Genomic DNA, 57,671 nt, shown 5'->3' on the forward strand with positions numbered 1-57,671 from the left:
TACACCGATGCCAACATCGTCAATTCCACCTTCCATCGCCCTGTCCATCGCCTCTGTATGGTAAGCATAATCATGCTTTGGACCTGTCGGATGGAGCGCCTCGTAGTTTTCTTTATGGTACGTCTCCTGGAATAAAATATAAGTTCCGATTCCTGCCTCTTGCAGCTTCTTATAATTTTCCACCGTTGTGGCTGCAATATTTACGTTTACACGGCGGATTGCTCCGTTTTTATGCTTGATGCCATAAATTGTCTCAATGCTCTCAAGCACATATTCAATCGGATTGTTGACAGGATCCTCACCGGTTTCAAGTGCAAGACGCTTATGCCCCATATCCTGCAAGGCAATAACCTCCTCGCGGATTTCCTCCTGTGTCAGTTTTTTTCTCTTGATATGCTTATTTTTCATATGGTAAGGACAGTAAACGCAACCGTTGACACAATAATTTGACAGGTAAAGCGGGGCAAACATAACAATTCTGTCCCCATATATTTTCTGCTTAATTTCCTTTGCAAGTGCATACAGCTTCTCGTTCAAATCTTCGATATCACATTCCAGCAAAACCAAAGCCTCTCGGTGGCTAAGCCCTTTACAGTCTCTCGCCCGTTCGATCAAGCTGTCAATCAGCTCTCTGTTTGACTTGTTCTCCTCGGCATACCGAAGGGACTCTACTATCTCCTCATGGTTGATAAATTCCTCTGCTTTTGATGATTTTACATTATACATACTATTCGTCTCCTTTTTCATTCGGAGAGAGAGGCTTACAGTCTCCTCTTGCCGATACAATCTTATAGCCGATTGCTTCCACTCTTCTGTTTAAACACTGTCTGCACTCTGCCGCTTCGTCTCCCGTGCAAATCTTATTGTCATAGAGCATATATTTTTTCCGCACACTGACAGGAGAAAGATTTGGCATCAATACATTGGCACCCGCCAGTATTCCTTTTTCTCTCCCCTTGCCGTCAAGCGTTCCAAGCGACGTGGTAGCCGGAATTAAAATATTCGGAAGCATCAGACGCAAAATGGAAATCAGGTTTAAGGTTAGTTCAACCGAACCGTTTTCAAAATCCTTAAACGGCGTATCCTTATGGGAAATAAAAGGTCCAATGCCGACCATCTGCGGTGACAATTCCTTGATAAACAACAAATCCTCCACAATATTCTCCATCGTCTGATAAGGGGAACCGACCATAAAACCACAGCCTACCTCGTAGCCGATTTCCTTCAGGTGATACAGACATTCCTTGCGATTTTTAAGTAACAGCCTCTCCGGGTGCAGTCTGCCGTAATGTTCCTCATTTGCAGTCTCATGCCGAAGCAGATAACGATCCGCTCCTGCCTGATAAAACCGCAGATAGGCTTCATAGCTTCTTTCTCCGATGGAAAGCGTTATCGCACAGTCTGGATAACTTTCTTTCATAGCCATTATAATCCCTTCCAGCTCATCGTCGGTATAATACCCATCCTCGCCCCCTTGCAGAACAAAGGTGCGAAATCCAAGCCCATAGCCTTCCTCGCAGCATTCCAGTATCTCTTTCTTGGTCAGGCGATATCTTGCCGCATTTGGGTTGCTTCTTCGTATGCCGCAGTAATAGCAGTCATTTTTACAATAGTTCGTAAATTCAATCAAGCCTCTGATATAAATCTCCTTTTTGTAGTACTCCTCTGCTTTTTTCACTGCAAGCTCATGTAAATAGGCTTCCTCTTCTTTCGTCATGTGCTTTAATAACTGTATATATTCCGTTTTTTCAAGCTCGCCAATCCGGTCAAGCTTCTCAATCAGTTCTCGCATATTCCTCCATTCAGACTTTATGCCTGTTTGCCTTTTTGATAAATAACCTTTGCCGAAATCCCTTTCAGTCTTCCGATTTTCCCGGACAAGGCGCTGATTTCGTCCGCCGGTGCATCAATTGCTATGCTGATCAGGGAAACCTCCTTCTGCGGATAGGGAATTCCCATTCTTCCGATTATAAATTTGCCATATTGACTTAGCAGAGTATTGAGCTGTTCCACTGCCTCATGCTCCTCCACCATGATTCCGATTAAAGCCACTCTCGTTTCCATCTATTATTTCTCCTTTTAACAAAAGAATATCCTCCCTATTGTGGGTGGATACCAATAAGGTTGCATTTTTCTTCTTCTCCAAAATATAAGTAGCCGTAATCCGCTTTGTCTCCTCGTCCAAACCAGAAAATGGCTCGTCCAGTATGATAAAGGATGCGCCCTTATTCATCGCTCGAAGGATTGCAACCCGCCTTTGCATGCCGCCGCTCAATTCCTTTGCCGCCTTACCTGTGCTCTCTTTTGGCAGCAGTCTTTCGTATTCTGTTTCTTCCAAAGACCTTCCTTTGGAAAACTCTCCAAACAAAAAGGCATTATCTCTCGCACTATATTCCTCCAACAGGCGCGGCTCCTGAAATACCGCTGCTGTATCGGAAAGGTCAATTTCCTTTATCTCTCCCGCATCTGCCTTAACTAATCCAAGCAGGATATGAAAAAGTGTTGTCTTTCCGCCGCCGGATGGAGCCATCAGACAGTAAGTCTTTCCCCGTTCAAGCTCAAGGTTGATGTCGCAAAGCACTTCTTTTCCTTGATAGCTCTTAGACAGATGTCTGATTTGAATTTTTTCCTGTGAAGCCGGTCTGTTGGCTATCTGTTTCTTTTCAGCCCTTCTCGTCTCCACTCCTCTTACCGCACGCACGCCAGACCCTCGCAGCGGATATACTGTCTTATACCGCCCCACAAGCCAAAGCACAAGCTTTTCCATCACATAGCTTGCCAATATAATAACAATCGTCCATGCGAACACACCTGCGGTATTTAAGTGAATCTTTGCCATATAAAGCCGCTCGCCAAAGGAAAAATCGGGTGTTCCGATTACCTCTGCCGCCACTCCCGACTTAAAGCTCATTCCGATTGAAATCTCAATTGAACTGATTAAAAACGGAAGCATTGCCGGAAAATATAAGTAAAAAAACTTCTTCCCGACACCCATGCGAAATACCTGTGCCATCTCAAGCAGCTTTTTGTCCGTGCTTTTAAGCCCTCGCATCGTGTGAAGATACACATTCGGAAACACAACCAAAAAGGCGATAAAAACAGCCAGATAACGCGAACCCGTCCATATCAAAAGCAGCACAACAAACGATGCAATCGGTATCGATTTTAAAAGTGAAATCACCGGTGAGAATAGTTCCTCCAAAAACGGTTTGAAAAAAGCTGCAATTCCAAAAAGCATACCCACCGCAAGACCAAGCAGAAAGCCGCCCATAATCCTGGTCAACGACATAAGAACAGTTCGATAAAACTCAATCTCCTGTAAATCCGAAGCCAGTTCTTTCAACACTGTGAACGGACCAGAAAGCAGAATCTCATTTTGAATAACGAGTGCCGCCAATTGCCAGACCACTATCCAAAACAGGAAAATGGTGAGCTTTCGAAACGTTGGTTTCTTATTTTTCATCTGAAATATAGTAGAAATCTTCATTCGGAAGTGCCCCTCCTACCGATTCTGCATTTTGTTCAAACAATACCTGCAAATAACCTTCCAGCGCTGTTTTTGCGTCTGCTCCGTCTATATAAGTAATGTTACAAAACGGAATTGCTTTTTCTGCAATTGCCGCTTTCTCAATGATTCCTGCCTCTGCCACAAGCGTTGCCGTCTCTGCGGGATTTTCATTTGCATAAGCAGCGCTCTCCTTATGCTCCTTCATGAAATGTAAGACTGCGCTCTCATGCTCCTGTAAAAATTCATTTCTTACAATCGTAACGCCTGTCACGAGCATACTGCCGCCTTCTCCCTGTGCATGATTCCATTCTTCATTTAAATCCATCACGATAGAAAGCTTATCGTTTTGCGCCAATGCTGCCGTCACAAAAGGCTGTGGTAACAATCCGATACTCTCCGGCTCTTCACTTAAAACGGCTGCCACCTCGGTCGCCTCCGACTTGTATTCAAGCGTCACCTCATCGGCAATCCCTGCCTGCGCCAAAAGATACGAAAGTACATAATCCGGCGTTGTTCCCTTTCCTGTCAGATACACTGTCTTTCCCTTTAAGCTCTCAAGTGAGGTGATACTGCTGTCTGCTGATACCATATACAAGACTCCCAGCGTATTAATGTCAATAACGGAAATTTGTCCCTCCGTCTTCGCATAGAGAACACTTGCCACATTGGCAGGCACAAGAGCGATATCCAGCTCCTTCTTGATGATAAGAGGAAGTAACGTATCCGCTGAGGCTTCCATTGTAAAGGTGTAATTATTTTTTGTTTCACCTTTGGAGGACTGATCCATCATGCTCATCAAGCCGATGGAGGTAGGTCCCTTCAATGCCCCAACTCTGATATCCGCACCCTCGTCATTTGTTTTCGCGCAGCCCCATAGCTGCATCATACAGACAAGTACCAACAGTGACGCGATTAACGTTTTTCTTTTCTTCTTAAAACCCTTTCCCATTTCTCTTCCTCCGTTGTTTTTCTATTCTTAATACATTTACAATCCATTTAAAGACTAAAAAATGCCCTATATTTAAGAAAATATAAGGCATACGTCGGCTTCATTCACAATTATGTTATCATGCCTTTTTTCGCAGAATCTATCTTTGAAATCAGATTGTAAGTTGGAATTCGCAAACAGAACGTATCTTTTTTGCTTATTCCTCTCTATTATACTACTTCTCTTGGGCAAACTCAATTAAAAAAGTGACGATAACTTGACATCTGATGCCTTTTTCAGTATAATCTAAAAAAATAGAAAAGCTGATGCATTCTTCACCGGAAGAAGCATATAAGGCATTCAAAAACAGACCGCAGGTACGGTGTGGCTTTCCACACTATAAGGTTTGTTTTTGAATGCCTTTTGTATAAAGGAGGACAATATGTTAATCAAAAAATATAATTATTTACCCGAAGGAGCAATACAGCTAAGAACAGATGTGTTTGTAAAGGAGCAAGGCTTCACCGAGGAATTTGATTCCATCGATGATATCGCCGTGCACCTGCTTCTGTTTGAAGATGAAATACCGGTTGCAACCTGCCGTTATTATTGGAACAAAGAAAAAGCTTCCTATGCCGTCGGACGTATTGCGGTTGCAAAAGCATATCGCGGAAAAGAGCTTGGCGCAAAACTGTTACATGAGGCAGAAAAACTGATTACCGAGGACGGAGGGCAGGAAATTTACCTTGCCGCCCAGACAAGAGCTGCCGGATTTTATGAAAAACAGGGCTATCTTGCGAAAGGCAATCCGTTCTATGAAGAATATTGCCTTCACACCAATATGTATAAAACCTTGCATCATTAACAGCCTGACCAGATTATTCTGTTTATTCCACTCCTTTTAGAGCATCCACCATATCAATCGTTTTTACCTTGCCGGACAACAAGGCATTTACAAGCATGGATACCAAAAAGGTTCCCAGCATGGAGTAAGCATAGGATAAAGCAGATACCACCGGCACCATATCCTGTGCTTCCGATAGGGTGGAACAAAGGACTGCAAGAAATTGATAACCGATTGGCATACCAATCAGAATACCTGCCACCGTTACCCATACATTTTGTGCCTGCAAAATCCCTCTGATTTTTCTGCTGCTAAAACCAAGCACTTTTAAGGTTGCAATTTCTCTGGTCTTCTCTACAAAGGTAAGCACTCCAAGATTGTATAAAACTACAATTCCAAGAACAACAGCGGCTGCAATTAAAATACCGACCATGATATTCATCATTTCCATGGTTTCGTCCATATCTTCTTTTAGCTGAGATATGTTTTGAATGCCCTGAATATCATCTTTATCTGCCAAATTATTCTGTGGCGTCTGATTCGTCAGCAACGCCGTAGGTTCAAATGCATATTCCAACTTTTCAAAGGTCTCTCGGTTCATGGAAATTCCTTGATTGGAAGGGGAGCGATACAACTGTTCAATCCTTGTCATCACCCAACGCTCATCTCCTATCATATGCCATTTGATAAAATCTCCAACCTCTACGCCAAGATTTTGGGCCATCTTATAGGAAAGCGCAATTCCATTTCGACTCAACTTCATGTGGTCGAGCTCTTCATTCTGAAAATGAATATAATTTCCGTCATCCAGTACCGTAATGCTTCCTGTTTTTATGACATCCTCCGCCGCTATTTCAATTGAACTTTCTTCAATGAGCTGTCCCGCATACTGGTTCGCGTAATCAATCTTGCTGGAAGCGGCTGTTTTTTCATTAAAAAGAATTTTGGTATTGCTTGTCATCAGCTCCTCGTACATCCAATATGCCATATCACCAACCGAATCCTTCATTCCAAAGGCACACACCATAAGCATCGTACAGCCTATGACTCCCACTACCCCCATAAGAGTACGCATTTTATTCCGAATCATATCTCGATAATTCCACTTCACAGAAAAACTGAGTTGATCCCATATCTTGCTTGTTTCAATAAAGGTAGGCTTGCTTTTCTTTGGGACCGGAGGCTTTAACGTTATTGCAGGAGGGTCTCTCAACTCTCTTCTGCATGCCAGATAGCTTACCAGCGTCGAAACAAGTACATTGATAATGATTGCCAGATAGGAGTTGTTTGAAACCGTCGTTTTCCAAACTGGAAGAATATACGCCTCCATCATGTTTGCTCGAAAAAGAAGCGGCAAATAAAGCCATCCCACGCAGGCTCCCGTAATGCCTCCCACCAGACTGATAAAAAATCCGTAAGACATATAGTGGTTTGTGATGGTATTCTTAGTAAAACCTAACGCCTTTAATGTACCTATTTGAATCCTCTGATTGGCAGTCATACGTGTCATAGTCGTCACGATACCTAATATAGCAATCAGCAAAAATACTACAGGAAATAAAAAGCCCATCATGATATGCTGTTCCTTTTCTCCGTCAAAGGTCGCATAGCTTAAATCCTGCTTTCGATCTGTCACCACCAAATCTTTTGAGTCCAGCGCAGCTTTTATACTGTCTTTCATTCTTGTTATATCTTGCTGTTTATCCATATCAACGATTATCTGATTATATACGAGCTGCTCCTGGACAGGAAATTCCTTGCCGGACAAAAAGCCATAGCCATAAGCGCCGTAATCAGGCATCATCGCTCCCTCATCCGCCAAATAAAACACATATTCCGGATGAATAATCAATCCTTTGATTTCCTCTGTAATTCTCAAGCCGTTGAATTCAATGGTGATGGTATCCCCGACGTCCAATTTCTGCTCCTTGGCAAATAATTCATCCAGCCAAATCCCCTCTTCCTGCGCATTAAATTCCACTCCGCTTTTTATAAAGAGCCGGGATACCTCATTTTCTTCTATAAAATTCAACTCCATATATGGATTGTTATCCAGATTGGCGGTTCCACTAAGCTGCAATCTTCTGCTTGCATGATTAATTCCTGCTATTTGGCTGATTTGCTTTACATCCTCACTGGTGAAAGTTTTACCCATCACCCACAAATCTGCCAGATTTGTCTCCTCATAATAAGAAGATGCGGAGGAACCAAGCCCGTTTCCTTCTGCATCCAACCCGACAAAAACCATCAGTCCCAAAAAAGACATAAGAAAAATAGAAATAAACTGCATCTTATTTTTCAATAAATCCCGCCATAATTTATGTTTTAGCATTACCAGCTCACCTCATTTGCATCAATCGGGTTCTCATTTATTGTAATACTTTCTATTCCGCCGTTTTTCACCCGTATCACCTTATCTGCAATCTCTGCAAAGAAGCTGTTGTGAGTCACCATAATAACCGTGTGTTTCTTCTCACTGCTCATCTTTTGCAGCAATTCGAGTACCCCTCGTCCCGTCTCCGTATCGAGAGCACCCGTAGGCTCATCACATAATAAAAGCTTCGGATTCTTAGCCAATGCCCTGGCAATGGAGGTCCTTTGCTGTTCTCCTCCCGACATCTGTGCCGGAAACTGGTGCATATGTTCTTCCAGTCCAACCGCCTTTAGACATTCCTTTGGATCAAGGGTATTTTCTTCGATATCCTTCATCAGCGCAACGTTTTCATATGCAGTTAGGGTCGGTATTAAATTATAAAACTGAAATACAACACCTACATTTCTCGCACGGTACTCCGTGAGCTGGTTATCGTTATATTTTGTAATATCCTTTCCTTCAAAAATAATCGAGCCTTCTGAGGCAGTGTCCATTCCTCCGAGCAGATTCAAAAGAGTACTTTTGCCTGCACCGCTGGGTCCCAGTATCACTACCATCTCTCCTTCATTTATCACTAAATTGACATGGTTTAATGCATAAAAAATTCGGTCACCGCGTTGGTAGGATTTTGCAACCTGCTTAAATTCAATAATTGGATTCCCCATTCTGCTACCCCCTAATTCCTGATGCCTTTTTCCCGATGCTGCTATCGGTAACCGCATCTGTTATGACCTGCTCTCCTTCTGTCAACCCATCTACAACCTCTACCAGATTATTTCCTTCAATTCCCTTAGAAAAATACTTTTTGGCTATCACTCCGTTTTCAATAACATAGCAGTAATCTCCTTCATCATCCGTATACACCGCCAAGGAAGATACCGCAAGAATATCTGTTTTTTCTTGTATCAATATATCTGCGTCTGCCTCCAGACCTATGTAAATTTTATCATCCGGCTTCTCAATATGCAGCTCTACCAAAACCTCCGGCTTATCAGAACCTTCTACTTCTGCCATCTTATTAATTTTACTGACTGTTGCGTCATATTTATTTCCCGCAACGCTGACTGTTGCCTTTTGCCCCTCTTCAATTTTGCCGATATCATACTTCGATACATTCATCGTTACCTTTAAATCGTCATAGCTTTCTAATACCAACAGCTTCGTTCCCTTCGGCACCATGGCTCCTTCCTCCACATTCAGGCTTGTCACAATCCCGTCAAACTCTGCTGTTATCCCCTGTGTTGCCTTTAAAAGCTCCTCTTCTGCCTGACTTTGTGTAAGCTGTGATGACTCTCCCGCCGCCTTTAACTGTTCTCGTGAGGCACTGTCAATCATGCTTGCATCCGCTGTCTTTTGCTGTGCTTTATATTCAGACTGGGAAGTCAGAAGCTGGGTAAGCTCCGTCTGGTGATATGCCAAATCTCCGGTTAAGGAGGCAACATCATAACTGTCATAATTCTCCTGAAGCTCATCAAGCTGCTTTTGCTGCTTCTTTAGTTGGGCCGCATCTGTTACAGCCGCCATCTGCGTTGTAAGCGCGGTTATTTCTGCTGCCACCTCCTGTGCACTTGTAAGAGATTCCTGTATACTGGAAACAGCATTTTTTTCATCGGCTATCTGCTGTTCTAATATTTCGAGAGAGGTCGCTGCATTGTTATAATTCACATTGTTTTTTGCATTACTGTTCACGCTTGCCTGATACCCTGCATCACTGGCTTTTGTTCCAAGTTTTGCCTGTTCCACGGCATTCTCCAAATCCGACGTATCAAAGGAAATCAGCTGTTCCCCTGCCGTTACGCTGTCTCCCTTTTTTACTGCCACTTCATAAATCCCTGCCGTCACATTAGAATAATAGGACTTTACGTTTTCACTTTCCACATTTCCGCTCACCTCCACAATCTGCGTGATTGAATTTTTGGAGGTCTGCTCTGTTGTAAGCTTCAACGGTTTATTACTATATAGTGTATAGCCTGCAATTAAAATTGCGGCGGTACAAACAATTATGATCCCATTCAGCCAGTACTTTTTTTTCATACTCATTTATCTCCTTCTGCTATATGCTTGTCAATTAATCTGAAATCCATTTCATATTTATTATAAATATTTCCTTTTTTATTGTCAACAGAAACATGAAACTTTTTTCATATTTACTTTTTTATTATTTAAAGTTATAATAAATTATTACTACGATTAGGAGGTGTATTTTTGCTTTGCAGGAAATCAGAGAACCAAAACAAAAACGCTCGATTGAGAAAAAAAACAAAATTATAATAGCCGGATATGAACTATTCTGCGAAAAGGGATATTACAATACTAACACAGCGGAAATCGCCAAAAGAGCCGGTGTTTCAACCGGTATTGTTTATAATTATTTTGCTGATAAAAAGGATATTTTTAACTCCGCCTTAGACTATATGAAAGAAAATATTCAGACGTCCATGTTGGACAGCCTGCAAACCTTCCAGTCAGATATTGATTTGAGAACTGCGGTAGAAAATATTATCGATATCACGCTGGATATACATCTTTCTGCATTGAAAATACATGAAGAAATTACTGCCATGGCCCATTTGGATGAGGATGTGAACAACTTTTTCAAAGAATTCGAGGAGAACTTAATCGGCAAGTTAGCCGAAATTCTTATCTTGCACGGATTGCATATTGAACATCCACACGAAAAGCTCCATATTGCTTATAATATGGTAGAAAATTTTTGTCATGAAACGTTATATCACAATCATGCGTGTGTGGACGAGCAGGTTATGAAGGAAATCATTATTGACACAATTGTTCATATGATATTGTAATTCCAAAACGGGCAAGCCCGTATCAATTCCCTCTCTCTCGCTCCCGTGGAACTTGGCACTTTATCGCGCCAAATGCAGTCACGAAATGACATCTTCCACTTGCATTCGTGCACATAATATAAATTATCGGAAGAAAACCAAGCACGAGCGACGCGAGTATTTGGTTTTACCTGATAATTTAGCGACAAAACAACGTTTTGGAGCGTTATCAGAAGTGATTTTTACTTCTGATAATGTAAATTATCGGAAGAAAACTAAGCACGAACGAAGTGAATATTGGGTTTTACCCGATAATTTAGGAGCTTAAGATTTAGGAACTGCCGGCTGCCATTGATTATATCGATTGGAAGCAAAGCTTTTATGATCATGTCCTTTTAGGTAAAACTAAATACCATAGTAATTTGATCAATATTGTCTAAAAAGAATAAAACAAACAGCCTGCAAACTATAATAGCTTGCGGGCTGTTTGGGGTTTGGTATAGTTAAACTAGTTTTCGGTTTCGCCTGTCTCTACATCTATGCATCCATCTGGAAACTCTGGAGAACAGACGGAGCGTTCCTGGTTCTGAGTGATTTCGTTTCCGTTTTGCGTACTTTTTTTACTTTGTTGATTTGCAGAATTTTGGGTTTTTTCCATAATATGTCCTCCTTGCTATTATTGTAAAAGTAATATTTTTAAGTATAGCATGATTTCTACGCAAATACAACATTGAACGTCAAAACTTTTGTATCTTGAAAAAGCCTTATGAAAAGCCATCGGCATAGTGCTGATGGCTTTCATTCATTTCATTCTATTCTTTCACTCCCCCGAGTGCAACTCCCGCAATAATGTATTTCGATAATGCAAAGTAAACTACAAATAATGGTAATACAGTAAGCAGCAAGCCTACATAGATAACTCCGTAATCAGAGCGGAACTGCTCACTTCGAAGCACCTGCACAAACATCGGCAATGTATACTTTGTAGAAGAAGAAAGAATAATTGATGGTGTATACAGGTTGTTCCATGAAGCGATGAAGGCAAATATCGCCTGTGTTGCGATAGCCGGTTTCATAAGCGGTACCGCTATCGTGTTAAAGGTGTAAAACTCTCCTGATCCGTCAATTCTTGCCGCATCAATGATTTCTAACGGCAATGCGGTCTTCATGTACTGTCTCATGAAAAATACAGTGGCCGGAGCTGCAATCGCCGGAATAATAAGCGGTAAGTAGGAATCGTTTAATCCAATTTGAATCATGAACTTATAAAATCCGATGATGGAAACCTGTGTCGGTATCATCATAATTGCAAGGATAAAGGACCATGCAAATCTTCTGAGTTTAAAATCATATACATACACTCCGTATGCCGTCATACTGGAGAAATATACGGTAAATATCGTTGCCGGAACCGATATGGTAAGACTGTTAAGCATAGCCTTCACAACAGGCGTTCCGACTCCTGCCGACTTATCGGCAAGCTTAGCAATGTTCGAGAAAAACTGGTTGCCCGGCAAGAAGGATAATCCCTGCTGTATCGCAGCACTTGGTCTTGTTGCATTGATTATCAATATGTAAAAAGGCAATATACTCATGATACATAATAAAATACAAATGATGTTTCGAAATAATTTTTGTCGTCTTATATTTTTGCTCAGGCTTTCTAAGTTGTCGCCCGAAGTTTTCATTTCCTTAATAGGAACTGCTCGTGTACTCATGCTTATGCTCCTTTCTTCCTTTTTCTAGACTTCTTTTCCTCATTGTCACCAAGAACAAAGAAAAAGAACATACTGATAATAAGTGTTACTAAGAATAATACAACCGAAGCTGCTCCCGCTTTACCAAAGTCTTTACTTGCCAAGGTAAGCTTTCTTATGTACATTGTAATCGTGGTCGAAGCAAAATCCGGAAGACCGTCTCCGCCTTGATTTACGTTGAACAAGGAAGGAATATCATACATCTGTAAGCCGCCGATTGCAGATGTTACCAATACAAATAATGTGATCGGCTTTAGAAGAGGCAATGTAATGTGAAAGAAAATCTGTTTGCTGCTCGCCCCATCCACCCTGGATGCCTCATATAAGCTAGGACTGATACCTAATATTCCGGCAATCAAGACAATCATCGTATTTCCATACCACATCCAGAACTGAATAAATGCAATCAATAGCTGGGTAGGAAGCTTGTGATCCATAAAGTCATAGTTCGCTGGAATAACACTTAGATTTTTTAAAAATTGTGTCATAGGTCCGTTAATACTGAACAGGGAATAGAATAATACTGCAAGACTCGCCGCTGTGATGATATTCGGCATAAACATTGTTACTTTAAAGGCTCCCTGTGCCTTCAGTTTAACTCTTGTATCGGTAAACCAAGAAGCCAATAACAAAGATAGAAGAATCTGTGGTATAAAGTTAAGCATCCACATAAAAATCGTATTTCCCAATGCTTTAAAGGTAAAGGTATCAAACAGTACCGCACCCTCTTTTCCTGTGTTAATGAACGCATTGGCTATGTTTTTGAAGCCAATGAAGTTCGGTCCGACTACCTTTAATCCCTTTGAGTAATATTCCATAAAACTCATCCATATTGTATAAATCAATGGCCACAACTGAAAGATTGCATATACAATAAAAAATGGGGCAATAAACAGATATCCGTACCGTCCGTATTCTACTGTTCTTCTTTTCTTCCTCACATTGTTTTTCTGACTAATATCAGCCATATTGCTTTTCACTCCTTACCTTTTATAATTTTAGCTATTTTATAGCTCCAAAGTCTAAATCATCTTTCCTATTTTGGTGCTATAAAATAGTTAAAATGATGATAATTTTTGTTATGCCAGCACAAAATGTACTGGCATAACAATGGTTTGCAGGCTCCATGTTACATCCTGCTCATCAGCCTTTACCTACTCTGACAAGTAAGGGTACAGGTCAACTACATAAGCCTTGAAATCCTGCACTGCTGTATCTTTATCCTTTTGTCCGTTTACATAAGCACTTACCTGATCATCAAATGCATTTGTAATATATAAGTCTTCTGCGCACATAGCCGGAAGGTCAATTTTCTCTGCAAGAGGTGAGAAGTATGCTAAGAAATCCTGACCGCCAAGGAAGTCATATTTTCCAACGCCTTCTTGACTTAATGCAGCAACTGCTTCTTTATTGTTTACATAATCCAAAGAACCTCTACAGATATTTTTCATAATCTCAGTATCACAAGTAGCTGCCTTCATAATCTTTCCAGCAAACTCCGGATCAGAGCATCCTGCGGTTGCACCTAACCATGTACCACCCCAATAGTAAGCCTGAGGACCTGCGCACATAGCCCAGTCGCCGTAAGTTCCTTCTCCAACCTTTTCGCCGCCGCTGTTTGCCTTCAATGTCCAGTGCAAGAACCAAGTACATCCCATATAAGCAAATGTGTTATCGTTCTTTACGTTTGCTGCCCACTCATCGCTCCACTGTGATGTGCCGTTTGTCAAGCCTGCATCCTGTAATGCTTTTGCATAATCCATGTAGTTTAACATGGTATCTTCTACTGATACAACAGAATTCTCATCATACCAAGCATTTTCTCTTGAAGCCTGATATACACGTTTTACATCATCAACACCTGAGAATAATTTTGTCTCGCCGTTGGAAGCTTCAAGAATTTTCTTTCCTGTTGCAAGCATGGTATCCCAGTCTTTAAAGAATTCCTGAACCTTATCCGGATCAGATGTTCCAAGATACTTCTCTGCCAAGCTTCTGCGATACATCATTGCACCAGGAGCTGCCTGCCATGATAATCCTTTTACCTGTCCGTCTACAGTTGCAGCATCAATTGTGTACTGATACATATTCTTCATATCTGCTTCTGTAATGCCAAGGTCCGTTACCGGAAGTGTATAATCACTTTCTGTATACTTCATGATGTAATCCATTTCCATAGCAATCATATCTGGATACTGTGGATTTGTCGGATCTTCTAACAACGCATCAATCTTAGTCTGATAGTAGTCAGTACCACCTGTGTTTACGTATACGATTCTGTCTGCATCTTCCGGATAGGCTTCTGCAAAGTACTTAATAACGTTGTTCATTACATCTGCATTCCAACAGTAAACATAGAAAGCATCTTCAGCATCCGGATTACCTATAATTTCATTTTCAGGAATTTCCTCTTCTGCTGTCTCTGCTGCTGCCGCATCTGCTGTGTCTGTCACCTCAGTCGTGTCTGCCGCTTCTGTTGTGTCCGTCGTCTCGGTTGTTGTAGCTTCTGTTGAAGTAGTTCCCGAACTACCACAACCTGCAAGTGAAAGTGTTACCATTGATGCTGCCAGTGCTAGCGCCAACATTTTTTTCTTCATATTCCTTTTCCTCCCTTAATTTAATTAATTGGGTTATTGTCGTACAGTTATAAACTCTAACTGTTACCACCGATTCGTTTTACCGATTCACCCTCTAAAACCACGCCTTCTACTATTACTCTTTCAATTACCGCTGACTTTGGTTTCTCGATTAGCTGAATCAGCTTCTTTGCCGCCAACCTTCCAAGATTTTTCGTATCCTGCTTCAAGGTTGTAAGCCTTGGATCCAAAACCTGCGAGAGTCTTAAACCATCGTAACCCACTACCGAAATATCATCCGGAATTTTAAGTCCCCTCTCCTTTATCACATTGATGCCACCGATACTGGAGAAGTCATCCGGGTAAATAATACAGGTAGGACGATTTGCTAAATTCAAAAGCTCTCTTGTCAATATAGCGGAGGATTCCGTATCGTGGTAAATACCCTCCTTCACATATTCATCCGGTACAACTATCCCCAAACTGTCCAGAGTCTTGTAAAAGCTCCCCACACGATTCTGGGTTACCGAAGAATCGGCACCGTGAATATATGCGATTTTTCTATGACCCATTTCATAGATATAAGTGATCAGATCCTTCATGCCCTTAATATTGTCAGATATCACTGCAATCCGATTGTTGAAAGTATAGTCGATCGTAACAACCGGTAAATCGCTTCTGACCAATTCTAAAACCTCAGGATCATGAAAGTCCACACACGCTATAACAACACCGTCCACCCCCCGATACTTGCTGTGCTCCAGATAAGACATGGAGCTATGTACTTTGTTTCGGTTGATAAAGGTAATGTCATATCCTTCCTGTTCTGCCGCTACTTTAAAGCTATCCAGCACGTGGGAAAAATATTCATGGGTCAAACCACTCTGAGCCTCATCCACAAACAGCACTCCTATATTATAGGTTCTGTTTGTTTTTAACGCTCGCGCCGATGAATTCGGAAAATATCCCATTTCTTTTGCCGTTTTTCTAATAAACTCCTTCGTGGACTCTCCAATATCACTATGATCATTTAGTGCTTTGCTTATTGTAGCCACTGATACCCCACATTTTTGGGCTATATCCTTCATAGATACCATTTGTATTTCCTCCAATTAAAAATGTCGGTTTTATGTACTGCTCTGTTTATTATACTCGGTAATAACTCTTTTAAACAGGATATTTTAAAACTTAATCGTTTTCGTAACTCTAATATACAACATATTTTATACTTTTGCAAGTATATTTTTTAATTTTTTGTATGTTTTAACTTACTTCCTATTAATATATGGGATTAAATTAACACATTTTACATGTATTTTTCATATTTTTCGAATATTACGTGTTATTTTACGAATACCTTTACTGTATATATTTTCGTACAAGCATTTTCGACTTATTTTAATTAAATACATTTTTCTTAATTATCCTCTTGATTTATGGGGGATTATAGACTATACTAATGACACTAGATATTGTTTTGTATTTACTTAATCGTTTTCTAAAATGTAGTTTTTTTAATTCTTACCCTAGAAATATTAGAATGGAGAATCGATATGAAATTTGGATTTTTTGACGATAACGAGAAGGAATATGTGATTACAACGCCTAAAACTCCGCTTCCATGGATTAACTATTTAGGCTCAAAGGATTTCTTTTCTCTTTATTCCAACACAAGCGGCGGCTATTCTTTTTATAAAGACGCAAAGCTTTTACGCCTTACGCGCTACCGCTATAACAATGTACCGGCAGATAACGGCGGCAAATATTTTTACATAAACGATAACGGAACCGTTTGGAATCCGGGCTGGCAGCCTGCAAAGACAGCGCTCGACTCCTATGAATGCCGTCACGGGCTTGGCTACAGCAAAATCACCTCCTCAAAGGCTGATCTGGAGGCTTCTGTTTTGGCATTTGTTCCGTTAAAGGACAACTGTGAAATCAATCAGCTCGTACTTACGAACCGTTCCGACAAAGCAAAAACGTTTTCGCTTTTTTCTTATGTAGAATTCTGCTTATGGAACGCGATGGATGACATGACAAATTTTCAGCGTAACTTAAATATCGGTGAGGTTGAAATTGAAAATTCCGTTATTTATCACAAGACCGAATACAGAGAAAGAAGAAACCACTATGCTTTTTATGGTGTAAACAAAAAAGCGGACGGCTTCGACACAAGCAGAGATGCTTTTCTCGGCTCATACAGGGGAAGCGATAATCCTCTTGTCGTAGAGCAGCAATCCGCTTCCAATTCCGTTGCAAGCGGCTGGAGTCCGATCGGCTCACACTATTTCAGCATTACGCTTCAGCCGGGTGAGGCAAAAAGCTTTATATTCGTTCTCGGATATATTCAGAATAAGGAAGAAGAAAAATGGGAACGCGCAGGCGTTATCAACAAGGCTCCTGCAAAAGCTGTTTTAGAGCGCTATAAAAATGACAGCGACGTTACTGCTGCTCTGGCAGAATTAAAAGCTTACTGGCAGACTCTTCTCTCCAAGTATCAGGTAGAGAGCGGCGACCAGAAGCTGAACCGCATGGTTAATATTTGGAACCAATATCAATGTATGGTTACCTTCAATATGTCCCGTTCCGCCTCCTATTATGAATCAGGAACCGGGCGAGGCATGGGCTTCCGTGATTCCTGCCAAGATCTTCTCGGCTTCGTACATTTGATACCGGACCGGGCAAGAGAACGCATTATCGACATCGCTTCCACCCAGTTTGAGGACGGCAGCGCTTACCACCAATACCAGCCTTTGACCAAAAAAGGTAATTTGGATGTCGGAAGCGGCTTTAACGACGATCCGCTTTGGCTTATCGCTTGTGTGTCAGCTTACATAAAAGAAACCGGAGATTTTTCTATTTTGGAAGAAATGGTTCCGTTTGATAACGACGCATCCAAGAGCGCTTCCCTTTTTGAGCATTTAAGACGCTCCTTAAACTACACCATCACTCATTTAGGACCGCATAAGCTTCCTTTAATCGGACGTGCGGATTGGAACGACTGCTTAAACTTAAACTGTTTTTCCAAGGAACCGGGTGAATCCTTCCAGACAACAGGACCATCCGAGGGACCTGTTGCAGAATCTGTTTTCATTGCCGGTATGTTTGTAAAATACGGCAGGGAATACGCTGCTCTCTGCCGACAAATCGGAAAGTCTGATGAAGCAGCACGAGCTTTGCAAGCGGTAGATGAAATGTACCAAAGTGTTCTCGAAAGCGGCTGGGATGGCGACTGGTTTATCCGTGCTTATGATGCTGAAAGCAAAAAGATAGGCTCCCATGAATGTGAAGAGGGGCAAATCTTCATTGAGCCACAGGGCTTCTGTGTACTCGCAGGAATCGGTGTCGAAGAAGGACTCGCTCAAAAAGCGCTTGATTCCGTTAAGAAAAGACTGGATACAAAATACGGCGTTATGCTTTTACAGCCTGCCTATACAAAATATTATTTAAATTTGGGTGAAATCTCCTCCTATCCGCCGGGATATAAGGAAAACGCAGGTATCTTCTGCCACAATAATCCATGGGTTTCCATCGCAGAGACCGTAATCGGGCGCGGTGACAGAGCATTTGAAATCTATAAGAAAACCTGCCCTGCTTATATCGAGGATATTAGTGAAATTCACCGCACGGAGCCATACGTTTATTCTCAGATGATTGCCGGAGCTGATGCTCACTTCCACGGGGAGGCTAAAAACAGTTGGCTTACCGGTACTGCCGCATGGACCTTTGTCAACGTGTCTCAGTACATTCTCGGTATTTTGCCGGATTACAGTGGACTTATCGTCAATCCTTGTATTCCTGCAGGCTTTGGTGATTTCACATTGACAAGAGAATTCAGAAACGCCAATTACCACATTACAGTAAAAAATGAAAACGCTGTTCAAAAAGGCGTGAAGAAAATTATTGTAGACGGCACGGAACTTGACGGTAATTTAATTCCTTTTGAGGAAGGAAAATCAACCTATCAGGTTACTGTGATTATGGGTTAGTTTAACCCAAATACATCTTTAAGTATCCTCTCGCCAAGCGCGATTGATAGATTGACAGCAAAAAGGGAAGTCTGCGGACTTCCCTTTTTGTTGCTTTGCAACCCACTCGGGCGCAAAGTATGAACAAAGCTCACACTTTCTTATATTTCACTTTTTTCAGACCTTAAATGCGCTCACCGCGCCGATTAACTCTTCTGCCATATTGGCAAGATCAGTTGCGGACTTAGATATTTCCTCCGACACATTCGCCTGCTCCTCGGTTGCCGCTGTGATTTCCTCCACGCTGGCACCCGATTCCTCAATGATGACTGACATCTTCTCTACCGCTTGTGTAACAGCTGCACTGGAGTCTTTCACCGTTTCCACATGATCGACCACCTCATCCATGCCTGACACAAGCTCATGTACCGTCTTAGAAATTTCTTCAAATGCAGCCTTTGATTCCTGTACCGTCTGTATTCCAACTGAAACAAATTCTGTCTCGCTGTGCATCAATTTATTTGCCGCATGAATACTCTCCGTGATGCGGTCAATCAATACGGAAATACCCTTCGCTGATTCCTGTGACTGCGCTGCCAATTTTCCGATTTCATCTGCAACAACACCAAATCCCCTGCCGCTTTCGCCTGCTCTCGCCGCCTCAATTGAAGCATTCAGTGACAACAGGTTCGTCTCTTCCGCAATCTCGGTAATCATGTTGTTAATCGTACCTATTTCAGCAGACTGACGAATCAATTCGCCCATAACGTCCTCAATCTTTTCCGTTTGATGTTTAATCTGTTCCATTCCGTTGATGGCAGAGCCGATTTTTTCTTCTCCGACCTTTGCCTTTGTGCTTACCACACCGGCTTCCTTGGACATATCATTAATACGGCCAACGGAGTTAGATAACTTGGTATTCATATCATGTGTCATCGTATTAATTGTCTCAACGTATTCCGTCTGCTCCTGCGCGCTTGTACTCATATCAAACATTCTGTTTGAAATACTTTCCGCAGTCGAGGTTGTCTCCTCTGATGAGCTTGACAATTCCTCGCTGGAGCTTGATAAAGAAGCTGATATCTCAGAAATATGGTAAATAAGATTTCTTATATTTCGTATCATTGTGCTGAGGCTTCTTGATACCTGCTCTAATTCATCACCTTCTGTCGCCACATATACCTCACACTTTTTACAGTTTGTCATCTTGGACGCTGCATTTCCCTGTACGACACCGTCGCATAGAGTACCTGTCATCTCCCAGCATTTCAAATTTTCGCTCTTGTAAGCAGGGCAATCCGGTTCGTTACATTCCCTGATTTCCCAACACTTCTCAAGCTCTTTTTCTTCCATATGGACAGTTAAATCACCGCCGGTAACAACCTCCATAATTCCCTGTACCCTTTTGATTCTCTTAATCATAAGATAAGAGTTAAAGCCTGTTGCAAGTGTCGCTATAATGGTCATAAAAACACCGATTGCAATCGCTTCCATAAGCATCACTTTCACATCGGCTAAATATTCGGACTTTACCGCATTGACCGAAAGAGACCACCCTCCGATCGGCGCATATACATTTAGCTTTTCTACTCCGTTAAAAGTGTAGCTTAAAACACCTGTGTTTCCTGCTGTCATATCCGGAAGCACTGCTGTAAGCTCCGGCACTCCAATGTCCGCAATATTAGTTTGAATATATTTGGAATCAGGATGATATAAAAATACACCATTCTCATCAATCAAATATGCATATCCGTTCTCTCCAACCTTCACTGCCGACAGTATCTCATTCACATATTGTACATTCATGGAAATTGCCAAAACACCTGCCACTGTTCCATTTTTTTCAACCGGAACACTGACTACCTCGACATTATTTCCCGTTGATTTGGATGTAAGCATTTCACTGCGGGCAGTGTTTCCTTTCAGGCTCTCTGCCACATATGACCGATCCGACAAATCTGTGCCAACCAGGCTATTGTTGTTCGTGTCAAATATTACTTTTCCTGTTTTATCAATCAGTAATATATTTTCCAAAAATCCATTATTATTATCTACTACACTGCTTGCTAAAGCCGCAAAGCGATCTGTGCTTCCGCCCACTAATACATCCATGGTATCTGCGGACTTACTGAGAATTTTGAGCTGCACTTCATGATTGCTCCTAATGCTCTCTATCTCACTTTGTGCAGCCTGCAGTTTTAGCTGTATCTGTTTTTCGATCTCTGATGTGATTCTATTTGCACTTGAACGATATAATAGCGTTACAATACCTGATATCAAAACAATTAATATAATCAAATTGATCACGACAGTTTTCAATAGCAAGCCGCTTTTCTTTCTCTTTGCTTTTACTTTCATCTAAAAGCCTCCCTTGTTATTTTGACTACTCTAGTCTTCATCTTTTTGTGCACTACAAAATGAGGGGGCATTTTTCGCCTCCTCTATTGCTGACCATCCCCTTGGTCAGTCATCTCTTCTCCACCTCACTTCTATTATGTATATGTTCGCAGTCACCTGTCAGTTTTTAATCAATTTTGAAATTATCACAAATTGGCCGGTTGCACAACTAACTCCGAATTCCATATGTGCCCAGATATAGGAATCCCTCAACGTTTCCAACAGTGTAATCTTGCTTTTGGTTTATGAGTTTGCATTATATTATAAGATAAATAGGACTAAATTACTAGGGAATTAAAGATTAAATCTTTATAAATTTATATATTTACTTTATCTTCCATATATTTTTACATAAGCAAGCAGCGGCATAATTTGGTCAAACGAGGTAATCTGAGTGCCGTCCTCCATGCCGAATGCACCGTTATAGGCAAGCCCGGTGTCATCAATTCTCATTTTCTCCATCTTTCTCACCGCCTGATTGACAAGACTCGCATCCTCCTCGTTCGCCCCAATCATAGCAATCAGCGCATATACTGCTGTAGAATCATAATTATATCCTTCTGCCACCGTTCCTTTCACCGTATACCGCGCCTTCACACCCGCCCCGTTCATCTGCGTTTTCAGCCAGTTAAGCGTACTTTGCGGCAGCAAATCTGCCTCGGAAAGATGCAAAAGTGTTACCATCGCCTCTGCCATGTTCAAATCATCTTTTTCGTATTTCTTTGTTTTATAATTATACCAGCTATAATACAGCGGAAAATCATCGCTAATCTGTCCTTCTATCAGCAGTTCCTTGCAATTCTCATATGCCCCTGCAAAAGAGTCATCCGCCTCAGACAGCTTTTGCATTGCCACCAAATCCCCATAGCATAAGGTAAAACGTTTTGCATACTCTTTATCGTCCGCATCATAGAAATCAACAAACTTTCCGTTCTTCTGTCCAAATTTCAAAATCTGTGACTGATAAGTTTCTATTATCTCCTCATAGCCCCCCCACAAATCCTGTGCCGTCGTGAGCGCATCGTAGATTCGAAGGTCATCAATCAGTGCATTTACCTGGCTCGCCTCCCCATCCTTCACGGTCCATGCGGTCAGTCCATCTTTCCACATATAGGTCTGAACAAACCAAAAGACCTCGTCAAACAGCTCCTTGTCCTGAATATTGGCTGCATACTCTAGCATTGCTCCTTCACTTTCGCTTAAGATATCAGAGGCATAGGTAACACCACTGTCACTGCTATAGGCACTGTGGATTCCGCCGTTTTCATCCATCATTTGATTTGTGATAAACGAAGCCAGCGCATCGCTTCCTCCGTTTAATGCCTTATTTAATATAGCCTCAAACTTACTCTCCTGCGTAATCTGCTTTGGCGACCACGCCGTTATAATACCGTTTTCATCCAAAAAAAGTGTTGTTGGAATGTTATGGATTCCTAATCTGTCATATCCGCTAAGCTCCTCATCAAAATAAAGACCTTCTCCTATATTTAAACTGTCAAAATAGGCGAGTGCACTTTCCTTCGTCTCCTTGTCACCGTCTGTTTTGTTGATAAAAACAAAATTAATGTCACCATACTGCTTGGACAATTCCATGTACTGCGCCATCAAAGGCATCTGTTCCTCACAGTCACCACACCAGCTTGCCCAAAATACAACAACAGTCGGCTTCCCCTCAAATTCTGTAATATTGTGAAGCTCTCCCTTTTCATCGTAAAAAGTAAAATCGGGCACTTTACTGTATATCCAGCCGTTTTCCGGAAGCCAGAGGGTGCTGTCTGAAAGCCCTGCCTCCCAGTCATAGCCGTCCTCTGTCTGCTCCTCGCCTGCCAACTCTTCCTGTTCTAGCTCCGGTGCTTCTTTATCTCCGAATTTTATCAGAACAACGATTCCGATGACAACTACTATTCCCAATGCCACAAAAACAGTAAACAGAATTCGTTCCACCTTTTTCAACGAATTATCTTTCATGTACACTTCCCTCCTAATTTGTAGCTGCCACTTCCCGCTCTGCAATTTCCTCTGCTATTTCTGCTGTTTTCTCGGTTTCTTCAATCTCCGGCTTCTCTTCCTCTTGATATGCCTGTGATACCGTCATAATTACATTTCCGTTTTCAAGTGCCGCCTTCATGTCAAACACATTCGAGTAGGCTTCCGCTCTCATCTCCTCCATCATGCTTTCCTGCATCTGATAAGACTCCACCGCCTCTTGCATCTCCTTCGCCTCAACTTTTTCCACCCCTGACTGCTCTTTTCGCTTAAGCAGTGTCCGCTTGGCATCCTCATACAGAAGCGGCACACTCATACTTGACAGTATTGTGAAAACCTGCAAAATAAAGTAATGATACCGGTTTTGACTCTCCACAAACAAATGCATTGCCACCGTTCCCAAAAATAAGAGCACAAGCAGATATGCAAAGCTTCCTTTTTCCTTCCATAAATAAACCAAAGTGATTAACGCCATAAACACGATTATCATATAAAAAATATTGTTCATGTCACGCACAGCATACAAAAAATCACTTCTTTCCTGCGTCAGATTACCCTGCTCATCCAAAAATGCAATATTCCATGTTGCACCGTAATCATCATTTCCCCATAAAAGCTCATATTTTTCAACGAAGAGATTAAATATTCCCTTCGGATTGTTCGTGAGCCTCTGGAATGCCAAATCCCTGCACGTGATATGTGCCTGTGTTGCCGAACCGCTCGCTTCCATGCTCGCATATAAAAGCGCCGCATCCTCCTCATTCCAGCCGCCTTTTGACTCTGTATTCAGTCCTACCAAAAGATTGTATCCAAACGATGTGCTTGCAGACGGAAGTGTTCTGTCAACCGTCAGCTCTATATTTGTCGTTACCACATTCGAAACAATCATATAAGGGATAATGATGAGAATACATCGAATCCACCCCTTTTCCAGCATACGAAGCGTTAAAGGCACATTATTTCTGTGAATCGGCGGAAGCTTCATCTTCTGCGGCAATATTGTCAAAATCATTGCGGCAAGCAAAATCAATGCCATCGGACGGATTGCCGATGCAAGCCCGATGAACACGCCAAGTATCAGATGCATCACAACGCCCTGCCCTGCCAGCTTTGTATCCCCATCGTAATCCTTCACAAGCGATAGGAATATCCAGATGCACAGAAATAAGAAGAAGGTAAAGCTGTACTCTGCGGACAGCATTGTAATATAAAGCACCTGTGACGGCCAGAATGCACACAATACCAAGGCAATTAACCCTGCCGTTCTGCCTGCTAATTTTTTTGCAATTTTGTAGACAAAAAATACGGTCATAACAGAAAAGAACACATTTAAGTACTGCCCTGCCGCCACGCTCGCTCCCACGATGGAAAACAAGGTTTTTAATATGTAACAGTAACCCATAACATGAGGAAACATCGCGATGTAATCACTGTATCCTCTTCCTTCCTTTTGGATGGTTCCATCCTGTAGCAATACCGCTATTTCATAGTAGGTTTTATAATCGGATGCCGGCTGCATAGGAAATGCTGAAATTACGGCAATTCGAATCGCTGCAGCTGCAGCTAAAATAAGCAAAACAAATATAATTTCCGCATAGCGGTAAACCTTCAAATTTCCATGAAACGAATGTGTCATCCTAATTCTTGCCACAACCGCAGCCATAAGACTCACAAGCACCCACACGGCAAAAATCCCGACTAAAAGCATTCCCTTGGGCAGATAAGGATATTCCTGCCCCTCTCCAAGAGACATAAAGCCGCACACTAATATGTAGAGAAATCCGATTATGGCAAGTGACATGCAAAGATAATAAAACCAACTTTTCTTAAGATTCATGACGAAGCCTCCTATGCTCGAAAAACCATTTTACTCTGGGAACCAACAGAAAAATTCCCGTCATAACAACTAAATCATATATAAAACGGTACAGATAAAGCTGTTTCGTGTTATCCGCATAACCGTTTCCGATAAAAGTCAAAGGATACTGCAAAATTCCGACCGCTGAAATCATCAACAGTACAAAAAGAAGCATTTTATCCCGACTGTTTCTTTTCTTATTCCATATAAATTTTATACCAAGAACCCATTCCAGTCCAAACACAAGCATTACTTCCCAGAAATGACCAAACGTCAGATAGGAGCGTATCGTTCCCCATATATGAAACCGCTCTACCTTCGCATGCTCTTGCGTCGTCTTTTGCCCGACAAGCAGAATATAATCCGGCATATCCAAAGCCGCCGCCTGTGCGGTAATCTCCATGCTTTCATATAAAAGCTTCGGATGCTTCAAATAATACAAGAATAAGTCCGCGGTTGAAATCTTGGTGTAAAGCATCTCCTCCGCTTTCTCGGTTCGAGGCGGGCAATAATAAGCCTCTTTGGGAAGATAGGCGTGTTTTCCCGTGTCCACTGCCATTGCAGGGTCTAAACCGAGTTCTGTAAGCGTCTTAGCCGGGTCCTCCACAAGCATAAGCAAGCCATAAAATACAGACTGGTATATCGTATCCGGCGAAGAAATCCCGCTGTTGTTCTCATAAATATGAACAGCACCGACCGAGAGCCAGATACTCCCGATAAAAAACAAGGCATAATATAAAATTTTCTTCCATCGCTTAGATGGCTGGTGATACCAAAATAATACAAATGTGCCGGCAATAAGCACCGGTGTTGCAATCGTATACTGTGCCTTTGCACCGATAAAAAGTATTTCCGAAAATATTAAAATCAAAAAGGAGAATCGGCAGCTTCCTCTTTTGCTGTCTGCAATCTTTAGAGCTGAGGCGATTACCATAAGAAGAGAGACATATGCAATTCCTTCCCCAAACAGCGAATTAAGCCATCCTAAGTTTACCAAATCAAGTAAAACAACGAGCAGCACCATTGCAAACCAAAATGCCTTCACTCCAAATCGATGAAATAAAAACTGCATAATAAAAAATATACTAATTACAATAAGTACCGCATAAATTGCAGTGACATACACAGTCGAAAAGGAAAGTCCCACCATATTATCTATGATTTTAAGCGGAACAGAAAACCATATCTGAGAAAGCTCCCCCCAGGTTGGAATCACCTTCCTATAATCATAAGGCTCTACCCAGTCGTAGTTTTCCACTACTTTTGTAAGGGAAAGTTCATCGGAATTTTCCCAATCCTCTTTCGTATACTGAATATTCATAGCTGTCATCATTCGTCCGAAGTCACCGTTGTTATATGCCCCTATTCTACTCGGCAAAAATAAAACAAACGTCACGATAATCGCAGCGGCAACGGCAAACACCATCGCACTTTTATTCGTATTCGAAAATATCTTCTTCAGACAAAATGATTTGGCACAAAGAAGCCCCTCTTTCACTGCCTGACAAAATGGATTTGGCAGAAACAGCTCCTCCGCCTGTTTGAATGACTCTAGCACCTTCGATGGCTCCTCCGACGTCATGGCAATTTCCACTTCTGACTCTTCTTCCCCGGAAGCACTCAATAGCTCCCTCCACCACTGTACCGCTCTTTCTCCACCCTTTACAAGAAATCCTGCAAAGAAGAGCAGCATCATATCAAACGTAAAAATAAAATAATAATTTGTGCCGTCTGCCTCCGCAAATCCCTGCCATGCATAAATAGTCAAAAACTGTGTCACACAAGACAGCCACAAAAGCAGTCCGATTAGAGCAAGTGCATGATTTTCTCTGCTTTTTCCCAACCAGTATAACATTACAAGCAGTGCAAAAACAATACACGCAAAAGCACCGTATCCCATTAGACTTCTCGGAACAAGCAGTGCCCTAATCCACTGCCACCAGACAAAGCGCTCTACCCATTCTGTTCCCACATTCGCCTGCCTGTTGACAGCAAGGAAACGTTTTGTATCAATCTGTATCAAATGTCTTGCTGTTTCTTTTAATACATTTAAATAAAGAGACGGGTGTTCTTGGTAAAGCTTTAAAAGCTGTATATAACTAAGATATGAGAAAATCTCCGTCTTAGCCTCCTCGCTATATGGATAAATCACATAGCTCTCCTTGGGCAGATACGCATTTTTTCCGATATCTTCTGTCAGATTCGTATCCAAGGAAAGCTCTCGAAGTATCTCCTCCTTATCTTCGCTCTGCATCAGCGCTCCGGTTAAAAAGCTGTGATACATCTGCGTATCGGAGAACAACGCTTCATTTTGCAATGTATATCTCACATTACTTCTTACCACAAAGATAAGCAGCACTGTAAAAACAACATAATAGGAAACTCTCTTTCTCTTCTCTGGCCTGCAATAAATCATCGCCCAAAGATTGGCTCCGATTACAACAGGCAGATATACGATGTTGACCGCCCTCGCATTTAGGAGCAACAGGGAGACAAAAAGCAGCATCAAAATACTTTTTCCTTGTCCTCTCCCCTTTGAAGCCGCAATATGAAATAAAATAGTAAAAAATACTAAAAAGCTTACAAAATAAATACCGTTTCGATATAAGGAATTAAAATAAACTGTATAATTACCGCACAGAAAAACAAAGGTGCAAAGAAGTCCAATTGCCGCTGCCTTTTCCTTAAAAAAGCAGTAGGCTGATCTCGTGATGGAATAAATGCAGGCAATGGTAATGAAGAAAAACAAAATGGCAAGATACTGAGTAGAAAACGGAATATGCAGCAATTTACACATTATGCTGATGAGAGAAACCGGGTAAATAAGCGACTGAGCCGGCTCTAGCTGCAAGAGCCCTAAAAGCTGTATTTTCTCCACCTTAAATGTTTCGATTACTGTGACATACCGAAGAGAAGCCTCCTCCTGCTGTACCTCATCCGTATAGCTAAGCCCCATATCATACATGGTCTGGGTGTACTCTCCATAGTCGATTACCCCTGCCCTCTGACCGCCAAACATAACCGTCAGAGCAATCACAAAAGCCGTAACCGCCACAAACCCGGCAACAATCTCCTGATTGTTTCTGTAAAAGCTTATGAAACTTTCCTTTCGCTCTTTCCACCCCATATCCGCCCAATCCCCGTTTCACCCTTACTATCAGCTCAATTACAGCTTTTCCTTTAGTATTTTCACAATCTGGGCACACGCTGTTCCGTCTCCGTATGGGTTGGCGGCGTGGCTCATCTTGTCATAGGCTTCTCGATTGGTAAGTAGTTCTAAAAATTCATGGTATATCACATCTTGGTTCGTTCCGACTAACTTTAATGTCCCTGCTTCGATGCCCTCCGGTCTCTCTGTCGTATCACGCATCACCAAGACAGGCTTTCCAAGAGACGGCGCCTCTTCCTGAATGCCGCCGCTGTCCGTCAAAATCAAATAAGACTCATTCATAAAATTATGGAAATCCAGCACCTCAAGAGGTTCAATAATCCGCATTCTCTCATGGTTTTGGAATACTTCGTTTGCAGTCTGTCTCACAACAGGGTTCATATGAATCGGATAGACAACCTTTACATCCTCCACCTCCTCAAGCACCTGTTTGATTCCTCTAAAAATATGGTAGAGAGGTTCACCCAGATTTTCCCGCCTGTGCGCCGTCAGCATCACAAGCCTTGAGCCCTTTGCCCAATCAAGCACAGGATGCGAATACTCTGCCTTCACCGTTGTTTTCAGGGCGTCGATAACCGTATTTCCCGTTACAAATATATTGTCCTTCTTCTTTCCTTCCCGAAGCAGATTATCTCTTGCCGCCGCGGTAGGTGCAAAATGAAAATCGGCGAAAATCCCTACCCCCTGCCGGTTAAATTCTTCCGGAAATGGGGATTTCAGATTGTAGGTGCGAAGCCCGGCTTCCACATGCCCCACGGCAATGCCTTGATAAAACGCCGACAACCCTGCCGCAAAGGTCGTTGTCGTATCGCCGTGAACAAGCACAACATCGGGCTTCTCCTTCTCATATATATCCCTCATTCCGTTTAACACGTTCGTTGTGACATCATAAAGAGTCTGTCTGTCCTTCATAATCTCTAAGTCATAATCCGGCACAATATCAAAGGATTCAAGCACCTGCTTCAGCATCTGCCTGTGCTGCCCCGTCACACAGACAACTGTTTGAAATTCCTCTTCTTGCTTTAGTTCTAAGACAAGCGGGCACATTTTAATTGCCTCCGGTCTTGTTCCAAATACAACCATAATCTTTTTCATCGCAATCCTTCCTTCATCTGCAGTATACCATGACCTTCACATTTTTTTCTTAGCGAATCATTGGCACTTATTCATCTTTTTTCCTATGATACATTCTGACACGAATCAAAATGATGATAACTGCAATGAAAATCATAATCATTACGGAAGTCGCAACAACCGTAAATACTAACGATTGTTTATTTTCTACAAGTCTTTTGATTAAACTCGGCTCTTGCACATCTGTTGCCGCCTTGATAAACTGGAAGGATTTTGAATCTAAGTCACTGTCTATCACCACACAGTCTTTCGAAAGACTGTAGCGTAACTTATAATTTCTCATAAACTCCTGTACATTTGACAGCATATCATCCTCTATGCTGGTCACTGCCAAAATACCGCGGTTGCTCGCAAACGGTGACTCCAAAAGCTGTAAAATCGCAATCTCTCCTGCATAGTTATCCGATAAAATAAGCTGTTCATTGCTGTTAAATTTGCTTCCATCCGAAGAATAGGAAAAGTAAAGCTTATCATTTAAGGTACGAAGCAAGGAGTTATTATTATAATTGCCTACCGTTACAATGTTATAATCTGCATCGTTCTCGTCAAATTCGCTGAAGCGCTTTACATACAGCGTTCCGTAAGGCTCCACCCCATCCCCGTACATACCGATAATCTGTGCATACAAATTAAGCTCCTCCGTTGTCGGCGTATCAGAGAGAACAAGCATCATATCGTTAAATTTTCCATCCGTTCGAAACGGCGACGGCTTTAAATCAAAGGTCAGCACAATACCCGTGGATGCGGGCAGATATAATACCGATTCATCGGATACATATGCCCAAGGCATTTCATCCTGTCTCGGGGTACATACAATATCTGCTATTTCCAAGTCAAAGGCGATGCGAATTGCCCCTGTCGTCGTTCCTACTACATCAGCAGGCATTGAGAAAGTCAAAACATCCCCGATTGCATTTTCTTTTGAAAGTTTTTTGCTTGCAACCGGAATATCTCCCCAGTAAACCGTGATAAGAGAACGATTAAAATCCAAATTTTCACTGTAGCGGAAATTAAGTGTCACCTTTCCGGCATCTGATAAGAAGTAATCCTCCGAGAACGGAAGGTAAATTAACTGCTCCTGGTGAAACGGTCCTACAAACGTCAAACCGCTTCCGATAATATCTTTTACCGTATAGTTGCCTGCTGCCATCTTGCTAATAGAAGTAGAGTTAATTGCAACATCAGCGCTTCCAAGCTTCACGCTTGCCACACTGCTCTTCTCCTGGGACACACGATTTTCGTCCATCAGCATATATGCCGCCTCCAAAAGACAGTCATCGTTTGTGGAGGTCACGATAAGAAGCGGATTCCCTTTCGAATCCTCTGAAAATACAACCTCTCCTCTCGTATCCAGATCGCTTGTATCCGTTATTTTATTCTGATAAAATTCGGTCAAATTATTATAATTTGCAACCAATATCGTTCTGTCCGCATTGGTGCCTGCAAGGTCTGATAAAAGGCAGAACTGGATATTATTTTCATCACCCGTCTCCGTACTCAAATCCGACATCAAATTCATTGCCGCCGCAATTTCCCCATCCGTCGCCTCATCTGAGACAACAATAGAAAGTCCTTTTCCTGTCTCCTCTGTCGTAGACATAAACGGATAAGGATAATAGGAAATCCTCTGCCCTGCATCAACAATCTCATAGCCGCTTCGGATATAAGAATTTTTTGATATGCTAAGCCAGTTTGCATTGCTGAAATCGTCAATACACCCCTCTTCATCATAAAGCCTTGCATAAGCAGAAACCGCAAGAGAATTATAGCCCTCTTTGACCAAATCCATCGGTATCTCCAGATAGCACGTCTGTGTACTTCCGTTTTCATAGGCGATGCTGTATGAGCTTACCGGCACATTGTTCACGGAAAACGTCATAGAGCTTGCTATGCTTTGAATCAGTTCGCTGACATCATATTGAATCTCCGCATACACATATTTGGTGTCCCAATATGACGGCACGTAGAAAAACAATTCCTTCGTAGAAAAAATACCCTTAAGCGTTGTCTGGTCAAAATATATGTCCTTTGTATAGGTCGTATCAGGAAGGGTAGGTTCCTGCTCTACCGGTGCTTGGGCATCCTCCGGATTTGAGGAAAGTATGTGTACAATCGCATCCTCCCTCGTTGCATCCTCATCCCTATCTGCTCCTGTCACAGCCTCGCCCGCCTGAAAAGCGACAATTGCCTCGTCCTCGTCCGGCGTCGCTGTCTGCGATGACGCTTTACCGGTCTCTGTAAAAAACATACCGGAAAGTACTGCGGATGCAAGCAGGACCATGACTCCCCTTCTAATTTTTATTTTTTTCATTTTTTACCTCCAGCCTTCTCTGTCTATGTTAACCTCTGAATTTCTTCCTTTTCTTTTTTGTCTCCTCTACCTCTTCAAAGCGTTCTGTCTTATCCCACACAACCTCTTTGTTGTATATTTTATCCTGCACGCTCAAAAACAAAGCGTTCAGCACGACAAATACCCACATTTTTGAGTAGGAGAAAAGCATAAGTAAAATAAGAAGTGCACTTTCAAAACTAAACTCATTTTTTTCCACGGCAAGCGTCAGCAATACATTGAGCAAAAAGAGTACAATCGCCATTCCCCAAAGAAGGGATGAAAACCCGCCAAGCGTTACGTGGCAAAGTCCCAAAATACCCAGTATAAAAATAATATCTGAACAGATTAGAGATGTCAGCATCAAGACATACACAAGTGCATAGTAAAATGCATCTAAGCGCATCGGTCCTGCCGTCTTGTCAAAGGCATATTTGAAGTTTTTAAACAGTACATAAATATTGCCCTTCGCCCATCTCGTTCTCTGTTTAAACCATTGTTTCAGCTTCTGCGGCTCCTGCTCCCACGTCACCGCAAGCGGCATAAATTTGATATAATAGCCCATCCGATAGATGCGAAAGCTAATCTCGGTATCCTCCGCCAGTGCATTCGTATCCCAGCCGCCCATCTGATTGATAATGCTTCTTCGTATGACAAAGTTGGTTCCGGGAATGGTACAAAGCTTAAAGAAAAAATAGCGTCCCGCCTGATTCATGCACTGGTAAGCCAACGTTTCAATATTGACAAAACGAGTCAGCAGAGAAGCATTTCGGTTTCTCGTACGGAATTTTCCGATTACGGCACCAAGCTTATCATCAGACATCAGGTTCTCCACCAAAATACGCAGTGCATCCGGTGCAGGCGTGTTGTCCGCATCGTAAATTGCAATAACTGAACCGCTTGCCACAGACAGCGCAATGTTTAAGGCATTTGATTTTCCCTTTCCTCCTACCTTATTGTCCGTATTCAGCACAATCAGCTTCCTGCTTGGGAACTTCTCCTGCATCTTTTTCAGCACCTCAGCCGAGTTATCAGTTGAATTATCGTTGATGACAATGATTTCATATCGGTCCTTTGGATAGTCAAAATTTAAAAGGGCCAGAACGGTACGGCGGATTACGATACTCTCGTTATGTGCCGGAACCATAATCGTCACCATTGGATATTCCTCAAGCGGAATATGTCCGTCCGTCTTATTGATCCGGAGCATATAAATAATTCCGCCGATCGAAAGAAAAATATTGATAAACATAAGCCCCCATATCGCTATGATGGAATATAAGGACAATAAATCCGCAATCGACACTTCACGCCCTCCCTCCTATTTTTTGAGTCTCTTTTCAAGTTCTTCCTCGCTAGGCGCCTCGTCTTTCTTTTTACCCTTCTTGATAAAAAACGCTTTCTTATTCTGCCGCCTAGCCATAAAAATAAAGAGCAGAAACAGTGAAGAAACAACAAAAACCACGACAATCAGCTTTTTGTTGGCATTCGTCAAATCCTTGGAATATCTTTGTAACGTATTCCGGTTATATTTGAAATCATCATCATATTGTGTCGCTGTAAAATCATTTTCTATTCTCTTCCCATTGACCAGAATAATATGATTTTTGTAATTCATAATATCCTCATCCGTCCAAAAACTATGGTCAATATCCCACAGACTTTTTAGCGGCACAAACGAGGTGATGCATGCACTTACCTTTTCCTTTATCAGCTCCATATCATCGGTTATATCAAAACTGACTGCAAAGGAATTTGTTTTCAGAAAACTCACTCCGCTGTTATCAAGCTGAATTGCGGGTGCAATCCACTGATGTCCGTCCTTGTAAACCACATTTGAATGCATACCCTCCGTGCTTGTGATAAGAGGATCCTCCTCATCCGACACCAATACCGTACTAAAACGGCTCATAATCTCAATCGTATCCTCATTAAACATCCAGTTTCGTGGAACCTCAACGCCCATCAGATAGACACCCTGTTCCATATAGATGCTGATGGCACTCGTCATATATTCATTCACCAGCTCCACGTCCAGACTCGGCATCTGGTTAATCGGGCTGTGTATTAAAATAGTTCCGCCGTTTGCCTGAGCGTACCGAAGAACCTCGCAGAACTGCTGCATCGTCGGATAATTTCCGTGGTCATAGACTGGCATAACAGAAATGACGAAAGGTTCTTCCCTTCCTATCAGATAGTTTACAATCTCAAGCAGCTTTTCGGCGGACTGAAACGGATAAACCTTATCCAGTACAATGTATTGTGCATATGACTGCGGTTCACCATTGTAGGGCCATTTCCACTGTGCTGCTTCTTTTATAAACGCTGCCTTTACCAAATCTGTTCCAAGGTCAGTCACCGGAAGATGGTAAAGCGAACCGACTCTTGCGCAAAAATATCCTTCTGCTTTTTCCACTTCAATGCTTCCTGCACTGTAATCCAGGTCACCTGTTAGGAACAAAAAGTTTTCCTCTTTTACCAGAGCTTCCTTATAATTCATATCACTAAAATAATATTGGAGCTTTCCTGTCTGCCTATCTGAAATTTCATAACGGTCCGCTCTTTCTGTCTTATCCAGATAAGTCTTTAAAAACTCATTTCCTACAAAGAGCAGGCGTATATCATTTTCACCGGAGGAATTCTTAATTCCCTCTCTCGCCTGCAATACAGCGTTTCCCTCTTCCTCCCGCTCTTTCAGTTCACCGATAAGCTCTGCCGGATAGCGTTCCACTTTATAACAGATGATGGAGGAATAATTTTCAAGCTCATTCAGGCAGTCGTCTGCCGGTGCATAGGTGACAGAAAAACGTTGATAGGTAAGATATTCCACGATACTCATCACCTGCTCCATTGTCTCGTCATCTGCCCCATCGGAATAAATAAGCAAAATATCCCCTGTTTCCTCTGCCTTTACAGCAAAAGGCGGCACTGTCAAAAACAGAAAAAAGAAAGAACAGAGGATTGCCCGTCTCAACTTCTTAAACATCATATTGCAGCTCACTCTCAACTTTCTGTTTAAAGTTTATCATATCATTGCCGTACTCTTCTCCCTTATATTCCAGATATGCAACTCTGACCTTCACCTGGATGGCAGAGTCTGTGATGTCTTGGAATGTCTCCTCCGATTCTATTCTGGCTTTTATTCTCTTTTTTGCAAATTCGCAGCCTTCCATACCACAGGTCAGAATAATTCCAATCGAACCATAATTGTCAATCGAATAGACTCTATCCTCAACACGTACCGTATCTACCGTCACTTCTGCCATCTTCTGAAGCAGCATCTCGTAGTGACTTCTGGATAAAATACTTCTTAACTCTTGATCGTAACGAAGCTTGATAATCATAAGAGAAATCTGCATCCCGTTTCTTTGTGCATATGCCGCTTGCTTTTGCAAATCGTTGTAGAGACTTCGAAGGTTATACATTCCAGTCAAGGCATTGACCATAACAAGCTCCTCAACCTGCTCCCTCAGCACTTCATTTTCCGTCTCTGTCTGGGCATTGCCGTAGACAAATATCAACATTGCCGCTACCACAATAATCGGAAAAATAATCCAGATATAGCAAAGCGGCTCAATTTCAGTGGAATAGGCAAAGAAATTATATATTTTATAGGCGGTGTAACCTAACACTGAGAAGCTGACTGCAACAATAGACAAGCTGTTTAATTTAAAGCCAGCCAGCAAAACTGCAAAGAAAGCTGCCATAAGCATAATAACAAATTCCAGCAAAAGCCCTTCTTTTGCATAGCCCACAGTAAACGCCATCGCGCCTACCCCGAGCAGAAATAGTACAAGTCCAATATCTTGCAGCAAATAACCGGTCTTTCTTTTCTTTATCATATTTTCCTCCAAAATACATTTACTATGTTCATTAGAAGATTCTAATCCGATGAACCACTTCAACAAATATAAAATATGTGATGATATCAATTCCGTAGCTGATTAAAAAGCAGTGCCGAACCATCTCTGCATCACCGCTGTTTACAATCGTGATAATTGCCTGTGACAAACAAATAAAAACAATCATCATCAGCGTATCTAAAAAGATTGTATTGCGGCGCTCCTCCGAGAATCGCAGGGAATACCCTTTTCGAAATTGAAGAATAATGACGATAATCAAAAATATAAAATAACCGACTGTCTTTGGCAGGGTATTTGCCTTGAAATTGCTCCAGCCGCTCCAGAAAAAGCTTTTGGCACGCTCCGGAAATCCCACGCTTTTTTCATAGTTTCCGCAGTATTCCCTCCGTATATCAAAGCTTGATTTAATTGCCAAATCAAGCATCCCTAAAAAAGAGGCCGGATGTCTCACATAGTAAACAGCGATATCCGTCTGTGTATACTTATCTAAAAATTCCTCCTGCAGTATCGAATCCGCCGCTTTTACTACCGGCAGATAATCGTAGGATGAGACATCGGCAAGCATTTCATAGGAGGAATCAATATCAAATTCTACAAGCGTCTCTCCGGGATTATTCGACTGGAATAATACCCCTCTTGTCATCGCATGAAATTTAGAAGTCTCATCAAAATCAGAGGTGAGATTTATCATGCTTACCACAGACACAAAGCATAAAAATAAAGCTGACATAACGCATACAAGCCCCCATATCCAGTTACTTCTTATAAATAGAAGCTTCAGGCAATATACAGCAAGCAAAATAGCGATAACAGCCGTTTGATTTCTGGATGTGACAAGTACAATTCCGGATGCCAGCATTAAAAGCAGCGCGCCAAAATCCCGGTATGCACTCCGCTCTTCCTGAAAAGACAGCGCCGCTGCAATGCAATACATCAGACTGATAAACCATAATGCCTCGGGATAAAAGGAGTTAAAGTATGTAAGATAGCCTACATCAGAAAAAATCAGCATTCCGATAAAACCGATCACAAAGCCCTCTGAAAATTCCTTCACACGCATACACGCCTGCTTAATTAACAGGTAGATGGCAGGAACATAAAAAATCCCATAAATAAGCGCCAAAAAGCGAATATCAAAATACTTGTCGGCTGTAACTAAGTGATCCAGATAAACGGCGAATTTCACCACTAAAACCTGACTATTACTCCAATCACTGGTTCTTTGATAGCCGCTCAGCACATTGGAATAGGTTTTAACGAAATAGTTATTATAAACATCTGCTACTTCTGTTTCTATATAATAGACCCCGGCAGAATTCATTACTTGGGAAATAGAGCCGTCATCGGCTACGCCGAGATAATTTGGCAAAAATAAAATGATTGTCATCAGTAATCCGGCAAGACCGGCAGATACTAATGCAATCAACGACGGGGAATACTTTCCCTTCATCCTTTTATTGATATGATGCCTGATTTGACTTATTTTTTTAAAGAAAAGAACTACTTGATTCGCAACATTTATAACCTTAGAATCTTCGTTTTTTTGCTCCAATTTTATTTACCCCTGAATTCATTAGAAATTGGCTCCGTTCCAGCCCCATATATCTACTTCTTCGTATTTTACATAAATTTTATCCGGAGAAATACCAAGCTCCCCGCTTATAATCTCCGTAATTTTCTGAGTTAAAGCAGAATATGCTTCCTTTGTTGACTTACCAAAAATCTTCACTTCAATCCATGCAATCAAAACATTTCCTTCTCCCGTGAAATACAAAGACTGCTCTCCTTCAAAGGAACACATAAGCCAATTCTCGCTTTTTCCAGGAATCAGTTCAATTGCCTTTCCAAGCTTTTCCTTGATTGCTATTTCTTTTTCTTTACTGATTTTTGTATTTGTTTTTGTGCTGATATATGGCATATTTCTCCACCCTTCCCTTACTTTTTATATTGCATTTATTATAGTTTATCCAGATAGTGAAGTCAATTTATTAAGATATATTTTATATTTATTTTATCTTTCTGATTCCTCAAAAAAGTTTATAATTCTTTCAATAAAGTCTTGTAATTATTCAGAAAATCATTTAAAATGACATTATATGTGCATATTTTTTCAAAAGTGCAAAAAAACGATATTGAGAATTACAATTGAGGTGAGTGCATGTTAGATGTAAATCGTGTAAATAGTTATGGAAGCGTAAATACGACTGACACCAACGTGTCAAGTACGGAAAAGACCGGCTCCTTTTCTTCTTACTTAGGGGAATCCGAAACTTTGAGTGATATTTTTGAGAGAGCTGCCAGCAAGTACAATATTTCTGTTGATTTATTGAAAGCTGTGGGCAAGCAGGAATCAAACTTTAATCCCAATGCCGTTTCCCGTTGCGGAGCACAGGGTGTTATGCAGTTAATGCCTGCCACTGCCGCTTCACTTGGCGTGACAGACTCTTTTGATGCAGAGCAAAATATTATGGGCGGTGCCAAGTATCTTTCTTCCTTGTTAGATACCTATGACGGCAATGTTTCCTTCGCTCTCGCTGCTTACAATGCAGGCGGCAATAACGTAAATAAATACGGCGGAATACCTCCGTTTAAAGAAACACAGGATTATGTTGTAAAGGTAACAGGGTATATGCAGACCGGTGTGGATGTTCCAAATACCTCCTATTCTGTTTCCAGAAGCTTTGATGACACCGTCACAAACGACCAGGGCTTGCCTGATCAGCTGTTAAAGGTGATGGAAGAATTAAAGGCATCCTTTACCTATGACGATTATCTGAATTTCGTAAATCTCTTTCTTGAGAACAGCAATAAAGATAATGAGGAGGAGGTTGAAAACTCTGCAAGCAGCAGTGCAGCAGCGTCTTCTTTAAACCAGATTAACTATTCTCCCGCTATTTTAAATCTATTGACTTCAGCCTCTGTGTAAATCACAGAGGTTTTGATTTATCCATTTATTGCAGCATCCAGATAAGCAATGCTTAATGCCTTCGTAATTGGATTTTCATAGATTTCACAATCAACTTCGTAAATCATTTTAATCTTCTCTTTCGTCAGCACTTCTGCCGGGGTTCCGCTGGCAACAATTTCACCATTTTTCATTGCATATAAGTAATTACAATATTTCGCCGCTAATTCCAAGTCATGAAGTACCGCTAAGGTCGTCGTATTCATGTCCTTAACTAAATTGAGCACCTGCAGCTGATATTTAATATCAAGGTGGTTCGTCGGCTCATCAAGAACTAATAATCTGGGCTGCTGTACCATGGCACGGGCTAAAATAACTCTTTGTTTTTCCCCGCCTGATAAAGAAAGATAACTATGGTTTTTAAGTTCAAACAGATTTACTTTTGCCAAAGCTTCGTTTACTAGTTTGATATCCTCTTCGGTATCCGCTTCCATAAAATGCTTATGAGGAGCTCTGCCCATAATAACCATATCATAAACAGAGAAATCAAAACTCAGTTCATTGAATTGTCCCACGACTGCAATATTTTTTGCTATCGTTTTTTCATTTTCGGCTAACACATCCAAATCATCTAAGGTAATATTACCCGCTTTAGGATGAATTACCTTGTAAATCGATTTGAGCAGCGTACTTTTACCGCATCCGTTTGGTCCGATAATTCCTACCGTCTGCGAATCTTTCACCTTTAAGGAAACGTTTTTCACTATATCTGTATTACCTAAACGAATGGAAATATTATTAACGAATAAGTTCATAATTAATTACCTCCAAAACCATAATTTTTCTTCAGCAGCATATATAAGAATACCGGAGCACCAACGGCAGCCGTAATGATACCAACAGGAATTTCCACACCGGGTATAATGCTTCTTGCAACCAAATCAGTTAAACCATAAAAATCCCACCGAAAAGAATTGAAATCGGAACCAATTGTTTATGATTACTGCCGACAATGGCTCTTGTAATATGAGGTATAATTAAACCGATAAAACCTATCATTCCACAGTTAGCGACCATAATACCGGTAATCAAGGAGGCTATTGTTAAATATAATTTTCGATAAAAGCCAAGATTAATACCTAAAGTGGTAGCCGTTTCGTCTCCCACCAGCATAACATTCAGAGTTCTGAACTGAGTCAGGAAGAAGACTACACTTCCCGCAACAACAACTGTCAGAAAAGGAAGCTTAGACCAATTCGCACTGGCAACACTCCCCATAATCCAGAACGTTACACGCTGTAAACCTTGTTCATTATCTGCAAAATAAATAATTAAACTCGAAAAAGCCGAGAACATAGAATCAATAACAGTACCGGCTAAAACAAGCTTTGTACTTGTAACCCTGCCTCCCATATTGGCAAATAGCAAAACCAAAACAGAAGCGGCCAAAGCACCTAAAAAAGCTCCCAAAGATACACCGATCTGACCGATAATAGGCAATGCCCCAAAGCCAACAAGAATGGCAAATGTTGCACCTAGCGTAGCTCCGGACGAAATACCTAAGATATAAGGATCTGCAAGCGGATTTTGTACAGAAGCCTGCATAATAGTACCGCAAATCGCCAATCCCATACCGATTAAACAGGCTGTCAAAACTCTGGGCAAACGAATTAACCAAACAATATTAAGATACGGCAAACTGATTTCACTAATATTCCCTATATCGATACCGGTTATTTTATACATAATAATTTGGAAGGTTTGTTGAAACGGAATATCCACTTGTCCAATGGATATTGAGGCTATAATAGCAATAAATAGAATAGCTAATAATGCTACTATAAAAGTAGGAATAAATCCTTTATGGCGCTCATAAATCGATTTATCAATATTTAATTTTATCATTGACATTTAAATTCTCCTGTGTTATAAAAAGTTAGACACGACTAACTAAGTATAACACAATTTTATTTTTAATCAAATAAAAAAATATGGAGGAACTCATGAAAAAGTTTATTTCTTTATTAACCATTGCGACCCTATCAATTTCATTAATAGGGTGCGGAGCCGGTAACAGTAACGGAGAAGATAATGTAAGTCAAGATAGCAGTTCAAATGTTGAAAGCGGTTCAAGTGAGGAGGGGTACCCGGTAACGATAACCAGTTATTCCGTTAGTAGTGACGGTTCAACATGGGAAAAAATAGAGGAAACATTTGAAGCATCTCCCGAAAGAGTTGTATGCAACAATCAAGGTACCGCCGAATTAATGCTTCGCTTAGGATTAGCAGATAAAATCATAGGCATAGCCGCGGTATATGGTGAGCCTGCTGAGGATATTGCAGAGGAATTTAATAAATTAAATGTAATTTCCGCAGATTATGCCTCTAAGGAATTGGTATTAGGAGCTGACCCGGATTGTGTAATTGGCAGAGGGGATTTATTTATTGATGGAGACTATGGAATTGGTACTGTCACTGATTTGAATGCTATTGGAATTTCTACATATATTACAGAAGTAGGTGCTGATGGAGCGAATTTTGAATCCCTCATATCAGATATTGAAAACTTAGGAAAAATCTTTCATGTCCAGGATAAAGCGGCAGAATTAGCGGCAGAATATCAGTCATTAGTTGACAGTCTTAAAAACGATGCAAGATGGTCTAAAAAAGAATTAAAGATGGCTGAAATTGCTGTGGTTGAAGATGGCATTCCAACAGTATCTGCTTCGCAGACTGAATATTTCCAAAACGAAGCATTTGAAATGATTGGTTTGCCAAATGTATTCAAAGATTTTGCTGGTTCTGAAGTAAGCGTAGAAACATTAATTGAGACCAACCCAGATGTATTAATCTTATTTGATTATGAAGGTGGTCCGGATATGGATACGATGATTAATTCTTTATATGAAAACGAATCATTACAGAATATAACCGCGATACAGGAAAAACAGATCTATGCATTAGATTTCAATGAAATTTATGGCGGAAGTGGAGAGATTTATTCTGCAATGCAAGAGCTTGGCAGCTTGATTTACGGAGAATAAATCAAGAATTATTACAATTTTAAAATTTAACCTCCCATTTTATAGGGAGGTTAAATTTTTAAGTGATAGATCCATAATCGGTGCCGAATGAGTCAGAGCACCGCATGATATAAAATCCACTCCTATTTTTGCAATTTCTCGCAAGCGTTCTTTCGTCACATCACCGGAGCATTCAATTTGCGCTCTGCCGTCAATGAGCCCTACTGCTTCTGCCATCGCCTCATTGCTCATGTTATCCAGCATAATGATATCGGCACCCGCCTCCAATGCTTCCTGGACCATAGCAAGGTTCTCTGCTTCCACCTCAATCTTTCTCACAAAAGGGGCATACTCTCTTGCCATTTCGATTGCCTTTCTCACTCCGCCTGCTGCACCTATATGATTGTCCTTTAGCAAAATGCCGTCAGATAAATTATATCTGTGGTTAAGCCCTCCGCCCACCTTTACTGCATATTTCTCAAAAGGGCGCATATTTGGTGTTGTTTTCCTTGTATCCAGAAGCTTTGTCTCATACCCTTCCAACTCCTTCACATATTCCCTTGTTATTGTGGCAATGCCGCTCATTCTCTGCAAATAATTGAGTGCCGTCCTCTCTCCTGACAAAAGAACTCTGATATCCCCCTGCAATACGCCGATTATCTGTCCTTTTTTTACCGTATCACCATCCTGAAACGAAGTTGCAAAGCTGCTCTTCTCGTCCAGCAGTTGAAATACTCTCTCAAACACGGAAAGCCCGCATATGACACCATCCTGCTTGCAGATAAGTTCTGCTCTTCCCGCAACACTGCTTCTCATCACCGCGTTTGTCGTCACGTCCTCGCTTGTGATGTCCTCCTTTAAGGCATTTAAGATATATTCATCTATATTAACCTTTAAATTTACACCATTTATCATAAAACTTTTCATCCCTTCTCTTTATTTCTCCAAGCAGCAAAGCTTTGTTTTCAAGTGTCCATTTTGCTTCATTTTCATAGCACTGCAAATCAAGTTCTTTGCTGACTCCCAATATACGGTCCGCCCTCTCTTCTTCGATAAAATGCCTTACTGCATTTCTGGAAAAAACAAGACTCTCCAGCAGGGAATTGCTTGCCAGACGATTTGCTCCGTGCACACCATTGCAGGCAGTCTCTCCGACAGCATACAAGCGTTTCATCGATGTTCTTGCGTAAATATCCGTCTTGATACCTCCCATCAAATAGTGCTGTGCCGGCGTAACAGGAATCAAGTCGGTAAAGGCATCATAACCCTCTTCCTTGCAGCGTGCATATATATTTGGAAAATGATTTTTAATTTTCTCTCTGCTTATATTCTCCATACTCAGATAAACATACTCGGTGTGGTATTTTTCCATCTCTTCCTGAATCGCCTCGGTCAAAAGATCTCTTGGCAAAAGTTCGTTGACAAAGCGCTTTTTTTCCTCATTCAGGAGAATTGCCCCCTCACCCCGCACGGACTCTGAGATAAGAAATCTTCTTCCCTTCTTCTTAGAATACAGCACGGTTGGGTGTATCTGGATATAGTTCATGTTTGCCACCGCAACATTATGGCGCAGGGCAAGTGCAATTCCATCTCCTGTTATCTGGGAAAAATTGGTGGAGCTTTTAAAGATTCCTCCTACCCCTCCGGTAGCCAGAAAAACAGCCTTTGCACGGCAAGCAATCCATTCGTTATTTCTTTTTGCAACGATGCCCGCACATTCCCCCTGCTCAGTCAAAATATCCACCATCACAGTATATTCCGCTATTGTGATATTACTTCGGCTTTTTGCCTCTTTTAGAAGCTTTTCTACGATTTCTTTTCCTGTCACATCCTGATGATGAAGGATACGGTACGTGGAATGCCCGCCCTCTCTTGTGTACTCAAAATCACCCTGCGCGGTTTTATCAAACTCAACTCCATATTCTAATAATGTTTCAATCACATCCTTGGAGGAAGAAATCATCTCTTTCACCGATTCCGGATTGTTCTGGTATCTTCCTGCCTTCAACGTATCATTGTAATAATCTTCATAATCCTCCTGCATCAAAAGTGTGGAGATACCTCCCTGCGCAAGATAGGAATCGCTGATATCCGCCTCTTCTTTTGTAATCATCAATATGCTGCAATCCTTCGGAAGCGATAATGCCGCAAACAGCCCTGCCACTCCTGTACCGACTATAATCACTTCATATCTGTTTTCTTTCATTTTGCCATCTCCAACATTCTTTTCAGCGGCATATACGCCCGCCTTCTCAGCCCTTCTTCTATCTCCACCTTCGTTTCCATATCCTGCAGGCTTCGTTTTATTTTTTCCAGCGTGATTTTCTTCATGTTCGGACAAAACTGTCTGTGACCTACCGAGTAGAATAATTTGTCCGGATTTTTCCTCTTCAGCTCATGTAAAATACCAAGCTCCGTACAGATTAGAAATTCCTGTCTCTCACTCTTTGTCGCGTAATCGATAATTCCTGCCGTGCTTCCGATGTAGTCCGCTATCTCAAGTACCTCAAGCTTACATTCCGGATGAACGAGCACCTCCATATCCGGTCTCACTTCCATTGCCTTTAATACATTTTCCTTTGTAATGCTCGTATGTACATGACAAAAGCCTTTGTTGAATATAAAATTCTTCTCTGGCACCTGCGATGCAACATAGCGTCCTAAATTCTCATCCGGTATAAAATAAATATTTTTTTCTGGCAATGCCTTTACAATCTTAACAGCATTGGAGCTGGTTACAATGATGTCTGAGAGCGTTTTTAACTTAGCGGAGGAATTGATGTAACAGACAACCGCAAGATCGTCATATTCCTCTCTTATCTGCAAAATCTTCTCCTCCTCTGCCATTCCCGCCATCGGGCAGTCTGCCAATGTCTCCGGCAATAACACCGTCTTATCCGGGCACAAAATCTTGGCACTCTCCCCCATAAAGGTAACTCCCGCAAAACAAATTGTCTGCTGCGGCAGTTTTGTCGCCATTTCACTTAAATAATAGGAGTCTCCGATATAATCGGCAATATCCTGTATCTCATCCGCTACATAATAATGTGCTAAAATAACGGCATCTCGCTCTTTTTTTAACTGCTCAATTTCTTCTTTTATACTCTTCATAATATCTCCTTGTATTTCCAAATAGCCTGTTTCTGCCTCTTACTCTGTTACTTACTATGACACGATTCTCGATTTTTGTCAATATATATGTATACTCTACTGACAATACAGTTATGATGTTTTCCACTCTTCGAGGTGCGCATAAATGGTTTTTTATAACATAGGAAATTCGGAGAATTTTCCTAATATTATAAAAAAATACCGCTTACTGATTGATGTTCAACCAATAAACGATATTTTCATCACTGCTCAGCCCTTGGCACCACAGCAGTAAGTATCTTACCTTTTAATAAAAATATACCAAATCATCTTCCGGCTTCTCGCAGGAAGCAATCTTCTTTGTATATAAAACCGGTCCTTTTCCCTTGTATTCCTTACGATATTCAATCCTTACCTGGGCAGTCAGCTTTACCCACTGCTTATGGTGCAGCTTCTCTGCATTCTGGCTTTTACATATAAAGCCGATGAAGGAAATATCATCTGCACAACAAGTCATCGCATGTCTGCCGGGCACAAAAGTCTCATCTGACAGCTTGTTTGGCTTAAATACAACAGCCGTAAAGGACACTGTTTTTCCGTTATATTTCTTCGGATTATCCATCGCATCCAAATACCAGATGCCATAATCCTCATCTTCAATCTCAATCACTTCCGCATCCAAATCAAACGGCAGCAACTCTGAGGTGTTTTGAGGATCAATATCCTCTCCCTCAAAATAAACCTGTGCCTTTTTGTTTACCGCCTTTACACTTCTTCTAAACGCTGCCAAATCCATATCCTTCGTGCAACGGTTAAAAATTACCATGTCGGACTCTGTGTAGTGGTTTACTAAAAGAGAACGCATATTACTCATAAATGCTTCGTATGTCTCACCGTTAATCAGCGTAATAATCTGCAAAATTTCCCAATACTTCGGAAATTTCGTTTCCAACAGTGCCTTTGTATCCCACATTCCGTTAAACTCAATAAATACACGCTCTGGATCATATTTCACACCGCAGTCCTTCAAAAATTCCTCTGTCAGTTCCTCCTGACTGTCCAGCACCACGACGGAAGTATTGCTTTTTCTCAAATACTCCTCCTCGAGCTCCTCCATTCCTTCTTCACACAGGATAACCAAAGTCTTTTCTCCGTGTGAAAAATTAGGGTCCTGTATGGTATCCTTTATAAATACGGTCTTCCCGCTTTCCAAAAATCCTGTAAATAAATATACTGGTATTTCCATTGTTTTACTCCATTCCTTACTATTCAGCCTTCGGCTTTCTATTTCTGTTCCTGCAGCTTATATCTGAAATAAATGTTCCAGTTCCTCTTCCTTTATCTCAGTTCCGATTACACAGATACGTCCTGTGATATCTGCTTCGCCTTTTCGAATCTCATATTCACCCGGAACCAAATCAAAATGAAGCCATGTAGAATCCGCTGACGGCAAAATTCCTTTCGCTCTGAGCACCACTCCATATTCTGCGGTCTCCGCCAATTTCTTTAATATCTCTTCAAGCTCTGCCTCTTCATATTTCTTCGGTGTCTCCCTGCCCCAGCTTGTAAAAATATCCTCAGCATGATGATGTCCTTCATGGCTGTGATCATGACCGCAGCTGCATGTTCCATCTTCATGTATGTGATGATGCTCATGGTCGTGGTGGTGATGTCCACACTCTGCGTGGTCATGCTCATGGTGGTGATCGTGGTCGCACTCTGCGTGGTCATGATGATGCTCATGGTCGTGACCGCATTCCGCATGGTCATGATGATGCTCGTGATCGTGACCGCATTCCGCATGGTCATGGTGATGCCCGTGGTCGTGACCGCATTCCGCATGGTCATGGTGATGCTCGTGGTCGTGACCGCATTCCGCATGGTCATGGTGATGCTCATGAGCGTGCTCCTTCACTTCACTCAGCAGCTTCTCCTCCAAGTCATTCTTTTTCTCCATTGCCTCCAATATCGTCTTTCCGCTCAACTGCTCCCAAGGAGTTGTGATAACCGCAGCATGCTCATTGTGCTCTCTGATTTGCTTCACACACGCATCCAGCTTGTCCTCGCTCAATTTATCGGTTCTGCTTAAAATTATAGTCTTTGCATATTCAATCTGATTGTTGTAAAACTCACCGAAATTCTTCATGAACATTTTACTCTTCATCGCATCGACAACGGCTGTCAGACTGTTTAATTCAATGTCTGCGCCTTTGATGTTCTCCACCGCCTTGATAACGTCAGAGAGCTTGCCCACGCCGGACGGCTCAATGATAACGCGGTCAGGTGTATATTTGTCCAAAACCTCCTGAAGTGCTGTTCCGAAATCTCCCACTAAAGAGCAGCAAATACAGCCGGAGTTCATCTCTGTAATTTCTATGCCGGAATCCTTTAAAAATCCGCCGTCAATTCCGATCTCGCCAAATTCGTTTTCGATTAAAACTAATTTCTCTCCTTCGAATGCCTCTCCGATTAATTTCTTTATTAAAGTTGTCTTACCCGCACCCAAAAAGCCGGATATAATATCAATTTTTGTCATTCTTATTCCTTCTTTCTTAAAAAAACAATACTGCTTTTCTATATTTAGAGCTTTATAAGAGCCTTGTGTTAGTCTCATAAAACTTCGTATCTTATTATTATACTCTTTTTCAGGTGCATTTATCAAGCCCGTTAATTATATTTTTATTCTCATTTGCAGGTCGGGCTATCACTTTCCTTAAAACAAATCAAAAGAAGCACGATATATATCGTGCTTCTCCTTTAACATAGAACTGTTCTTTAGAGTTGGCATTCTCTAAATTTTTAAGCTCTTTTTGAAAGAACTTCCTTTTCATATTTCTGTACTTCAGCTAACCATTCAAGTCCTGCACCAGCATTCTGCTGCTGGCAGTAATAATCCCATACCAGTGCAAACGGAGCTGCTTTAAACTCTTCTTTGAATGCTAAGCGCGCACTTACATCACCGCTCTTCTCAATTTCTTTCATCTGGTCAACCGGCTGTAACAGAGCTGCTAACATAGCTTTTCTTGTGTTTCTAAGACCTGTCACCCATGCAACGATACGGTTGATGGAAGCGTCAAAGAAATCAGTTGCAACGTAAGTATCTTTTAACTTGTCCATGCGAACCAGCTCGTCCATAATTGCTCTTGTCTCATCATCAAAGCTTACTACATGATCAGAATCCCAACGTACCGGACGGGAAACGTGAAGCAATACATTGTCAGAGAATGTAAAGATAGAAGCTAATTTTGCTGAAACAACCTCTGTCGGATGATAATGTCCTGTATCCAGAGTCATAATGATATGGTCTTTGTTTGCCTTCATTACATAGCCCATGCAGAACTCATGAGAACCTGCTGTAAAGCTTTCTGCTCCGATACCGAATACTTTGGACTCAATTCCATCAATAACACCTTCCACATTCTTGGTTGCCTCAAAAATCTGGTCGTAGCTGTCTTTTAATCTCTTTCTTGGTCCGATTGTGTCAACCGGAACCTCTTTATCACCGTCTGGTGTCCAATGGTTGATTACACATGGCTTTCCTGTCTTCTTGTAGAAGTATTCACCGATCTGACGGGAACGGATACCATGCTCAATCCAGAATTTACGAACGTCTTCATCTGCAGCAGACAACGTTCCATTATCGCTCTTTGGATGTGAAAAATAAGTAGGGTTAAAGTCAAGACCAATGCCTTTTTCTACTGCCCAGTCTACCCATTTGTCAAAATGCTTTGGCTCAATCGCATTACGGTCTACAAAAGTATCTGCCTCCTGATAATTTGCATGCAGGTTAAGCTTTAACTCTCCCGGAATATATTTCATTGCAACGTCGATATCTGCACGAAGTTCATCACCATTTCTTGCGCTTCCCGGATAATTTCCTGTTACCTGAATACCTCCTGTTAATGCAGCGTCTTCCTTCTTCTCACAGCCTGCAACGTCATCGCCCTGCCAGCAGTGCATGGAAATCGGTGTAGCGTTTGCAACCTCAATTGCCTTGTCCACATCAATACCATATTGTGCATAAAATTCTTTTGCCAGCTCATAGCCCTTTTTTACATCATACATTCTTTTTTTCCACCTTTCTCATTTATAATTAGATTTTTAAGTCCTAGTTTTATTCCAAATCTACTTTTCTTATTCATTATATCCAAAGCAGTTTTTTTTAACAAGGACTTAGTTTTTATATTTTTACGTCCTTATTTTCCATATTGCGGTATTGCTTCGGACTGACCTTATATTTCTCCCTGAAAATCCGGTGAAAATAGCTTGTATTGTCATAGCCTACCCGATAAATAATATCTGTGATCGGAAGCTTTGTTGTGGACAAAAGATGTGCTGCCTGATTCAGCCTCTTATTTTGAAGCAGCTCCTTGAAGGTGCTCCCCGTACTGCCCTTAATCATTTTGCTCAGACTGGAAACAGAGTGGTTCAGCTCCTTGGAAAGCTCTGTAAGACTCGCTGTTTTATAGCTTTCCTCAATATATTTCAGCACCTTGATGGCAATCGTATGGTTCGCCTGATTTTCCTCCCCATGCTCGATACGCTCGGTCTGATTCACAAGCTGCATAAATAAAAGCCCCATTGTCGTCTGATCAATCTGCCTATGGTTGTGCTGCTTGTTAATCAAATCCCATACCAGATTCTCCACGAGATTTTGTATCGGAATAATATCTGCAACCTTGTAATGCAAATAGCTTGCCTGTTCCGTATTCTGGCGGAGTGTGTTGACCAAAAAATTACTGAGCGCATCGTCTTTATTAAGCATCGGCAGAACCTCGTCAAAAAATTCGGGCAATATAATAAAATTAATTCCAATATCGTCCATTCCCGCCGGGAGAATCTCATGGTAGGAAAACTGGTTTAAGAAAAGCAGATTTCCCTTTTCCAGAACCACCTGCGTATTTCCGTTTATAATATGTCTTGTTTTACCTGTACACATGTACATAATCTCAATATAGTTATGCTTATGTGCCGGAAAATCAATAAAACGGGTATGGGTGCGGATATCAATCAGCCTTCCCTTTTCCAGCATCTTATTGCTGTCAATGGTAAATTCCTTCCCCGTTGTGTAAATCTCCTTATTCACCTGTCTGTCGCCGACCAAAATTCTTTGTTCTTCCTCCGTCACCGGCTTTAGGCGTTCCATTAATTCAGCATTCATGCTCTTTTTCCTCTACTATTCCTACTGTTGCTTAGTCTATACGCTTATTATAATGAATCCGGCTAATATTCGCAACCTTCTTCTATTTTTTCAAATTGGGAACAAAGCGGACAAGTCCGCATCAACTCCCTAATCCCTCACTCATGAGGGACTTGGCTGCTTTGCTGCGCCGAATGCAGTCACATAGTGACATCTTCCTCTTGCATTCGTGCGCATATATTTTTATATCATAGGAAATTCGAAGAACTTTCCTATGATATAGCAAAACAGCAAAATTACACTTGCTTTTTTCATTTATTATGGATAAGATAAGCTATAGGAAGCTATACTAAATTAGGAGATAAACTATGTATATACGCACTTTTGACCTGCAAAGCAGTGATGATGATTTAAAAGGCTTTGATTTCATCTTTCACAAATTGCTTTGTAAGGATGAATTAAAACTTTCGGAAATTTTAATTTTTGATATTGAGACGACCGGTTTTTCACCGAAAAACACATTTTGTTATCTAATTGGCTGCATTTATTTTCAGGATAACACCTTCAAGTTTATCCAATGGTTTGCAGATTCCAAAGAGGATGAAAAAGAAATCTTGGAAGCTTTTTTTGCTTTTTTGAAAAACTATAGAGCTGTTTTCCATTACAACGGAAACGGATTTGATATTCCTTATTTGATGCAAAAGGCTGCTTCTTACGGATTAGCGGAGGATTTCCTTTCCAAAGAGAGTATTGATTTATATAAACTCCTCTCTCCCTACAAGAAGTTTTTTAAGCTGGAAAATCTAAAGCAAAAAACGGTGGAAGCCTTTCTGGGAATTGACCGGGAGGACGAATTTGGCGGCGGCGAGTTAATCCGTGTCTATTCTGACTATTTGATTGCACCTACCGAGGAGGCAAAAAAGCTCCTCTTATTACATAATAAAGATGATATATGCGGACTGTTCGGCTTAATCCCGATTCTTGCCTATCATGCTTTATTTAACGGGCTTTTTACAATTACCGGCTTTCATGTAAAACCCTACATGGACATGTATCAGCAGCAGCAATTTGAATTTTACATTGAATTAAAGCTGCAGGTGGAACTGCCAAAGAGAATCTCCTACGGCTGCAATGATTTTTATTTCATCGGAAATAAAGGTATGGGAAAATTAAAGATTAAGGTGCACTCCGGGGAACTGAAATTTTTCTATCACAATTATAAAGACTACTACTATCTGCCAAACGAGGATATTGCAATACACAAAAGCGTAGCGTCCTATGTCGACAAGGAATACCGGACAAAAGCAAAGTCTTCCAACTGCTACATTAAAAAATCGGGACATTTCCTCCCTCAGGAACAGGTCATTATAAGCCCAAGTTTCAAGGAGAACTACAATGATAAAACAACTTATTTTGAGCTGACCGATGAGGTGTTAAATGATTTGACTTTGATGAAAAAATATGTGCTTCATGTTTTTAGTGTTTTATTGAAATAGAAACGCACATTTCATACAAAAAATGATAGGCGGTTACATTTTGTAACCGCCTATCATTTTCTATTACAATCTTGCTATTCTTTTGAATAAAAAAAAGATTTATATCTTCCAAATCCCAATTCCTTATACTGCATAATCTGCTCTGTGCTTCCGATAAACAAAACACCATCTTTTACCAAAGCATCATAAAACTTTTTGTAAATCTCATCCTTCGCTTCCTCTGTAAAATAAATCAATACATTTCTGCACACAATTAAATTACAACCGGACGGATATGAATCCTTTAAAAGATTATGCTGCTTAAATTCAACTCTTTGCTTGATTTCATCCGCTATTTGATAGGACGCTCCAATTTTTGTAAAGTATTTGTTTAAAAACTCCTTTGGCACGCCTGCTACACTCTTCGCATTGTATAAGCCCACCTGCGCCTTATTCAGCACCTGGTTATCAATGTCTGTCGCGACAATTTTAATCTGATTGAGTGGCAAAAATTTGGACAATGCCATAACAAGAGAATACGGTTCATCGCCGGTGGAGCATGCCGCACTCCAAATCTTTAAATTTTTTCCATATGTAGAAATCAATCTTGGAAAAACTTCTTTGTCAAGCAGCTCCCACTGCTCCGGATTTCTGTAAAATTCCGAAACATTGATTGTCAGATAGTTTACAAACTCTTCAAACATCTTTGCGTCTGCTTTTATCGTTCGGATATAATCATCGTAAGTTTTGATATTATTTTTGGTAATTAAAGTGTCGATACGCCTCTTCATCTGACGTTCTTTATATGCATCTAAATCAATTTTTGTAAGCTTAAAGACGTCGTCTTTAAATTTTTCATAACCTTCCATTTAGACAACTCCTTCGTATTTCATAATAACATTTAAGGAAAGCCTGCTTTGCAGGTTTTCCTTAATCATTACAATCTCACTATAAAATTATTCTTCTGTTCCTTCTTCTGCATTGTCAGAAGCTTCTTCTGAATCCTCATCTAAAGCCTTAATGCTTAAGCTGATTTTCTTCTCCTCTGCATTAAAGTCTACAACCTTCGCTGTAATCTCCTGATTTACCTTTAAAACATCGGCTGGCTTTTCAACGTGCTCTTTTGAAATCTGTGATACATGAAGTAACGCATCTACACCTGCTTCCAATTCAACAAATGCACCAAAATCAGTCATTCTTGCTGCTTTACCTTTTACGATTGTTCCAACCGCATATTTTTCAGCTGCATGAAGCCAAGGATTTGTATCTGCGAATTTAAGACTAAGAGCAATTTTATCTCCGCTGATTTCTTTAATAAGAACCTTAACGGTATCTCCAACCTTAAATACTTTCTTTGGATTTTCAACTCTTCCCCATGACATTTCTGAAATGTGAAGTAATCCGTCAGCTCCACCTAAGTCGATAAATGCACCAAAATCTGTTACATTCTTTACTGTTCCTTCTACTACGTCGCCAACTTTAATCTTTTCAAATAATTCTTTCTGTAACTCGCTCTTTTTCGCAACTAATAACTGCTTGCGGTCACCGATAATTCTTCTCTTCTTAGGATTGAACTCGCTGATAACGAATTCGATTTCCTCTCCTGCATATTTTGCAAGATTTTTCTCATAGCTGTCTGATACTAAGCTTGCCGGAATAAATACTCTTGCTTCATCCACAACAATGCTTAATCCGCCGTCTAATACTTTATCAACCTTTGCTTTCAATACTTCATTGTTATTGAATGCTTCCTCTAATCTCTTACTTCCCTTTTCGGCTGCAAGTCTCTTATAAGTTAATAAAACCTGTCCTTCGCCGTCATTTACTTTTAAAACCTTTACTTCCATTGTATCTCCTACAGATACAACAGTTGTCAAATCTACGTTAGGGGTATTTGTGTATTCGTTTCTGGTGATAATTCCATCTGACTTGTAACCTATATTTAAGATGATTTCATCTTCCTTGACATCAATAACAGTGCCTTCAACTACCTCCCCTGTTCGTATTGTTTTCAATGATTGTTCAAGCATTTCTTCAAAACTCATTTCTGACATTTGAATGAACCTCCTCAATAATATTATTTGGGGTTGAAGCCCCTGCTGTAATACCTACGCTACCAAAGAACTGCAAGGACTGCGTATCCAAGTCATCTAGTGTCTGTATATAGTAAGTATTTTCACATTCTTCATTACAAATTTCATATAACTTTTGCGTATTGGAACTGTGCTTGTCTCCTATGACAATCATAGCCTCAACCTGACTTGCAACTCGACTGGCTTCTGCTTGTCTCTCTTCCGTCGCACTGCAAATCGTATTTAAAACAATTATATCATAACCCTTTTTCGAAATAATTTCAACTAAATCTTTAAATTTATTGTAGTTAAATGTCGTTTGGGACACAATACATACTTTTTGTTTCTCTTCTGCCGTATAATTTTCAGCCTGCTCAGCGTTTTCAATTACCGTGACCTTAGAGGAGCACCAACCTTTGATTCCCTCTACTTCCGGATGTTTTGTATTGCCTATGATGACAATCTCATAACCTTCACTGCCGCGTTTGTTTACTATTTTATGAATTTTTTTAACATAAGGACAGGTGGCATCCACATAATCAATGTTATTTTCTTCCAGAATATCATAAATCTTCTTTGCCGTGCCATGGGAACGGATAATGACAGTTCCGTCTTTCACTGCCTTTAACTCTTCTTCTGTATTGATAACCTTGACACCTTTTTTCTCCAAATCCTTGACAACCTCTTCATTGTGAATAATCGGTCCATAGGTATAGATGCTTCCTTTGTCTACATGTTCATATACGGTATCAACAGCTCTTTTTACGCCAAAGCAAAAACCTGCTGTCTTTGCCAATACTACTTCCATCTATTTCCTCCGTCTTTTTATTTTACCAAATTGATAATCGCGTTGATTACTTCCTCAACCGTCATATCTGAGGAATCGATGAGAACAGCGTCATCTGCCTGCCGAAGCGGTGCAAATTCTCTTGTGCTGTCTCTTCTGTCTCTCTCAATGATATCACTCTCTATCTCTTCTATATTACAGGACAATCCCTTCTGCGTCAACTCCTCATATCTACGTTTTGCTCTAACTTTTGAGCTGGCAGTCAAAAATACTTTTACATTCGCCTTTGGCAGCACGTATGTCCCGATATCTCTGCCGTCCATAATGACATTTGTTTTTGCCGCAAGCTCGCGCTGAAGGTCTACAAGCTTTAATCTCACATTCCTGTTCGAAGCACTTGCAGATGCCATATTCCCCACTTCCTCCGAGCGGATAAAAGGTGTCACGTTCTCACCATTTAATATAACCAGTTGTTCCCCCTTTTCATACTCAATTGTGATATCCGCATCCTTACAGGCGAGGCTTATTTTTTCCTCCTCCTCCGGTTTGATATCCTTTTGTATGATAAAAAGTGCCATCGCTCTGTACATGGCTCCCGTATCCACATAAATATAGCCCAGTCTTTTTGCTATTTCCTTTGCTATTGTACTTTTTCCGGCGCCTGCCGGTCCATCAATCGCTATACTAAAACTCATTGTTATCCTCTTTCCTTTGCTTTTTCATGTATTACCAGATATTGCTTCCTGCCGCATAAGCGGTAGACCAGGCAATCTGCAGATTAAATCCGCCTGTCAGGGCATCTAAATCCAATACTTCCCCGATAAAATACAGTCCGCTCACCAGCTTTGATTCCATCGTGGACGGATTGATTTCCTTGACCGTAACACCGCCCTTTGTGATAATAGCCTGATTATAATCGCACAGACCGGTCAGGGTCAATTCCATGTTCTTAATCAAAAGGACAAATGCCATCCTTTCTTCCTTGCTGATTTCATTCACCTTTTTATCAGGATTGATTTTACTCAGCTCTATCATAATAGGGAGCAGTTTTGCCGGAAACAGACTTGCCACCGCATTTTTAAACTGCTTATTTCTATATGTTTCAAATTCCCGCAGGATACGGTTATCAAGCTGCTCTTCCGTCAACGCAGGCTTTAAGTCTATGACAAGCCGAAGGTTATTTTTCTTTATCTTATCCGCCACGAGGCTGCTGGCACTGAGTATAAGAGGTCCGCTCACACCGAAATGGGTAAACAGCATTTCTCCAAAATCACTGTAAAGCTGCTTCTCAGCGTCATAGAGCGTCGCTTTTACATTCTTCAGGGACAAACCTTGCAAATCTTTTACAAATGCCTCTTTCGTCCTAAATGGCACCAAGGAAGGGGTCAGACGTGTCACAGTATGTCCTGCTGCCCTGGCAAACTCATAGCCTGCTCCGGTCGAACCGGTTGTCTGATAGGACAATCCACCCGTCGCCACAATGACATGCTCTCCATGTATGCTCTTTCCGTTTTCCAGCTTTACTCCTTTTGCCTGTCCATCCTCTATAATCAACGATTTCACTTTTGTTTTCAGGTAGATTTCCACTGACAACTTTTGAAGTTCTCTTGTGAGCGCCTGTATGACGTCCGAGGAATGATCAGAAACAGGAAATACCCGGTTTCCTCTCTCAATTTTTGTCTTTACTCCAAGTTCTTCAAAAAAATCGATGACATCATAATTATTATATCCATAAAACGCACTATATAAAAATTTCTGGTTTGAAATTACATTTTCAAATAACGTTTCCATATCGCTGGCATTCGTAATATTACATCTTCCCTTGCCTGTGATAAAAAGCTTTTTGCCAAGCTTCTCATTTCCGTCAAAAATAGTCACTTCATTTCCGTTTTTTGCTGCAAATACGGCAGCAAACATTCCGGCAGCCCCGCCGCCGACAATTAAAACTCTACTCATCCTGTTCTCCCAATCCAAATTCATCCATCAAGTGGTTTCCCATATAATTCATCTCATCATTGTTATAAATCTGATATTCATTCCATATTGTTTCCAGCTCTTCCAAATTATGGATTACTTTATTTTTTTGCTTCATACAGATTCCAACCACCACAGCATTGATAACACTAAGCGGTGCCACCAGCGAATCGACAATGGATACCATATCGCTCTTGGAAACGAGATTACAGGAGGAATACAGGTTAATCGGAGCGTGAATATCATCCGTCAGCGTGATTACCTTCGCATTTCTGTTATTCGCAAATTCAAGTGCCTTTAAGGTTCGCATGGAATACCTCGGAAAACTGATTCCCACAATGACATCCTCTTTTCCGATATGCATCATCTGCTCAAATAATTCCGTTGTACTGTTCGTATTAATCTGCAAAACATCATCCAAAACCATATTCAGGTAAAAACTCAAAAAGCTTGCCAAAGGCGCACAGCTTCGCAAGCCGATGATGTATACTCTTTTTGCCTGTATCAGAGTATCTACCGCCAGCTCAAATGCTTTGGAGTCCATATGTTCCATCGTATGTTTAATTTTTTCCATATCAGCAGTCAGCACATTTTTCACTATCTGAGACTGGCTGTTATGACCGTAGGTGACCTCCATCTTTTCAATTTTACCCAGTCTTGTGCTAACCAGCTCTTCCATTGCTTTTTGAAACTGCGGATAACCCTTATAGCCCAGACTCATTGCAAAACGAACCACAGTAGATTCGCTGACTCCAACTTCCTTGCCAAGCTTCGTTGCCGTCAAAAAAACGGCTTTGTCATAATTCTCCAGAATGTAATTTGCCAGCTTTTTTTGCCCTTTGCTAAATTCATTATAGTTTAACCTGATTTTGCCAATCATATTATTTTCTATTTTCATATTGTTCCTTCTAATGTTGCAGTTTAGCCTGCAAAGTATCTTTTTCTACTTCTCGTCCAACGTCAATATTATATAATCGCCTAAATCATGCGGCACTTCAATACACAGCCAAAGTTTATTGCCTTCATAAAAGGAATATCCATACGGAGCTTCTTCTGCTTCCTCACTATAGTCAAAATTCGCCAGCATTTCCGCCAAAAGCTCCTCATTTTCAAAGGCGCTGTAAATATACTGCATAAACGCCTCCATTTTACCATCTTCCGTCGAAAATCCGGTTCCATTATAAATCTGTGCTGCCAGCTTCGCAACATCTGTACGGTCAGACAGACGAAGGCTTTCTCCTGTTGTCAGCGATATGTTATATGTATAAATAAAGTTGAGTGGCTGCTCTGCTCCGTCATAATAACAGCTTCCTATCAGCTTCAAAGACAGCTCTTCTGCTGTATTCGTAGCCACCTCATAGGACAGACTGTAAACATCATTATCGGTCAGTAATTCCAAGTCCTTGGTGATTTTATCCTCAATAATCCGGTTCCACTTCTCCTCTATCTTTGTATCGGATAAATTCACAAGCTTCGGATACTGAATACTTATCTTATCCTTTTCAATGGATACCTCTTCCACATTCGCCGCATCTTTTCTCACTTCAACGTCTGCTGCTTCCACAGTTTCCTGCAAGGTTTCCCTGCTCTGGCAACCTACCAGCAGCGCTATCATAAATACAACGGGTATCATCTTTATATACTTTTTCATAATTATCTCCTACACAACTAAAAGCACACGTCCATTTTGGTATTCTCAATTTTACTCCAATGCCTATCCAATTTCAA

45 protein-coding genes, 1 pseudogene and 1 riboswitch (1 of these 47 only partly in view) are annotated in these 57,671 nt (G+C 41.1%); of the genes and pseudogenes, 6 read left to right on the forward strand and 40 right to left on the reverse strand.

The window, feature by feature from the left end:
* The 5 genes in view from hydG to CTY48_RS10150 are tightly spaced (at most 17 nt apart) and all read right to left on the reverse strand, a layout consistent with a single transcriptional unit that may run on beyond the window.
* Nucleotides 1-726, reverse strand: partial view of a [FeFe] hydrogenase H-cluster radical SAM maturase HydG gene (gene hydG / locus CTY48_RS10130; RefSeq protein WP_099468378.1) — the 5' portion only. Its footprint begins 693 nt before the window's first position; the window shows 726 of its 1,419 coding nt (coding positions 1-726); its start codon is at nt 724-726; its stop codon lies beyond the left edge, outside the window.
* Between the two features lies 1 nt (nt 727).
* Nucleotides 728-1,792 (reverse strand): [FeFe] hydrogenase H-cluster radical SAM maturase HydE, encoded by a 1,065-nt coding sequence (gene hydE / locus CTY48_RS10135; protein ID WP_099468379.1) that lies wholly within the window; start codon nt 1,790-1,792, stop codon nt 728-730.
* Nucleotides 1,793-1,809: 17 nt separating this feature from the next.
* Nucleotides 1,810-2,064 carry a TM1266 family iron-only hydrogenase system putative regulator gene (locus tag CTY48_RS10140; protein WP_099468380.1) on the reverse strand — a complete coding sequence of 85 codons (255 nt, stop codon included), beginning with the start codon at nt 2,062-2,064 and terminating at the stop codon, nt 1,810-1,812.
* Nucleotides 2,018-3,487, reverse strand: a complete 1,470-nt coding sequence (locus tag CTY48_RS10145; RefSeq protein ID WP_099468381.1) for an ATP-binding cassette domain-containing protein — start codon at nt 3,485-3,487, stop codon at nt 2,018-2,020. Before CTY48_RS10145 ends, CTY48_RS10140 begins: the two co-directional genes overlap by 47 nt.
* Nucleotides 3,453-4,457 (reverse strand): ABC transporter substrate-binding protein, encoded by a 1,005-nt coding sequence (locus tag CTY48_RS10150; protein ID WP_099468382.1) that lies wholly within the window; start codon nt 4,455-4,457, stop codon nt 3,453-3,455. Before CTY48_RS10150 ends, CTY48_RS10145 begins: the two co-directional genes overlap by 35 nt.
* Nucleotides 4,458-4,878: 421 nt before the next feature.
* On the opposite strand from CTY48_RS10150, the gene CTY48_RS10155 reads away from it, so the two are divergent.
* Nucleotides 4,879-5,301: a GNAT family N-acetyltransferase gene (locus CTY48_RS10155; RefSeq protein WP_099468383.1), complete on the forward strand. Its 423-nt coding sequence runs from the start codon at nt 4,879-4,881 to the stop codon at nt 5,299-5,301.
* A gap of 22 nt (nt 5,302-5,323) precedes the next feature.
* Here the strand turns inward: CTY48_RS10155 and CTY48_RS10160 are convergent, their stop codons facing one another.
* From CTY48_RS10160 to CTY48_RS10170, 3 genes are read right to left on the reverse strand one after another with little or no spacing between them, the layout of a single operon-like run.
* Complete coding sequence (locus CTY48_RS10160; protein WP_099468384.1) at nt 5,324-7,612, reverse strand: ABC transporter permease; 2,289 nt, start codon at nt 7,610-7,612, stop codon at nt 5,324-5,326.
* Nucleotides 7,612-8,319 carry an ABC transporter ATP-binding protein gene (locus CTY48_RS10165; RefSeq protein ID WP_099468385.1) on the reverse strand — a complete coding sequence of 236 codons (708 nt, stop codon included), beginning with the start codon at nt 8,317-8,319 and terminating at the stop codon, nt 7,612-7,614. Before CTY48_RS10165 ends, CTY48_RS10160 begins: the two co-directional genes overlap by 1 nt.
* Before the next feature lie 4 nt (nt 8,320-8,323).
* Complete coding sequence (locus tag CTY48_RS10170; protein ID WP_180272700.1) at nt 8,324-9,688, reverse strand: efflux RND transporter periplasmic adaptor subunit; 1,365 nt, start codon at nt 9,686-9,688, stop codon at nt 8,324-8,326.
* 176 nt (nt 9,689-9,864) lie between these two features.
* Between CTY48_RS10170 and CTY48_RS10175 the strand changes: the two genes are divergently transcribed.
* On the forward strand, nt 9,865-10,461 hold the full coding sequence (locus CTY48_RS10175) for a TetR/AcrR family transcriptional regulator (protein ID WP_180272701.1): 597 nt from the start codon (nt 9,865-9,867) through the stop codon (nt 10,459-10,461).
* Nucleotides 10,462-10,948: 487 nt separating this feature from the next.
* On the opposite strand, the gene CTY48_RS19695 is transcribed toward CTY48_RS10175, so the two are convergent.
* From CTY48_RS19695 to CTY48_RS10195, 5 genes are all read right to left on the reverse strand, one after another.
* Nucleotides 10,949-11,098, reverse strand: a complete 150-nt coding sequence (locus CTY48_RS19695; RefSeq protein ID WP_180272702.1) for a hypothetical protein — start codon at nt 11,096-11,098, stop codon at nt 10,949-10,951.
* A 154-nt stretch (nt 11,099-11,252) separates the two neighbouring features.
* A complete protein-coding gene (locus CTY48_RS10180) occupies nt 11,253-12,158 on the reverse strand; it encodes a carbohydrate ABC transporter permease (RefSeq protein WP_236354880.1) in 906 nt (301 codons plus the stop codon).
* Between the two features lie 2 nt (nt 12,159-12,160).
* Nucleotides 12,161-13,165, reverse strand: a complete 1,005-nt coding sequence (locus tag CTY48_RS10185; RefSeq protein ID WP_099468388.1) for a carbohydrate ABC transporter permease — start codon at nt 13,163-13,165, stop codon at nt 12,161-12,163.
* 186 nt (nt 13,166-13,351) lie between these two features.
* Nucleotides 13,352-14,794, reverse strand: a complete 1,443-nt coding sequence (locus tag CTY48_RS10190; RefSeq protein ID WP_099468389.1) for an ABC transporter substrate-binding protein — start codon at nt 14,792-14,794, stop codon at nt 13,352-13,354.
* Nucleotides 14,795-14,850: 56 nt separating this feature from the next.
* A complete protein-coding gene (locus tag CTY48_RS10195; protein WP_099468390.1) occupies nt 14,851-15,870 on the reverse strand; it encodes a LacI family DNA-binding transcriptional regulator in 1,020 nt (339 codons plus the stop codon).
* 456 nt (nt 15,871-16,326) lie between these two features.
* Between CTY48_RS10195 and CTY48_RS10200 the strand changes: the two genes are divergently transcribed.
* Entirely contained in the window at nt 16,327-18,762 is a 2,436-nt protein-coding gene (locus tag CTY48_RS10200; protein ID WP_099468391.1) for a GH36-type glycosyl hydrolase domain-containing protein, read from the forward strand.
* Nucleotides 18,763-18,918: 156 nt separating this feature from the next.
* Here the strand turns inward: CTY48_RS10200 and CTY48_RS10205 are convergent, their stop codons facing one another.
* From CTY48_RS10205 to CTY48_RS10255, 11 genes are all read right to left on the reverse strand, one after another.
* The gene (locus tag CTY48_RS10205; RefSeq protein ID WP_099468392.1) at nt 18,919-21,099 is read right to left on the reverse strand and encodes a methyl-accepting chemotaxis protein; all 2,181 of its coding nucleotides are present in this window, start codon (nt 21,097-21,099) and stop codon (nt 18,919-18,921) included.
* Between the two features lie 185 nt (nt 21,100-21,284).
* Nucleotides 21,285-21,366: riboswitch (cyclic di-GMP riboswitch) on the reverse strand.
* A gap of 102 nt (nt 21,367-21,468) precedes the next feature.
* On the reverse strand, nt 21,469-23,106 hold the full coding sequence (locus CTY48_RS10210) for a TlpA family protein disulfide reductase (protein ID WP_099468393.1): 1,638 nt from the start codon (nt 23,104-23,106) through the stop codon (nt 21,469-21,471).
* Nucleotides 23,107-23,119: 13 nt separating this feature from the next.
* Nucleotides 23,120-24,961 carry an ArnT family glycosyltransferase gene (locus tag CTY48_RS10215; RefSeq protein ID WP_099468394.1) on the reverse strand — a complete coding sequence of 614 codons (1,842 nt, stop codon included), beginning with the start codon at nt 24,959-24,961 and terminating at the stop codon, nt 23,120-23,122.
* Complete coding sequence (gene wsfD, locus CTY48_RS10220) at nt 24,951-28,109, reverse strand: glycan biosynthesis hexose transferase WsfD (RefSeq protein WP_099468395.1); 3,159 nt, start codon at nt 28,107-28,109, stop codon at nt 24,951-24,953. The genes CTY48_RS10215 and wsfD (CTY48_RS10220) overlap by 11 nt, the downstream gene beginning before the upstream one ends.
* A 39-nt stretch (nt 28,110-28,148) precedes the next feature.
* Nucleotides 28,149-29,246 carry a non-hydrolyzing UDP-N-acetylglucosamine 2-epimerase gene (gene wecB / locus CTY48_RS10225; protein ID WP_099468396.1) on the reverse strand — a complete coding sequence of 366 codons (1,098 nt, stop codon included), beginning with the start codon at nt 29,244-29,246 and terminating at the stop codon, nt 28,149-28,151.
* Nucleotides 29,247-29,313: 67 nt separating this feature from the next.
* The gene (locus tag CTY48_RS10230) at nt 29,314-31,596 is read right to left on the reverse strand and encodes a cellulose biosynthesis cyclic di-GMP-binding regulatory protein BcsB (RefSeq protein WP_099468397.1); all 2,283 of its coding nucleotides are present in this window, start codon (nt 31,594-31,596) and stop codon (nt 29,314-29,316) included.
* A 28-nt stretch (nt 31,597-31,624) separates the two neighbouring features.
* Nucleotides 31,625-32,920: a glycosyltransferase gene (locus CTY48_RS10235; protein WP_099468398.1), complete on the reverse strand. Its 1,296-nt coding sequence runs from the start codon at nt 32,918-32,920 to the stop codon at nt 31,625-31,627.
* Nucleotides 32,921-32,935: 15 nt separating this feature from the next.
* Nucleotides 32,936-34,603 carry a DUF2334 domain-containing protein gene (locus tag CTY48_RS10240; RefSeq protein ID WP_099468399.1) on the reverse strand — a complete coding sequence of 556 codons (1,668 nt, stop codon included), beginning with the start codon at nt 34,601-34,603 and terminating at the stop codon, nt 32,936-32,938.
* Nucleotides 34,593-35,456 (reverse strand): nucleotidyl cyclase domain-containing protein, encoded by an 864-nt coding sequence (locus tag CTY48_RS10245; RefSeq protein ID WP_099468400.1) that lies wholly within the window; start codon nt 35,454-35,456, stop codon nt 34,593-34,595. The genes CTY48_RS10240 and CTY48_RS10245 overlap by 11 nt, the downstream gene beginning before the upstream one ends.
* Nucleotides 35,457-35,487: 31 nt before the next feature.
* On the reverse strand, nt 35,488-37,029 hold the full coding sequence (wsfD, locus tag CTY48_RS10250; protein ID WP_099468401.1) for a glycan biosynthesis hexose transferase WsfD: 1,542 nt from the start codon (nt 37,027-37,029) through the stop codon (nt 35,488-35,490).
* A 21-nt stretch (nt 37,030-37,050) separates the two neighbouring features.
* Complete coding sequence (locus CTY48_RS10255; protein WP_099468402.1) at nt 37,051-37,395, reverse strand: phenylpyruvate tautomerase MIF-related protein; 345 nt, start codon at nt 37,393-37,395, stop codon at nt 37,051-37,053.
* Nucleotides 37,396-37,635: 240 nt separating this feature from the next.
* On the opposite strand from CTY48_RS10255, the gene CTY48_RS10260 reads away from it, so the two are divergent.
* On the forward strand, nt 37,636-38,403 hold the full coding sequence (locus tag CTY48_RS10260) for a lytic transglycosylase domain-containing protein (protein ID WP_099468403.1): 768 nt from the start codon (nt 37,636-37,638) through the stop codon (nt 38,401-38,403).
* A 17-nt stretch (nt 38,404-38,420) separates the two neighbouring features.
* Here the strand turns inward: CTY48_RS10260 and CTY48_RS10265 are convergent, their stop codons facing one another.
* Together CTY48_RS10265 and CTY48_RS10270 are read right to left on the reverse strand one after the other, a co-directional pair.
* Nucleotides 38,421-39,197: an ABC transporter ATP-binding protein gene (locus tag CTY48_RS10265; RefSeq protein ID WP_099468404.1), complete on the reverse strand. Its 777-nt coding sequence runs from the start codon at nt 39,195-39,197 to the stop codon at nt 38,421-38,423.
* Between the two features lie 2 nt (nt 39,198-39,199).
* Nucleotides 39,200-40,293 (reverse strand): annotated as a pseudogene (locus tag CTY48_RS10270) (FecCD family ABC transporter permease).
* Nucleotides 40,294-40,385: 92 nt separating this feature from the next.
* On the opposite strand from CTY48_RS10270, the gene CTY48_RS10275 reads away from it, so the two are divergent.
* Nucleotides 40,386-41,426, forward strand: coding sequence for an ABC transporter substrate-binding protein (locus CTY48_RS10275; RefSeq protein ID WP_180272703.1), 1,041 nt, complete (start codon nt 40,386-40,388; stop codon nt 41,424-41,426).
* Nucleotides 41,427-41,465: 39 nt separating this feature from the next.
* Here CTY48_RS10275 and nadC read toward each other — a convergent pair whose 3' ends face one another.
* The 7 genes from nadC to CTY48_RS10310 form a co-directional block, all read right to left on the reverse strand.
* Nucleotides 41,466-42,320, reverse strand: a complete 855-nt coding sequence (gene nadC / locus CTY48_RS10280) for a carboxylating nicotinate-nucleotide diphosphorylase (RefSeq protein WP_099470128.1) — start codon at nt 42,318-42,320, stop codon at nt 41,466-41,468.
* Complete coding sequence (locus CTY48_RS10285) at nt 42,292-43,611, reverse strand: L-aspartate oxidase (protein ID WP_099468406.1); 1,320 nt, start codon at nt 43,609-43,611, stop codon at nt 42,292-42,294. The genes nadC and CTY48_RS10285 overlap by 29 nt, the downstream gene beginning before the upstream one ends.
* Nucleotides 43,608-44,516 carry a quinolinate synthase NadA gene (gene nadA / locus CTY48_RS10290; protein ID WP_099468407.1) on the reverse strand — a complete coding sequence of 303 codons (909 nt, stop codon included), beginning with the start codon at nt 44,514-44,516 and terminating at the stop codon, nt 43,608-43,610. Before nadA ends, CTY48_RS10285 begins: the two co-directional genes overlap by 4 nt.
* A 286-nt stretch (nt 44,517-44,802) precedes the next feature.
* Complete coding sequence (locus tag CTY48_RS10295; RefSeq protein WP_099468408.1) at nt 44,803-45,741, reverse strand: TIGR03943 family putative permease subunit; 939 nt, start codon at nt 45,739-45,741, stop codon at nt 44,803-44,805.
* A 57-nt stretch (nt 45,742-45,798) separates the two neighbouring features.
* On the reverse strand, nt 45,799-47,031 hold the full coding sequence (locus CTY48_RS10300) for a CobW family GTP-binding protein (RefSeq protein ID WP_099468409.1): 1,233 nt from the start codon (nt 47,029-47,031) through the stop codon (nt 45,799-45,801).
* 263 nt (nt 47,032-47,294) lie between these two features.
* On the reverse strand, nt 47,295-48,560 hold the full coding sequence (locus tag CTY48_RS10305; protein WP_099468410.1) for an L-rhamnose isomerase: 1,266 nt from the start codon (nt 48,558-48,560) through the stop codon (nt 47,295-47,297).
* Nucleotides 48,561-48,675: 115 nt separating this feature from the next.
* The gene (locus tag CTY48_RS10310) at nt 48,676-49,656 is read right to left on the reverse strand and encodes an AraC family transcriptional regulator (RefSeq protein WP_099468411.1); all 981 of its coding nucleotides are present in this window, start codon (nt 49,654-49,656) and stop codon (nt 48,676-48,678) included.
* Nucleotides 49,657-50,003: 347 nt separating this feature from the next.
* On the opposite strand from CTY48_RS10310, the gene CTY48_RS10315 reads away from it, so the two are divergent.
* Nucleotides 50,004-51,131, forward strand: a complete 1,128-nt coding sequence (locus CTY48_RS10315) for a ribonuclease H-like domain-containing protein (protein WP_099468412.1) — start codon at nt 50,004-50,006, stop codon at nt 51,129-51,131.
* A 74-nt stretch (nt 51,132-51,205) separates the two neighbouring features.
* On the opposite strand, the gene CTY48_RS10320 is transcribed toward CTY48_RS10315, so the two are convergent.
* The 7 genes from CTY48_RS10320 to CTY48_RS10350 form a co-directional block, all read right to left on the reverse strand.
* On the reverse strand, nt 51,206-51,979 hold the full coding sequence (locus CTY48_RS10320) for a CheR family methyltransferase (RefSeq protein WP_099468413.1): 774 nt from the start codon (nt 51,977-51,979) through the stop codon (nt 51,206-51,208).
* Between the two features lie 87 nt (nt 51,980-52,066).
* On the reverse strand, nt 52,067-53,164 hold the full coding sequence (rpsA, locus tag CTY48_RS10325) for a 30S ribosomal protein S1 (protein ID WP_099468414.1): 1,098 nt from the start codon (nt 53,162-53,164) through the stop codon (nt 52,067-52,069).
* Entirely contained in the window at nt 53,145-53,990 is an 846-nt protein-coding gene (gene ispH / locus CTY48_RS10330) for a 4-hydroxy-3-methylbut-2-enyl diphosphate reductase (protein WP_099468415.1), read from the reverse strand. The genes rpsA and ispH overlap by 20 nt, the downstream gene beginning before the upstream one ends.
* A gap of 17 nt (nt 53,991-54,007) precedes the next feature.
* Nucleotides 54,008-54,664, reverse strand: coding sequence for a (d)CMP kinase (cmk, locus tag CTY48_RS10335; RefSeq protein ID WP_099468416.1), 657 nt, complete (start codon nt 54,662-54,664; stop codon nt 54,008-54,010).
* A gap of 31 nt (nt 54,665-54,695) precedes the next feature.
* Complete coding sequence (locus tag CTY48_RS10340; RefSeq protein ID WP_099468417.1) at nt 54,696-55,925, reverse strand: BaiN/RdsA family NAD(P)/FAD-dependent oxidoreductase; 1,230 nt, start codon at nt 55,923-55,925, stop codon at nt 54,696-54,698.
* Complete coding sequence (locus CTY48_RS10345) at nt 55,918-56,841, reverse strand: MurR/RpiR family transcriptional regulator (RefSeq protein WP_099468418.1); 924 nt, start codon at nt 56,839-56,841, stop codon at nt 55,918-55,920. Before CTY48_RS10345 ends, CTY48_RS10340 begins: the two co-directional genes overlap by 8 nt.
* 45 nt (nt 56,842-56,886) lie before the next feature.
* Nucleotides 56,887-57,594: a hypothetical protein gene (locus tag CTY48_RS10350; protein WP_099468419.1), complete on the reverse strand. Its 708-nt coding sequence runs from the start codon at nt 57,592-57,594 to the stop codon at nt 56,887-56,889.
* Between the last annotated feature and the right edge of the window lie 77 nt (nt 57,595-57,671).

It is taken from the genome of Konateibacter massiliensis, assembly GCF_900184995.1.
Lineage (GTDB): Bacteria > Bacillota > Clostridia > Lachnospirales > Lachnospiraceae > Lachnotalea > Lachnotalea massiliensis.

Coding starts and splice junctions, on each gene's coding strand:
- hydE (WP_099468379.1), bottom strand. CDS start 1,792: ATGCGAGAACTGATTGAGAAGCTTGACCGGATTGGCGAGCTTGAAAAA.
- CTY48_RS10140 (WP_099468380.1), bottom strand. CDS start 2,064: ATGGAAACGAGAGTGGCTTTAATCGGAATCATGGTGGAGGAGCATGAG.
- CTY48_RS10145 (WP_099468381.1), bottom strand. CDS start 3,487: ATGAAGATTTCTACTATATTTCAGATGAAAAATAAGAAACCAACGTTT.
- CTY48_RS10150 (WP_099468382.1), bottom strand. CDS start 4,457: ATGGGAAAGGGTTTTAAGAAGAAAAGAAAAACGTTAATCGCGTCACTG.
- CTY48_RS10155 (WP_099468383.1), top strand. CDS start 4,879: ATGTTAATCAAAAAATATAATTATTTACCCGAAGGAGCAATACAGCTA.
- CTY48_RS10160 (WP_099468384.1), bottom strand. CDS start 7,612: ATGCTAAAACATAAATTATGGCGGGATTTATTGAAAAATAAGATGCAG.
- CTY48_RS10165 (WP_099468385.1), bottom strand. CDS start 8,319: ATGGGGAATCCAATTATTGAATTTAAGCAGGTTGCAAAATCCTACCAA.
- CTY48_RS10170 (WP_180272700.1), bottom strand. CDS start 9,688: ATGAAAAAAAAGTACTGGCTGAATGGGATCATAATTGTTTGTACCGCC.
- CTY48_RS19695 (WP_180272702.1), bottom strand. CDS start 11,098: ATGGAAAAAACCCAAAATTCTGCAAATCAACAAAGTAAAAAAAGTACG.
- CTY48_RS10180 (WP_236354880.1), bottom strand. CDS start 12,158: ATGAGTACACGAGCAGTTCCTATTAAGGAAATGAAAACTTCGGGCGAC.
- CTY48_RS10185 (WP_099468388.1), bottom strand. CDS start 13,165: ATGGCTGATATTAGTCAGAAAAACAATGTGAGGAAGAAAAGAAGAACA.
- CTY48_RS10190 (WP_099468389.1), bottom strand. CDS start 14,794: ATGAAGAAAAAAATGTTGGCGCTAGCACTGGCAGCATCAATGGTAACA.
- CTY48_RS10195 (WP_099468390.1), bottom strand. CDS start 15,870: ATGGTATCTATGAAGGATATAGCCCAAAAATGTGGGGTATCAGTGGCT.
- CTY48_RS10200 (WP_099468391.1), top strand. CDS start 16,327: ATGAAATTTGGATTTTTTGACGATAACGAGAAGGAATATGTGATTACA.
- CTY48_RS10205 (WP_099468392.1), bottom strand. CDS start 21,099: ATGAAAGTAAAAGCAAAGAGAAAGAAAAGCGGCTTGCTATTGAAAACT.
- CTY48_RS10210 (WP_099468393.1), bottom strand. CDS start 23,106: ATGAAAGATAATTCGTTGAAAAAGGTGGAACGAATTCTGTTTACTGTT.
- CTY48_RS10215 (WP_099468394.1), bottom strand. CDS start 24,961: ATGAATCTTAAGAAAAGTTGGTTTTATTATCTTTGCATGTCACTTGCC.
- wsfD (WP_099468395.1), bottom strand. CDS start 28,109: ATGGGGTGGAAAGAGCGAAAGGAAAGTTTCATAAGCTTTTACAGAAAC.
- wecB (WP_099468396.1), bottom strand. CDS start 29,246: ATGAAAAAGATTATGGTTGTATTTGGAACAAGACCGGAGGCAATTAAA.
- CTY48_RS10230 (WP_099468397.1), bottom strand. CDS start 31,596: ATGAAAAAAATAAAAATTAGAAGGGGAGTCATGGTCCTGCTTGCATCC.
- CTY48_RS10240 (WP_099468399.1), bottom strand. CDS start 34,603: ATGATGTTTAAGAAGTTGAGACGGGCAATCCTCTGTTCTTTCTTTTTT.
- CTY48_RS10245 (WP_099468400.1), bottom strand. CDS start 35,456: ATGATAAAGAAAAGAAAGACCGGTTATTTGCTGCAAGATATTGGACTT.
- CTY48_RS10255 (WP_099468402.1), bottom strand. CDS start 37,395: ATGCCATATATCAGCACAAAAACAAATACAAAAATCAGTAAAGAAAAA.
- CTY48_RS10260 (WP_099468403.1), top strand. CDS start 37,636: ATGTTAGATGTAAATCGTGTAAATAGTTATGGAAGCGTAAATACGACT.
- CTY48_RS10265 (WP_099468404.1), bottom strand. CDS start 39,197: ATGAACTTATTCGTTAATAATATTTCCATTCGTTTAGGTAATACAGAT.
- CTY48_RS10275 (WP_180272703.1), top strand. CDS start 40,386: ATGAAAAAGTTTATTTCTTTATTAACCATTGCGACCCTATCAATTTCA.
- nadC (WP_099470128.1), bottom strand. CDS start 42,320: ATGATAAATGGTGTAAATTTAAAGGTTAATATAGATGAATATATCTTA.
- CTY48_RS10285 (WP_099468406.1), bottom strand. CDS start 43,611: ATGAAAGAAAACAGATATGAAGTGATTATAGTCGGTACAGGAGTGGCA.
- nadA (WP_099468407.1), bottom strand. CDS start 44,516: ATGAAGAGTATAAAAGAAGAAATTGAGCAGTTAAAAAAAGAGCGAGAT.
- CTY48_RS10295 (WP_099468408.1), bottom strand. CDS start 45,741: ATGGAAATACCAGTATATTTATTTACAGGATTTTTGGAAAGCGGGAAG.
- CTY48_RS10300 (WP_099468409.1), bottom strand. CDS start 47,031: ATGACAAAAATTGATATTATATCCGGCTTTTTGGGTGCGGGTAAGACA.
- CTY48_RS10305 (WP_099468410.1), bottom strand. CDS start 48,560: ATGTATGATGTAAAAAAGGGCTATGAGCTGGCAAAAGAATTTTATGCA.
- CTY48_RS10310 (WP_099468411.1), bottom strand. CDS start 49,656: ATGAATGCTGAATTAATGGAACGCCTAAAGCCGGTGACGGAGGAAGAA.
- CTY48_RS10315 (WP_099468412.1), top strand. CDS start 50,004: ATGTATATACGCACTTTTGACCTGCAAAGCAGTGATGATGATTTAAAA.
- CTY48_RS10320 (WP_099468413.1), bottom strand. CDS start 51,979: ATGGAAGGTTATGAAAAATTTAAAGACGACGTCTTTAAGCTTACAAAA.
- rpsA (WP_099468414.1), bottom strand. CDS start 53,164: ATGTCAGAAATGAGTTTTGAAGAAATGCTTGAACAATCATTGAAAACA.
- ispH (WP_099468415.1), bottom strand. CDS start 53,990: ATGGAAGTAGTATTGGCAAAGACAGCAGGTTTTTGCTTTGGCGTAAAA.
- cmk (WP_099468416.1), bottom strand. CDS start 54,664: ATGAGTTTTAGTATAGCGATTGATGGACCGGCAGGCGCCGGAAAAAGT.
- CTY48_RS10340 (WP_099468417.1), bottom strand. CDS start 55,925: ATGAGTAGAGTTTTAATTGTCGGCGGCGGGGCTGCCGGAATGTTTGCT.
- CTY48_RS10345 (WP_099468418.1), bottom strand. CDS start 56,841: ATGAAAATAGAAAATAATATGATTGGCAAAATCAGGTTAAACTATAAT.
- CTY48_RS10350 (WP_099468419.1), bottom strand. CDS start 57,594: ATGAAAAAGTATATAAAGATGATACCCGTTGTATTTATGATAGCGCTG.